Here is a 57,420-nt window from a genome sequence, read left to right as displayed (position 1 = left end):
GTAAGCACAAGGGAACAATAATAATCCTGACCAACCAATAAATACAAAGCGATCGCGCTTTAACCAGTCATCGACGGAATCAAACCATCCTCTCTGTGCTGGTGCGCGTCCGACTGCTATTGTCATGACGCTAATCTCCTTATATGTATAATTTCCAAACGTTTGCTTTTACTATCCATTTGAGTAACCTGTTTTCTTGCCTAAGCAGAAGATTAACCCAAATGTGAGAAAAGTTTAACTTTCTTTACTTAACTATAATATATGAAACTTTTTGCCTTTTCCACCCCAATCCTTAATAAAAGCTAAAGATTTTCTTGATTGTTAGTAATAAATGCTTACTTAAGTCAAGAGTATTTTTACTCAAATGTAGGTGATTTCTTTTTGGCGATTGGGCGGGAGCGATCGCTAATAACTCGTCGTTATTCGTAGGATTGCGTTACCAAAAAATGGGTTTAAAGCCTCGCTGTTCTACGGTGAGTTTGATTGAAAAGAAACTAGAAAGTTAGTACGATAGTTGATAGCAAGTAAAACGAAAATCTACGTGATTCTTCGCTCTAGTTCGGAGAAATCCCGGTAAGTAAGAAACAACGGTTAGATTAGCTCTAACGGCAGTATGACTAAACCACTGCCAGCTTTCTTCAGAGCGAGGAGCGTACTAAACTAGCTTTGGTGATGGATGTTTGAAAGCATAAAACTAAAAAAGTAAGCGCAATATATGCGGCTATATGCCAACATATCGAGCGTCTAGAGGCAACTTGACTGTGCCGGCAAGAGGAAAGAGAACTACTTGTGAATCCCCTCCCTTTAGCAACGCGGAGGGAGGGGAGTAGTCAAAACAGTAAAGAGAATATCTGATAATCAAAAATATAAGGAAGTTTTCACTACAGAAAAAAATGTTCTCGATTGACATAACTTTGACATACAGTCCAATTCCCATTTCCGTACAAAGGAAAGAGCAAAAAGACGCAGAGGCACTTTACCAAGAAATCACGGAAAAGATGCGTAATAATGCTCCTGAGTTAATAGAACTGACTTGTGAAAAGCAGCCAGATAAGAAAGTTGCCCTTTTTAGCGATCGAATTAGTGCAGTCATTGTTTCTCAGAAATCTGGCGTAGCAGCAACAGGTCGCGCTCCTGGTTTCTTTGCTTTGGCGGAAAATAAGTAGGACGAGATCGTGGCTCAACCAGCAATCAGTGTCAGGAATTTAAGCTTTGGCTGGCGCGAGGGAGAAACTGTTTTAGATTCCTGCTCTCTGGAGGTTCCCAAAGGTGAATTTTGGATGCTTTTGGGAACTAATGGGAGTGGTAAATCTACTTTATTAAGATTGTTGGCAGGGCTTTTGCAACCTCGCGCTGGCGATATTGAGATTATCCAACCCGTGGGCTTTGTCTTTCAAAATCCCGATCATCAGTTAGTGATGCCGACGGTGGGGGCGGATGTCGCTTTTGGGCTGGTAGAAGAAAATTTGTCTTATACCCAAGTGCGTGCCAGGGTAGGGGAAGCATTAGCCGCAGTTAATTTGTTAGATTTCCAAAGACGACCAATTTATGCTTTGAGTGGCGGACAAAAGCAAAGAATCGCGATCGCCGGAGCGATCGCTCGCCGTTGTCAGGTATTAATTTTGGATGAACCTACAGCTTTGCTCGATCCCGATACTCAAATTGATTTGGTGATGCGAGTACAAAATATCGTTAAAAGTCGCGGTTTGACTGCTCTTTGGGTGACACATCGTTTGGATGAATTAAATTACAGCGATGGTGCTTTTTTACTTGAAAGTGGCAAAATTGTCGCTCGCGGAGAACCAAAACGCATTGCCCGACGACTTTTGCGAAACTGAAAATTAGTTAAATATTTGTTAACGAAAGTAGCTAAAATGACAAGTAGTAGTAATTGTGGAGAATCCGTGGTCAAAAAATGCCCCGTTCGTATCCCCAGGTTCTCTTACTCGTTGACGGCTATAACGTCATCGGAACCTGGTCCTCTTTAAAATATACTCGCGATCGCCAGGGACTTGACTCTGCTCGTCAAGAGTTAGTTGAGGCTTTAATTAACTACAGTGCGTTTGAGGGTTATCAAACTGAAGTTGTTTTTGATGCTCAATATACCACTGAAACGGGCTATCGCGAAACTTATACTAGGTTGTTATCTGTCTACTATACAGACTTTCGGCAAACAGCCGATACTTATATCGAGAAGTTCTGTGCTGACTATCAACGTCAAGTTTACCGCAGTTTGCCTCGCTTAATTGTCGCTACTTCCGATCGCGCCCAACAGCAAACCATACTAGGTTATGGTGCAGAATGGCTCTCAGCTTTGCGACTGGCTAATGAAGTTGAATTAAGTATACGTCGAACTAGACGGAAACACCGACCTCAAAAACAAACGCGAGGTCGTTTTTTATTCAATTCTCTCGATGCTAAAGCTCAAGAGCGTCTAGCTCAGTTGCGCTATGGTATTAGAAAATGAGACTTTTCCCGGATTTGGGCTGAGAGGTTTAAAATCGCTGGAAATGCCAGTTTATCTGAGTTCGACGGTGAAGAGAAAAGTCTCGGTGAAGTGGGTTTCCCCAAATTTTCCAATTAATTTGGTAAAAGTCTTGACAAAGCCAAAAATATTCGCTAAATTAGTAAAGGTCAAACAAACCAAGCCCCCATCGTCTAGAGGCCTAGGACACCTCCCTTTCACGGAGGCGACAGGGATTCGAATTCCCTTGGGGGTATAAAAAAAAGAAAAGTAAGATGCACGAGGTAAACGAATAACTGCCTCGTGCATTTTACCAAAAAAAATGGGTTTAAAGCCTCGCTGTTCTACGGCGACTTTGATTGAAAAGAAACTAGAAAGTTAGTACAATAGTTGATCGCGAGTAAAACGAAAATCTACGTGATTCTTCGCTCTAGTAGGTCGAAATCCCGGTAAGTAAGAAACAACGGTTAGATTGGCTCTAACGGCAGTATGACTAAACCACTGCCAGCTTTCTTCAGAGCGAGGAGCGTACTAAACTAGCTGAGTGATGGATGTTTGAAAGCATAAAACTAAAAAAAGTAAGCGCAATATATGCGGCTATATGTCAACATATTGAGCGTCTAGAGGCAACTTGACTGTGCCGGCAAGAGGAAAGAGAACTACTTGTGAATCCCCTCCCTTTAGCAACGCGGAGGGAGGGGAGTAGTCAAATTAGATCGCAAGTATGAGGTGTTAATTAATTAATTAATGTAAATTTGTCTTTTATATAAACTACTTTTGTGCTAGTCGATCGAGTTTTTCGCGAATAGCTAATTTCACGAAAGAACGTAGGAAAAGTAAGAACCAAAAAGCAGCAAAAGCAAAAACAGCGATCGCCCAGTTCAACGCAGGAACTAACACTAAAAGCGAACCGCACAAAGAGCCAAAACCAAACAAACAAGCATAAATCAAGCATTTCAGCGCCAAATGAATGCGCCCTAGAGCGCGATCGCTAGCCTCATTGCGCACATTCATTTGAAACTCACCTTGTTCTAATCTAGTTTCAATGCGCTGGAGCAAAATCTCTGTCTGCTTGGATTTTTGCAAGCGATTTTGCAGATAACTTTTCGCTTGTCGGGCTAATTGTCCGATAAAATTACCGGAAGTAGCACTAGAAGCAGCGATTCGAGTAATAAAAGGTTTACTAGCTTGCAACAGATTATATTGAGGATCGAGCGCCCTAGCAATACCATCGAGAGTAGTCAAAGACTTTAAGACAAAAGTCATCTGTGGTGGTAAGCGAAAAGGCTGTTGTTCAAACATCATGTAAACCTCTGCACTTACTTGTTCAAAAGCGCGAATATCCACAGGTTTATCGCGAAAATTATCCAACAGAAAAGCTACTAAACGTTTTACCGCAGTCATATCCGACATTGGTTCCAGCAAACCCATGTAAACCAAACTATCAACCACGCGATCGGCATCCTTTCTAATTACAGCGAAAAAAGTCTTTACCATTTCATCCTTCGCCAAAGACTTAACTTCCGCCATCGTGCCGAAATCGTAGAAAATAATACTACCATCAGCCGCCACAGCCATATTACCCGGATGGGGGTCAGACTGAAAAAAGCCATCTTCAAGTAATTGCTTGAGATAGCAGCAGATACCAAGTTCGATCAAACGATCGGGATTAATACCAGCAGCTTCAATCGTCACGCGATCGCTGATTTTGATACCGGGTAAATATTCCAGAGTTAAGACTTTTTTCGTTGTGTAGCGCCAATAAACCTTGGGAACGATTACACCTGGGTAGTTTTGGAAATTCTCCTGGAAGCGTTCGGCGTTTTTACCTTCCTGAAAATAGTCGATTTCTTGATAGAGAAGACTAAAAAATTCTTGATAAATACCTTCCAAGTCGTATTTTCTGACCCAAGGTAGATATTGATTAGAAAAACGAATTAAGCGATGGAGAACTTCAAAATCCAGATTAAATAACTCTTCTATTCCCGGACGTTGCACTTTAACGACAACTTCCTCACCAGAATGTAGCTTAGCTCTATGTACCTGACCGATACTCGCAGAAGCAAGAGGAACCGGATCGAAATCCAAATATAAACTGTTAACCGAACTACCAAGTTCCGATTCGACAGTAGCGATCGCCTCAGCACTACTAAATTCCGGCACTCGATCTTGCAATTGAGTCAAAGCTTCAATATATTCGATCGGAATTAAATCCGGACGAGTCGAAAGAGCCTGTCCAATTTTAATAAAAGTCGGTCCTAAATTGAGCAGTTGTCTAACTAGCCACTGAGCGCGACGATTTCTTTGTTTCGGAGAATTATTGCCAAAGCTATTGTCCCACCATAGATAAAAAACTAACCTTGCCGCCAAACTAAAAACATCGATTTGGCGTGCCAAAGGGGAATATCTCGCTTTTTGCCAGCGTAGTAACTTAGATGAAGAATTAGTTCGTTTCACCAAGCGATCGCCATTTGTGGTAAAAACTAAAGAAGATGCTTTCTTCGCCATCTGGCACCTTGTATTCGGCATCGGGCGGATACTGTTCCCCCAAAGCTTTGCTCAGAGATATTTTCAGCTACAGTAGTTGCTCTCTTCAATTGCCAAGCTAGATTTGACAGTATTTTTACCCTAAGTTTACTTTACACAAAACTGGTCATTCCTCCCACCGTGAAATTCCTTAAGCTTAAAAATGGATGTTAGAAGTTTCGGCAATTCAAAAACAAAGTTGCACAACAAAAAGTTTTTTATCGCTAGGAATGATGACTGAAAATTTTACTGAATTACCATCCGATTTGCCTGTACCTATAGATGATGGAGCAAGTTCTCATTTATTAGGAAAAAAATTACCCAATGTTATTCTTCAGTCAACTTCTAATAAACAGATAAATATTGCAAACATTCAGGGAAAAGTAGTATTTTATTGTTACCCAATGACAGGTAAACCAGGTGTTGAACTACCTGACGGTTGGGATTTCATTCCTGGTGCGCGAGGATGTACTCCACAGTCATGTAGTTTTCGAGATCATTATCAAGAGCTTCAAGCGATCGGTACTCAAGTATATGGAGTAAGTACGCAAAAATATTCCGACCAACTTGAAGCAGTAAAACGACTTCATTTACCATTTGAACTTTTGAGCGATGCCAATTTTCAATTAACAAGATCGTTGCAGTTGCCAACTTTTGAAGTAGAAAATAAGTTACTAATTAAACGTTTAACTTTAATTGTTGAAGAAGGAAAAATAGTCAAAGTATTTTATCCAGTTTTCCCTCCCGATCGAAATGCTCAGGAAGTTGTTGAATGGTTAAAAGGGGGAAAAACTTAACTGCTTTTTCAGTTTTCCGGTTATTTATCTAACTGAGGTAACGTAACTGTAAAAGAGGTTAGGAAAATCTGAGAATTTTGACTAGGAGTAATTTTTAACTCAATTGTGCCATTCAGATGTTCCACAAAAGACTTGACTAAAGCTAAACCTAAACCTGTACCGCGAATTTCTTTATCCGTCGCCCATTTACCACGGCGAAATGGTTCAAAAATGTAGGTTTGTTCTTCTGGGGTAATACCGTAACTGAGATTAGTAATCGTAAAAATAATTTGCTTTTCCGTGCGAGTTAATTTTTGGACAACTTGAAAACTAACAGTAGTATCGTCAGCAGAGAATTTACCAGCATTAGTTAGCAATTCATTAAGGATATTTTGTAAACTTTCTAAATCGGTATAGATAGTCAGGTCATCTGTAGATACAGATCGATCGTCTAAAGCTAAAGTTAATTTCTTTTTACTATCTTGCGACCATTTTGCTTGAAAGCGATCGCACAATTCTTGGACGAGAGACTTAAGAGCGACTTTTTGGGGATGAGTAGTAAACTTATTTGATTTGAGTTTTTGCCAAGTTAGTAAATCTTGGACGAGATTATTTTCTCGATGCCATTCTTCTTCCAGAATACTTAAATATTTTGCCTGACGATCTGGAGATGACTTATATTGACGTAACATTTCTATTGCTAATTTCATACTTGCTAGAGGAGTTCTAAACTCGTGACTCATATTAGCGATAAATTCATCTTTGAGTTTGTTTAATTCTCGTAGTTCATGGATATACTGACGCATTTTTTCAGAGAGTTTAGCTTGAATTTCCAAACTTCTTTGCAATTGTTCAGTACGTTCTTTAACAATAGAATTAACTTGACCTAAAGTTTGTTGGTGAATAATTGCTGTAGCTGCTTGATGGCAGATTAATTTTGCTAGTTCAATTTCATCTTGTTGCCAAATTCTCGGATAAGTTTGCTGCAAAACAGCAAAACCTAAAACCGTAGGTTGGTTAGAGTCACCGCTACTATTACCTAAGAAAGGAATAAAGAGTATAGAGGGGGTGATTTCCGGATTATAAAGCAAAGAATCAACTTGTTGCTCAAGTTCAGACGAAATAGCGATCGCTAACGGCTGTGGGGATGTTAAAAAAGCTTGTCGAGAAATTGGACAATCAGAGAGAGAAAATGAGTAATGGTAGGGAAGATTAGTAATTTGGTTGACTGAAGTTGAAGTAGTTACCCACTGACAAGAAACAGTAGCTTTTACCTGGGGGAGAAAACGAGGATAAGTACGTTTGTAAAGAGGATCGGCATATTTCAAATTTAAAATTAAACCTCGATCCACTTCTAGTGCAGAAACAAGACAATTAAGCGCAAGCTGATAAATTTCTTCAACATTAGCGCTTTTACTAGCTTGAGTAATTTGAGCAGATAGCTGAGTGAGCAAAACCTGATGTCGGCTTGTCGTTGCCGCTTGTTGCTGTTGTTGAGCGAAAGAAATAGCGATCGCTACTGGTTCGGCGATACTTTTGAGTAATTCCTGCTCAGAAACGCTCCATTGACGCGGTTCCGATTGAAAAATTAAAATTACGCCATTAACGCGATCGGCAATCCGAATAGTTATTCCCAGCGAAGCTCTTGCAGGAAATATTGATTGTAATAATTCCTGTTGCTCATCTTGGTTAGCAACTGAGAAATCGGCGATCGCCACAGGTTCGATAGCAGCCAGAACTTCTTTTAGCAAAGGATGAGCAATTAGCCTTGTAGCTTGACCAGCACTGATAGTTAAAGAACTATTTGCCGTACAGACACTAGCTTGTAATTTAGCAGTAGAATCAACCCCAGCAATAATCAAACAAGAATCTGCTTGAAAAATTTCTGCACAACTTCTCGCTACCAAGGACAGCAACGTTTGCGGTTCAGCAACGGTTAGCATAAGCTGAGTAATTTGTCGCCAGAAAAAAATCGGCTCTTTGGTATATTCCATTTTGCTAGCAAAGTCTTCCTGCTTGAGAGGTGAAGGTAGCTTGGCACAATCGCGTCTCATCTTTATTCAGTTAAATCAGCGATCGCCTTGTCTGGGTTAACAAAGGTATGGGATTGCACCTTCAATCTTAGCTGAAGTTTTCGAGGGAAAGTGTAGATTCAGCCAAACCATGATTTCCTAGTTAATTCAAGAGCAATTAATTATGCTTAGCGAATAGGTATCTGTTTTTTTACACTCAAGAGTAACGAATATTTCGACAAACTTGGCAGCTAGCCAAGCTTGGCACCCGAAATAAATCATTAATTATTCCGAACCGCTTTAGCTTGTGTTTGTGCCAGTTGGCTATTTTGACGATAACGAACTACGCGATCTTGAGCAGTAGCATAGCGCGGATCGTCTGAGGGGACTTGCGCCATCAAATCCGAAGCCTTTTCCCACTTAGCTGCTAAATCCAGCCATTGAGCCGAAGTTTGTGCCGTTTTCCCTTCTACCGAAGCTTTTTCTGCCAATCGCACCGCCTCAGCAAAAGCATCAAAGGAAGTATCTGCCGCCGCAGTAGGAGAAGGAGAAGCTATATTTGTCGCAGTAGTAGTAGCTGTTTCCTGAGCAACCGGAAGATCTCGCCGATTATCGTAGATTGCCCAACCGATAGCAAAAAGCAAAATACTTAAGCCCACACCGCCAACTATTCCTTGCCAAAAATGGCGTTTCGCTTCCCGGGAAGAGCGATTTACTTTCGGCAATTCTCGCCTTTTACCGGGAGAAGATTGACGTTCGCTAAGACGCTGCTGAAACTCTTGTACAATATTTGGCTTCTTTAAGATAATTTCTTGAGACCAAAGTAATTGGGTTTCTGGCGAACGGTTAATTTCTTCGAGCCAGAGCAGTTGTTCCTCACGAACAAGGCGGCTATTAATATTAACGCGGCGGAGATTCCGTGGTGAGATTGCCTCTAAAATCTGCTTGATTCGCGCTACTAATTGAGACTGTTCGAGTTGTTCTACTGTTGCTGCTTCACAAAGAAGCTGCAAAACCCCTTCACTAAAGACTGCCCGCGTTCTCACACCGGAAGAAGATAGTTTTTCATTCAATACCTGAATGATCGCCGCTATACTTCCCTGGCGAGCTTGCAGGGCAATATCGTCCATTGGATCTGGCATTTTCTCGCAATTGAGAGATAACTTTCTCACTGGGCTTGACCTAACTTTACCTCTTAACATAACGAAACCACTTTTGAGTGCCAAAAGGTGACGCTAATTATACTAGCGTTTGGCTTTTAGTGTGGGGGCAGTATTTGGATTGAAAATGAAAAATATTTGGCTTTGATCTGCCTGCTTTACAGCTACTCTCATGTTTTAAATACTCCTACCCTAGGCTGGCATCCGGGAAAATATTCTTTTTACTAGGTTATAATTAAAGGCTGTTATACAACTGATGTCAACGAGGAAACTAAGGATGGGTAAGGTAATTCAAGGTAAAATTTTTGTCGTCGATGACAATATTGATACCGATCAAATCATTCCTGCGGAATACCTGACTTTAGTTCCCTCTAAACCTGATGAATACGAAAAGTTAGGCAGTTATGCCTTGATTGGTTTGCCCGATCGCTATGGTAAGTTTATTGCTGCGGGCGAGATGAAAACTCAGTATCCGATTATTATAGCTGGGGAAAATTTTGGTTGTGGTTCGTCTCGGGAACACGCGCCGATCGCTTTGGGTGCTTCGGGAGTTAAGGCGGTGGTTGCACAATCTTATGCACGAATCTTTTTCCGTAACTGTGCCGCGACAGGGGAACTTTATCCTTGGGAGTCGGTAGCGAGGTTATGCGATCGCATGGCTACCGATCAGGAAGTAACTATTGACTTTGAGGACAATCGCTTGATTAATCATACTTTAAATGAAACCTACTCACTCAAGTCACTTGGAGAAGTTAAACCAGTTATTGATGCAGGTGGGATTTTCGCTTACGCCCGCCAAACAGGAATGATTCGCGCCTAGAAAATCATTTCGTCTCAAGCTGGAATGAGAAAATTTCTGTAAACAACTTTTGAGATAAAATTAAAAGATGTTAAAATTTCGTCCGGTAACCAGACGAAAGGCGGTATCGCTTCTCAGTTAGCAAAACTGTTGCCAGCTACTGGCAAAAGCTAAACCCACCAGGAGAAAAATTTTTATGCTTTTAAAGTCAATCACCCGTCATATAAAAATTTATGCCGCCGAGGTAAAAAATAACGAATTAAATCCCAGCGATAACGTTTTAACTTTAGATGTAGACCCCGATAATGAATTTATTTGGAATGAAGACGCTCTGCAAAAAATTTATCGAAAATTTGACGAATTAGTAGAATCTTATAGCAACCAAGACTTAACTGAATACAATTTGCGGCGTATTGGTTCGGATTTAGAACATTTTATGCGATCGCTATTACAAAGCGGTCAAATCAGTTATAATCTTAGCGGTCGCGTACTTAATTACAGTATGGGACTGCCCAGAGTGGACAGTCCCGAAACCGAAGGAAAATATCGATAATTGATTAGCGCCAAGTACGATTACCTTCTTCGTCTGTACGTGCTTGGCGAATTGTCTCGGATATTTCTTCGGCATCTCTAACATGGTGTAATTGTTTGGTTTCACCATTTGGTTCCTCAACTTCAAAATAAGTAGGAACCTCAATTCGATCGCCAGTAAGATCGGGTTGCTCTACAGCCATACGCTCGGATTTTTCTTCGTCTGTTAGTCCTTGATTAGGAACTTTATCCCCCGGATTAAGCACGTCAGTAGGTTCTGGTTTATTTTGGTTACTCATAAATATCCTTGATTAGATTACTTATCAACATTTTCTGCTATCAAGGTCATGATAAAAAATGCTCGATCGCTAAGCATCTTTCTAAGGGGATAACTGGTTTCTCACTCAAAAGTAGCAACAGATAACAGCATTGAGCGATCAATCTAACCCAAAGGGCTTTTTTTTGTTTCCAGTTTCATTTTGTTGGCGTTTCTTAGCAATAAATTGTTTAAGCGCCAAGCGACGATTTTCTAAAAAACGACTCCAAAAACCAGGTATAAATCGATCCATTGCTTCAACAATTGCCCAAGTTTCCACATTAATCATTTGGTAACGCAGGCGATGAGAATTTTCTAGTTCAGCGATTAAATCTTCAACATCAATATCTTCAGGTAAATCTAAGTCAGTCAAACTAGGTTCTGGAAAGCTATCAAAATCAAGCTTAGGCATAGTTATCACCAAGAGCAGTAACATTAGCATCAACGTCACAGATTTAACCAAGGGGGTGCAAGTTTAAATCTGTACTATTTCGGAAGGAAAAATTAGTCAGGCGATCGCTTAAGGTAATCCCAACGGGATGTAGTCGAAGCTTCCTTATCTCACTAAATAGACAAAGTAGTGGGGAATCATTATTACTTCTTTCAAAGAAAAATCAGGTGAAAACCTCGATTGTTAACAATTAAAAAACGAAAGAATTAGCCATATTTAAATATTAACTTAAAGATGATTTTTTCAATCAAGCCGATGCCGTTATCAGTATTGGCGGAAAAGCCAATTTGGAGACGGGGAATATATCCCACCACAAAATCGCCTCATGCCTAGGAAATAAGCGCTGGCGCGGTCTTGTGAGAGGATAAAAGGGCGTTATAACTCAAAGAGCGAGAAACTTTCTACAATAATGACAGACAAAACCACAGCATTTAATTAGGTAATTGTGTCTGGACAAAAAACTATCAATCCTTGGGACTATAAACCCTGGTGGTGCCAGCCTTGGTCAATTATACTCACAGGAGTGTTGCTAATTAGCGGTAGCTGGTTATTGACAACAACAGCTTGGGTAACACTTCTGGTTTCAGTGCCAATTGTAGCTTGGTGGACTTACTTTCTTATTTTTTGGCCCAAGCTAGTACAAAGTAGCCTCGTGCTAAATTATCAGCAGCACTGTGAAAATAATCTCACTCAAAAAGAAAAATAACAATTTACCGAAGTTAGTATTTAGCTTTGAGTAGAAAGATAAAATCGAGGATAAAGGCACCCTTTATTTCCATCCTTGAGTCACCCCCAGCACCGCTTTGGTGATGGCATCAATAAACGCGAAGAACTTTCATGTCACGAACTGCGGCAAAAATTCAATGCTCTAATCCTCACTGTCTCACACCAAACCCTGACAGTGAAAAATTCTGTCAAAAATGCGGCATCCCCTTAGTCAGGCGGCATTTATGGGTAGTAGGTACAGGAATAGAGATATACAAACCGGGAACCACAATCGGCGATCGCTACTTATTTAAGTCCCCCAGAATTGTACTCGATACGAAACCAGCATCGCCACCGCAGGCACCCGAAGAGGTTCCAGATGAGATTATTCCTTATTTAAAGCTTTCTCCGTATCGGTTGCGCGTTCCCCAAATTTACGGACAACTAGTAACGCAAAATGGTCGTTCGTCAGCCTGGTTACTAGAATACGGTACGCTTCCCAACGAGCAAAACTATTCCCAGGGAGAATTATTCCCAGCGTTAATCAAAGAGTGGCAAGCAGCTTCTTCTTTGCGCCAAATCAACTGGTTATGGCAAATGGCTTACTTGTGGAATCCTTTGCAAAACCAAGGGGTAGTTTCTAGTTTACTAAATCGTGAGTTTTTACGAGTTAAAGGAACAATCTTACAGTTGCGCGAATTGCAACTTGATGGCGCTCAAACTCCCCAATTAAATCAGTTAGGTCAATTGTGGGCTGAATGGGTAGCTGAGACATCCTCCGAGATCAATAATTATCTCACCAGACTTTGCTCAGATATACAAGAAAATAAGCTCTCCACCTCAGAACAAATTCTCAAGAAACTTGACGAAGCCGCAGCCGCGCTCGGAAGAGAACAACAGCGATCTTATAAAATTTATACCCGAACCGATCGGGGAATTGCTCGCGACCATAACGAAGATGCTTGTTATCCTGATTCCGATCGCTTGGTGGAAACTTTCCAAGACAAGGAAGCTTTAGCGCTCGTTTGCGATGGAATTGGCGGACATGAAGGTGGAGAAATAGCTTCCCAGCTAGCAATTAGATCGGTACGAGAGGGAGTAAAAAATCATCTTACTTGGGGAAATTTACCCAATAATCCCGATGAAATTGCGCAAAAATTAGAAACTTTTATCTGTAATGCTAACGATGCAATTAGCCAACGTAACGATTCCGAACACCGACAAGAACGACGACGCATGGGAACGACTCTAGTAATGAGTTTGCCCTATGCTCACGAAATTTATATCACTCATGTAGGAGATTCTCGCGTTTACTGGTTATCTCGTCACGGTTGTTATCAAGTTACTCTTGACGATGATGTTGCTTCTCGTGAAGTAAGGTTAGGTTATGCTCTTTACCGCGATGCGATCCAGTATCATGCTTCTGGTTCGTTGGTACAGGCTTTAGGTATGAGTTCCTCGGCAAATCTGCGCCCCACTGTCCAAAGATTTATCTTAGATGAAGATGGTGTTTTTCTCCTTTGTTCTGATGGTTTAAGCGATAACGATCGCGTCGAACAATACTGGGAAAAAGAAATTCTGCCTATTCTCGAAGGAGAAACTGATGTTGCTGAAGTAGGTCAAAATTTAATCAAAATTGCTAATCAAAGAAATGGTCACGATAATGTTACTGTAGCGCTGGTTCACTGTCAGGTACAAGAGCCAGGAAGTAGTCAAAAAACTACTCTTACTTATCGCGATCGGATCTCTTCTTCTATCCCTAAATCTACTTTCCTACAAACTAGAAAGGTTGAGGGTAACTCAAACCAAAAGACAACTTTACAGGATAGCCAACCAGCTAAGAGACGATTCTTCTTACTACCTTTAATTTTATTATTGTTATTGGGGTCTGGTGCAGTAGTGTGGTTTTTCATCAACCCATTGGCGTTTCGGACGGCGATCGGTAATGTTCCTAGTTTGAATCCTCGAGAGTCTTCTTCTGAACCGGAAATAAGCTCTTCGAGTGAAGCAGAAGAACCGGAAATAACCTCAAGCGAACCATCAGCAGCAGAAACTCCCACCTCTGCGCGCGAGTTAAAAGTGGGTTTGCGAATTCAAATTCAAGAAGCGATCGCACTCGTACCAAATCCCCAAGCAACTCCTAACAATTCAGCTTCGACAATTATTCAAGTACCAGAGCAAAGTATCCTAGAAGTTGTCGAAAAAAGATCCGAGCAAGTGCAGTTAAAAGTTTGTCAGTTTGGTGAAAACAATCCAGAAGTAACTTCCTCACAGCCAGCAGAAAATAACCTAAATCTGGAGAAACAGCCCAAAGCGGGCGTACCCTCTCCTGATTCCACAACCACAACAAATCCCGGAACAAAAACCGAGATTTCCGCAGGAACTACCGGATGGATTGAGGCGAATAATCAGGCGATCGCGCGAGCAAAACGCTTTTCTAATACAGATACAGTAGGCGATTGTCGTCCGCAAAGCGTTGTTGACAAACGTACTGATGAGTAACCAAACTTCAAGAAGATTTAAGTACAGAAGCAAGATCCCGAAAACAGAAGCGATAATTTAGAGGACAGTGAGTAGAGGTTCAAGTGATTTTTCCAGCTAATCTGGTTAGTTGAGGATAAAATAGCCAAGAAGTAACAACCGGGATATGTATCTACGTCTCTAATATTGAATAATTGACTTGTATACGAACTAGGGGCATGGAATGTCTGTAGCCGCTAACCCCTGCCTCAGTATAGCGATCGCGCGTCTGAGGACAGGTCAAGAAAATTTTGCAATCTGGGTTTTACAAGCTCCTTTACCAGGGGGCTACGTTCATCATGACTGTATTTGGTCGTCAAGTTTGACCCAGAAGTGGCTGCGTTGGCAAGAAATGTTTTCTTTACGAGAGTTACCTCACGTACCCTTTGCCAATCATCCAACTCAATCGATTCCTCTAGATGGTAGCTTTGCTGGTGCGCCTGGAGGATATGGCGGCAGATTGATGCAGGATTTGGGTATAAATCTTTGGCAGTGGTTGTTTGAAGAACCAATTCGCAGTAGTCTCGCTCAAAGTCAAGGAATCGCGATCGGACAAAATAAACCGCTACGCTTGCGCCTGGAAATTCGCGATCCGAATTTAATTCCTTTACCTTGGGAGATTATGCAGCCAGAGGCAGGGAAACAAGCGATTTCTCTTAATCAGCAAATTCTCTTTAGTCGTACTACCAGCGATGTTGACCCTTTTTTACCCCCCCATTCTCAGGAAGTTTTAAATATTTTATTGGTGCTGGGAAATAATTTAGAGGAAGCAGGAATGTCAGCTTCCATGAGTAACTTGCCTCGAAGCTATCTCGAACTACAAAAAGAAGCTGCGGCTTTAGTGAAAGTTATCGAACGCAGTAAAGGAGATAATCTCTTTGGGACGAATGAGTTTGCTTATAGCGTTCCCGTAAGAGTAGATACTTTAGTGCAACCTACTCCAGCCGAACTAATTGATGCTCTCGAATTTAATAATTACAATATTTTGTTTTATTCGGGTCATGGGATAACTGCGCCTGACGGTGGTTTGTTATTTTTACGTCCTGACGCAACAATTAACGGTACAGAATTAGCTCAAGTTCTTGTCCGGACTCAGGTAACTTTAGCTGTATTTAATGCTTGTTGGGGTGCAGGACCCGATCGCCAAGGTCAACACGCGATTAAACGTAGTTCTTTAGCGGAAGTGTTGATTCATCATGGCGTACCAGCAGTTTTGGGAATGCGTGAGGAAATTGCCGATCGCGAGGCGCTTAGTTTTATTGAAACTCTTACGGAAGCTCTCTCGCAAAGAATGTCGATTGATATGGCGGTAACTCTCGCCAGACAACAGTTATTAACTCTTTATAAGTTTAATCAGCCTGCTTGGACTTTGCCGATTCTTTATATGCACCCAGAGTTTGATGGCGAACTGATTAAACCTTTAGATGAAGGAATTACCGAACTCCCGGCGATGTTGCCTTCTCTTCAGGAGATTCCGGTTCCAGTGGCTTTGGTTCGCTCTCTCGATGAGAATGATAAGGTTTGGTATATTCGGGGCGGATTAATGCGAGTTGGTCGCCGTCCGGAAAATGATTTGGTGATTCAAGAACGTTGGGTTAGCCAAAAACACGCTGAAATTATTAGCCGCGATACTTTATCGGGACCTGATTCCCAACCTGCTTATTTTTTACGGGATTTTTCGCGCTACGGTACTTTGATTTCTAGTTCTCAGGGATGGCAGAAAATCCACCATCAGGAAGTGCCATTATATTCTGGAGTTAAGTTAAAGTTTGGTAGTGCTTACGGTCAAACTCTTGAGTTTATCATTGAGTAAATGCTGATAGCAAATTAATTGTTGGTAAGTGAGTTGCTAATAGCTATTAAATAGATTTTCATCAGAAAATTATCTTTTTTCTTCGGAACTGGAGAGCGCGCTAGTGTAGCTACTCATGCCGAGTTCTGTAGGGCAAGATACAAAGGAGTCCAAGAAAATGCAAAACCAACCAAATTACGACGAGCAAAATTATGACCAGCGCTGGGGTAGAATTCAACAAGAATTGTTAGAGCTTATTTTAGAGGAAGATACCGTTTATCCTTGGAATCCCGCTAAGCCAGAGGCGGAAGCTTATTTCGCGGCTTTATCAATAGATTCTGGTATTGATGACTGGTTAGATAGCGAAGATGTTCCCCAAAGAAGTGAAAATTTCTTTTCTTTGTTAGATCGGTGTTGGGAATCTGTACCTAGTAAGGGACTTGAAGGCTTGTTGAGCGAAAGATTTGGCAAGTTTGTCCCGGCTGAGTTGCTGAGGGCGATCGCTACTGGTGCAACTCAAGTGGTGACGACTAATCTCTCTCACTTGGATAAATTAGTGCAATCAGTCAAACCTGTTTTGTCTTGTTGGGCTGAAGAAGATTTAGAAGTATTTGCTCGTCCTTTAGCTTATGCAATGCGAGGAAAGAATCATTCGGAAGCGGCGATTGTTAACGAAGAAATTGATGCTTGGGAGCAACTATCTCCTGTGGAACAAGCCAGATATGCAATGGCGATCGCTAATTATGCTTTGCTTCAACTCCAAGAATAATTCTGATTGTGAAAATTGTGGCAAGTTATGGAGATTTTGTCGGTTTGCTTCGTTAAGATTCCCTTATCTGAACCTTTATGGCTAAATAGGGTGGTGCAATTTATTCGCTCGATTCTTTTTTCTGGTTTTTAGTTGCATCGCCCCAATGATTTATTTGAGTCTTCTCTTCTTTGAAATCAAATTTATTCGCCTCGACGTTCCAGGAAAACTTCATTTAAGGACGATTAGATAAACGAGTAGCAAAGTTTTGCGATCGCGTTGGAGAAATTGCTCTGGCTTTAAGAATTGCTGCGGCTAAAAAGGCATAAGAAACCACCCCGACTAAAGCTAAAAGTAAATTGCTATAATAACCAGAAGCATTCCATAAAGCGTGCAAAAGTGAAGCACTTAAATAACCAACTGACAAAATTTGCCAGCTTTTTCGAGGTTTGAGAGCGCATAATCCGATGAAATAGCCGAGATAGCCGCTATATGCCATGTGTCCGGCGACTGAACCCAAAATTCGGGGAATTAGTAAATGGATTCCCACTAGTTCGCCTAAACCTTCTCCGGCTTGCAAAGTCACTTGGTTAATAATGCCGGGAACGTACTGACCTAAAGTTTCGAGTAAGGTGAAACCTACGGCGGAAGCTGTTCCTAGGAGAATACCATCAAGAGGTTCGTTAACGCCGATACGCTGTTGCCAGCGAGAACCACCTATTTTGCCCAAGAAAAAGGCGGCGAGGATGGGTAAAGCTTTGAGTAATTCTTCCATTAATCCAGCGCCAAAAAACATCCTTATTAGTAACACTGCAAAAGATACAGGTTCTCCTTCGGCGGGCAAATTCCCTGGTAAAATTTCTCGAAAGACGACGATGAATAAAATTAGCAGGGGACTGAGCAAGATGGCAATTGTCCCAATGGCGGAAGCGATGAGAACCCACCAAGGCTTGTGTTTACCGCATAATTGATAGATATAAAAATAAGCAGCCCCGCTAATGTAGGCTGCTAGTAAAAAGTTGAAAACATCCGGATTTCCCACAAAGGCAAACATCAAGACGACGAATACCACTGTGAAGATAGCTGGTACTAAAAAAGCTTTTTTGGTTAAATCCCGTCCTGTAGAAATAATTGGGAAGAGTTGAGTAAATGTTACCGAGTCTGGTTGACGTGCAGGAGGGTAAGCAGAGGATTGAATTGCGGCAGTTTGCGCTGTTGAGGGATTTGTTTGTAGCTCAAACACAAAAACTGGACCGTCTCCTGCAAGTTGAATGCGATCGCCCGAGGACAAGTTTTGGCATCCATAAAGCCGTTCTCCGTTGAGATAAGTGCCGTTAGCACTGCCTAAATCGCAAATTTGCCAAATTCCCTCAGCTTGTTGGTTAATTGCTAGATGGCGGCGAGAAACCCCTTTATACAGATTGGCATCGAGAGCTATTTGGCAGCGAGGATCGCGCCCAATCGTTACTTCTTGAGTTTCCGAAAGAGTATATAGGGGAAGCTGCGCTCCTGATTTTCCGCCGCTTGGTAACTGTCGTAGCAAACCGCTCATTGGTTATTTGTGGTTAGTTATTATTTTGAATCTTAACCTCTAACCTTTTACCTCTCATCTGCGATCTAGCAAATTATTTCAAATTAGCTCGAGAATCTTGGACAGCGATCCAAAAGAAAAATATGGTCAGGGGAACGCTGGCAATAAGTACGATCGCGGTGGTAGAGTTACCTAAGTCTGGGGTTCCCGAAGCAAGTTCAAAAATTGAACCGACAGCCGCGATCGCTGCTATACAAGACCCTAATAAAAATACACCACTTTTGGGTGTCATCATCGTGATTGCTCCTTCCCTATCTCAAGCTACTGGTTGAACTGCTTGAACTGAAAAGCCATGTTTGGTCAGTTCTTCAGTTAAGACTAAACTATTTTCTACTCGATCTACGAACAAAACGCCATTGAGGTGATCCATTTCGTGTTGGATGGCGCGCGATAATAGGGCATTGGCTTTTAATTTCCGAGGTCGTCCTTGTTCGTCTTTGAAGCTTACTTCGATCGCTTCGGGACGAGTAACATCAATATAAACGTTAGGAATGCTCAGACAGCCTTCTGGTGCGCTACACAAGTCACGGCTGTATTTGGTGATTTTCGGGTTAATCAGGACTAGGGGTGGGTTAACTGAGTTATCTGGTTCGCAGTCAATGACAATTAGTTGTTTGTTGACTGCTACTTGAGGTGCAGCTAAACCGATCCCATCTGCACTATACATTGTTTGCAGCATCTCTTTGACCAGATCGCGAATGTTTTGGTCTACCTTCGAGATGCGTTTTGCTGGCTGACGCAGGACGCGATCGCCGAGATAATGAATTTCTAAAGGTGGTTTTGCTAACTTTTTCTTTTCTACAGTGATTACAGAAGTCATATTTCGGGCAAGCTACAGCTACTTTCTTGTCTTTAATTTTAACAGTTCTTTTCTGTTCGTCTGAGGAGGGATACCGCCAAATTACTTTTAATGGTCTTTTTTACTCAGTTTATCTTCCTTGGGGAAGAAGTTGCCTTCGGTTTTTCGAGATTTTTTGCTTATTTTACTGGTGGCGATCGCGCTCGTTTAGTTTTCTCATCCTCCTCTCGGCTTTACTTCCAGATAAACTTGCTTAATATTTCTTTTTTTTCTGTCTGTAGTCAAGTTTTCCTGTTCGGTTATCCGTTCTTTGACAGTTGTTATTTGATCTCAATCCTCGCTCTATCTTGTTTTAGATCAAAAATATTTAACTTTCCGAGTCATTTTTACTCAGAACGGATTACAATCATTAAATAAATATAAATGCTTTCTAGCAAGTTTACCATTATCAAATCGAGAAAAAATAATCACAAGTGTTAATGTTTCGCCTTTTCAGCAGGTGGGGCGTACTTGCCTTACTGATTTTAGCAGGGTATTGCGCTAACTACCTTCATTTAGCCTTATTTTTTGGTGTAGATTTTCTGTTTGGGAATATTTTTGTCTGGTTAGTCGTTTATCTGTATGGTATTGGTTGGGGGATTGCGGCTAGCGCGATCGTTAATTTACAGACTATTTTTCTCTGGGGTCATCCCTATGCTTTAATTATTTTCCTTGGGGAAACTGTTTGTGTTGGCTTAGTTTGGCAAATACAAATAAACAGTCGTTTTGCTTACTTGAGAAATAATTTAGTTTTGCTGGATGGAATCTATTGGCTTTTTGTCGGGATGCCCTTAATTTTACTATTTTATCTGGGCATTATGCAAATGGAAACTATTCCTGCTTTGCTGATTGTTTACAAACAGCCAGTTAATGGCATTTTTAACGCCTTAATTGCTAGTTTATTATTTACCTATTTTCCTCACTTATTTAGCTGGCTGGAGACAGAAAAAAAAGAAGAAATCTTTTCCATGCAGCAAATTTTCTTTCATTTCTTAATTACTTTTGCTTTTCTCCCAGCCCTAGCGTTCGCTGTTTTTGATAGTCATACCACTTTACAACAAATGGAAAATAATCTTCAGCAAAAATTGACAACTGATTCCACTGTTGTAGCTACTCAAATCAAACATTGGTATGAATTATCCGAGCAAATTTTAGATCGAGCAACCGAACAAGTTAATTTTGAGCGCGAAGCTGGCAACTTTACTGCGAAAATATTAGCGAATTTTCTTACTGATTTCAGTGGTTTATCTTTGGTCGAGCGAGCGAGCAGTTTGTCTAATTCTGAATTAGATTTTGTTCGTGATTGCTCACCAGTCAAGCCCAATTTAAACTCTCAAATTAATGATTTATCTTTACTTAATTATACTTTTGAGAAACAAAAATGTCAACTGGAAAATTTAGCGGCTGCCAAAATAAATTTAATCATTGAAGAAACCAGGTTGTTAACCGATGTCCAAATATACTTAATTAACCAAAGCAACAAAATCATCTTCAGCAACTTGACAAAATCGGAATTCATTGACTTTGAAAACGGCTGGTTAAAACCGATTGATGAACAAACTAAACAATGGCTACCAGCGAAAGAAAACTTACCCACAATGATAAAATGGGCAAGCTCTTATTATCTGCAAAAAAGAGAATTAGATCCCCAAATACCTTGGCAATTAATAGTAGCCACCCCAGCAAAATCTGAGATCGAAATTATCCAACAACAATACTGTACTAAGCTAGCCTTAATTTTAGCGATCGCCTTTATTTGTATAGTTCTATCAGCCTGGTTTGGTCGTTGGTTAATTAATCCTTTATCTAGATTAGCAGTAGCAACAACCAATTTACCCACTAAACTAAATTCCGAAACAGCAATTTCTTTACCAAAAACTTCAGTAAGTGAAATTAGCTCTTTAGTAGATAACTTTCAGATCGTAGCAGATACTCTCAAAGCTGAGTTTCAGCAAATCCAAAATATTAATCAAAATCTGGAAAAAAACGTAGAAATTCGTACGGAAGAATTGGCGAAAAAAATTGCTGAATTAGAAATAGTTGAAGAATCATTGCGCCGCAGCGAAGACCAATTATTATTAATTTTAGAGACCATTCCCGTCGCCCTAGTAATCACCCGTTTAGAAGACAATTTAATTCTCTATGCTAACTCTTATTTAGCTGCCAAATTTGAATTTGCTGAATCAGGAAATGTCATCGGTAAAAATGCTGTAGAATTTTATAGCGATCGCAGCGAACCCCAGCGAATGTTAAAAATTTTTCAAGAAACTGGAAGCATTAAAAATTGGGAAGTTCGTCTCAAAAAAGCTAACCAACAAATATTCTGGGCGCTAGTCTCTTGGCAGCCAATTATCTTTAATCAAGAAAAAGCTTTCTTGGGAGTTTTTTACGATATTAGTGAACGCAAACAAGCAGAAGAAAGACTGCAAAAACTTAATGAAGAATTAGAAAATAGAGTTCAACAACGCACCGCTTCTTTACAAGAAGAAATTGTCCATCATCAACGAACAGTAGAAGCATTACAGCAAACTTTACGAGAACTGCGACGTACTCAATCTCAATTAGTTCACAGCGAAAAAATGGCTTCTTTAGGGCAGTTAGTTGCGGGAATTGCCCACGAAATTAATAACCCAGTTAGCTTTATTTATGGCAATCTTAGTTATGCTAGAGAGTACATTCAAGATTTACTCAATCTAATAGAACTTTACCAGCAACATTATCGGGAAACACCGAAAGAAATTCAAGCCAAATTAGAAAATATTGATTTCCAGTTTATTGCTGAAGATTTGCCCAAAGTAATTTCTTCAATGAGAGAAGGAAGCGAACGCATTCGCAGTATCGTTTTATCTTTACGAACCTTCTCGCGTGTTGATGAATCAGAGATGAAACAGGTAGATATTCATCAAGGAATTGATAGTGCTTTACTAATTTTAAAGAATCGTTTAAAACCTCAACCAGAGCGACCGGGAATTAGAGTCATTAAAGAATATGGCGATTTACCTTTTGTGGAATGTTCCCCTGGTCAACTTAATCAAGTCTTTCTCCATATTTTAACTAATGCCATTGATGCTTTAGAAGATAATACAGTTTCCAGTATTAAGTCTTCTCAAAAGATTTTTTGCCTTTTACCTTTGAGTTTTTGCCCTTTGCGTTGTATTCGCATTCGCACTGAACTAATTGGAGAGGAACGAGTGGTAATTCGCATTGCGGATACAGGTTATGGTATGACAGAGGAGGTACGTTCAAAAATTTTCGATCCCTTTTTTACGACTAAAGCGGTAGGTAAAGGAACTGGGTTAGGATTAGCGATTAGCTATCAAATTATTGTCGAACGACATCAAGGTGAACTACGTTGTGAAACTTCTTCGTTTTATGGTACAGAGTTTGCGATCGAAATTCCTATTAGTCGCGATCGCAGTAATTTAGTTGCAGGAGTTTAATTTATGCCTTCCCAATGGAACAATTTACTACAAAATTTGGGCGAATGGCACGGTTCGTTTACTCGCTTTTCACCTCAAGGTGAGGAATTGGAGGATACTCCGACGGTGGTTTCTCTCGAAGGAGTTAATAATAACCAAGCTATTCATCTGGTTGTCCGTCGGCTGCCTCCGGGTCAACCGCCTCAAGAAAAAGTGTTAGATTTTAGTTCTTTGTCTAGAGGGGCTTTATTTTTTCCCAATGGCGCTTTTTCTCAAGGTTCCCTACAATGGTCGCCATTTGCTGAATTTGGCGCTGAATTAGGCTTGATTAATGAATCTCGCCGGATGCGTTTGGTACAAATGTTTAATAAAGAAAGTAAACTCGAATTTATTAGTTTGGTTCGGGAAAAGTTAGCAGGTACGGATACTCCGGAACGCAACCCACTGACGGTGGAGCAATTATTAGGTGAATGGCAGGGAGAAGCGATGAGTATTTATCCCGATTTCAGCAGTCCAGAAACTTTCGCAACTCGACTGCATATTCGTCGCGAAGGAGAAAATCGCTTGCATCAAGAGCTAAAATTTGGCTCTCGCGCGATCGCCTCTACTGCTAAAATTAATGGTTCGACTCTCCTTTTTGACCGAAAATCTTGGGTTTCAAGCCCCGTCCTTTAGCGAAGCGGAGGACGGCTTTTTGTTGCTATTTTGGGTTGAATCTGCTACCATTTTGATACTAGCGTGGTCAGGATCAAATGTTGGTCTTGGAGTACAAGGTTAAGCCAAAGCCACAACAAGTAGCTGCCATTGAAGAGGCGATTCGGACAAGTCAGTTTGTGCGAAATAAAGTGCTTCGCTTCTGGATGGATAACACAGGTGTAGGTAAAGCTGAACTCTTTAGATACAACACAGCATTAAGAAATGAGTTTGAATTTGTCAAAGACTTAAACTCCCATGCTTGTCAAACTGCGGTTGAAAGAACACTGAGAGCAATTACTCGCTTTTATGAGAATTGTAAACAACAAAAACTAGGAAAAAAGGGCTATCCCAAATTTAAAAAACACTCTCGTTCTGTAGAGTATAAAGTTTCGGGTTGGAAGCTGGATGAAAGCACCAAGAAACACATCACCTTCACCGACAAAAAAGGAATAGGGAAACTAAAACTAATTGGTTCTAGAGACATTCAATACTTTCAGCCAGAGCAAATTAAACGGGTCAGAATTGTCAGGAGAGCAGATGGGTATTACGTCCAATTCTCGATTAAATTAGACCCCAGAGATACCGTAAAACCTTTAACTCCTACTCAAAAGGCTGTAGGAATTGATGTGGGTTTGAAGTTTTTCATTGCTGATAGTCAGGGGAATACGGAAGTAGTTCCTCAATACTATAGAAAAGCAGAAAAACATCTTAATAGACTCAACCGCAGAAAATCAAATAAGTACCGCAAAGGCAAAAAGCCACAGTCCAATAATTATCACAAAGCGAGACAGCGATCTGCCAAAAAGCATTTAAAAGTAAGTAGGCAACGAGAAGAGTATTGCAAGAAAGTGGCACTCCGTTTAATCCAATCTAACGATTTGGTCGCCTATGAAAATTTGAATGTAAGAGGCATGGTGAAGAATCGTCGTCTAGCTAAATCGATAACGGATGCAGGATGGACAACTTTCCGTCAATGGTTAGAATACTTTGCAGACAAATATGGAAAGTTAGCCATTGCTGTTCCTCCCCATAATACTTCTCAAAACTGCTCCAACTGTGGAGAGAAAGTACAAAAATCTCTATCGACGAGAACTCATGTTTGTCATCATTGTAGGTTTGTTTGCGACCGGGACTGGAACGCGGCGATAAACATTCTGCAAAGAGCTTTATATATCGTGGGGCGCACGAAAATCTACGCTTCAGGAGAAACTTCCTCTTGGTTGGTTGGAGAAATCCTGTTAGCCAACGAAGATTCGTTGAATGAAGAATCCACGTCCTTATAGGGCGTGGAGCGTCAAAAAAGCGACTTACCCGTACAGATTTTGTTACTACCAGATGCAGCTTCTGCTAACTGTCCCTTAGAAATTAAACGCGGTTATCCTTTTGTTCTCGAAGCTGGTTGGTTAGTCGCCCCAAACCTGCGCTATAGGTTGGTTCGCAGCTATTCTGCTAAAGGAGAATTGCTAAATTTAACCTTGGTTCAAGAAGAAAAAGTTAGTTACTAATCGGCAATTTTATTAACAAATAAAACAAAGCTTTAAGTTTTATCAACTCTAAATCTGAAAATCAGAAAGCGATCGCCTTGAAAGTGTAGAAATCATTACCTTACAAGGTAGTATTTGTTCTGTCACCAAAGCTACCAAAAACTAGGTCAATTGTTAAAATTGTCGTAGAGACACTCAGGGTTTACGCTACTGAGTCAGGATATCAAAGAGGCTCATCATGACTCCAGAATTAAGTCAAGCTTTGTTAGTAATTGGGATTGTCGCAATTTACTGTGCAGCAATATCTCCCATTTTGTGTTGGATTCTGCCCAAAAGAACCCGCCAAGTTCATTAAAAAATATCTAGTTAGAAGGTGCGTTACTAAACGCACCCTAACTAATAATTATTGTCCGCCGGGTTGAGGATTTGCCACATAGCGAAAATCAGGTTCCGAATTCCAAGGACCACGCTCATCCTTACCGTTAGTAGAGAGATTATAGTAAATATCTACAGTTTCATCAGGTTCAATATTACCAAAGAAAGGATCGGTAAGTTTACCCATTGAATCTAAGGCATTCATGAACATTTTCGTATGAGAAATTTCCCGGGTGAGCAAGTGAACCAAAGTCTTCTTTGTACCCTCATCTGGTGCTAATTTAATCAGTTGTTCGTAAGTTTGACGCGCCCCCGCTTCAGCCGCAATATCAGCACGTAAATCTCGCACTACATCGCCACCTTCATTTAGATAATTTGCATTCCAAGCATTTCCTTGACTGTCGAGAAAGTGAGGTCCTTTACCACGAACAGCAAACAAGGTACTCTTAAATGCTTCAGTTTGATCGACATTTTTGGTATGATTTTCGATCAGTTTGCCAATCATTTCTAAGTGACTAAACTCTTCAATAGCAATATCTTGAAGCATATCCCGAATACCAGGATCTTCGGTATGAAATGATTGTACCCAATATTGTAAAGCAGCCGATAATTCGCCTGTCGCACCGCCAAATTGTTCTAATAACAGTTGAGCAAAACGAGGATTAGGCTCATCTATATTTATGCTTTTCTCAATTAGCTCTTTTTTATGGAAAAACAAAACTAAATTCCTCCTTATCTATTTTTGGCATCGCCATCAGTCGCTTAGATAGCGATCTACTCATATCTTCTAGAAAAATTTCCTTTGATACTTCAATCTACAGACGCATCATCAAACTGATAAGATTTATTCTGTTAGGTAGAGTTTCGAGATTTTTTTTCTCGCTAACATTGTCTAGATGGCGGCACAAGGTTAACCTAGTCAAGGTTGTGTAAATTTTGCTTTCCTCTGAGAGAACCAAAAGAAAGAAATACCTAATAACTTGATAATTGTATCTAGTTAACTCTAACTTTTATTTGACCATAAACTGCCACTAAAAACTAATATCCAGTGACAGTCGCCTCAAAACTTAAATCTCCAGCTTTGATTTGCAAATTACCTATTTTCCATCCCAGATAAATAGGCAAATTCCCGTTTGTCGGGTTATAGATAGCAAAATTTTTTGACCAGTTATGAATCGTCCCGTTACGCACAACTAAAGGTAATTCATTCTCGCTGTTGAGAGTTAATTCTAAGCGAGAGCCATTAGCACCCCTTAACTGTACTTTTCCTCGATCCAAACTACTCAAATCAAGGCGGCTTTTACTTTTAACTGCTTGTTGAAAATCCTCATAACTACCATAACTTTCTCTTTCACCCACTTCTAACACAAAACCCGCATAATTATTTCCTGTAGCTGTCGCTTGCAAAGTTTGCTCCGCCGAATATTGCTGGGCAAATTTTTCTTTCGGGATACTGACTTTTGTATAGCTACTCAAATTAATTGGCTGAACAGCTAACCAAGTATTTTCTAGTTGAAAAAACCAAATTCCCTCTTCAATTTCCGCCTTAGCTGTTTCTGGTAATTGGAAGAAAAAAGGTTGATTGGCGGGACGCAACCAAATCAGAAGATTGCGGTATTGTCCAATTCGATCGCCTGGATTTTTTCCTGGTCTAACCCAGCCACCGCCTGTATTAACGACGAAATAATCAACACCACGTTGGGAGTTATCAGCCATTAATTTAAACGGACTAAGATCGGCATCCGGAAAAGTTCCCGCGATGCTACCCATTTGATAAGTATTAGCGAAAAAATTCGTTTCCCAATATCCCGGTTGCCGATCGTTTCCTGGTTGCCAATTTTCGTATAGTGGTTTAGTAGCTAAGATTTCTACTGGTTTATCAAACTGTTTCCGGGCTAAAGCAACTACAGCTAAAGGAGGACGATAGGAACTGGTAATTAAATGTAGGGTATCCAGTTCTGGATCGGGATTTTGGTGAGTTGTATCGCCAAAATATAACCAAAAGGTACGCGCTGCCGACGAACCAAAAACAACATTGCTATAACCGTAATCTCGCTTTGATGGTCCGCCAAAACCACCGCGATAATATTTCAGTGCAGCCGCCGCAGACATCCAATCTAAGCCAGCTTTGGCTAAAGCTTTTACTTCTGGATCTTGGGCAAAATCATAAAGGTTGAGATAAGCAGCGAAGGTATGACCGTGATAGGTTTCTGAGTCCCATTCACCCATACCAATGTTATATAAAGCCCCCACGTAGCGCTGAAGTTTTTCTTTATAAAGCTGGCGAGTGTTTTCGTTACCTGTTTCTTCTGCCATCAGGTAAATAGCTGTTTCTCGCATGGCACGCAGACCATCGGTGTTGCGTCCGTCTACCCAGCCGCCGCGTATTTCCGGTTCCCAACCTTCACCGCCTTTACCTTCTCCGTAGATGGGATGAGGACGTCCGTTGGGGTCTTTTTCTGTCCAGGTTTTTGCCCCCTCGAACATTCGTTGTTTGTAAGCAGGGTCGAGATTTTCGCCAAAGAAGAAGTATTTGCGGATTTGTCCTTTGAGGGTGAAGGCGTAATAATAATCAATGCCTTGGGTGTGGCGGTTATCTTCGGCTTGGATATCTTCTTGTTGCAGGAAGGAGATGGCTTTGTCTCGGTTTCCGGCTAAGAAGTCAAACATGGCTTTGGGGTAGGATCTTTTCTCGTTTTCGCCGTGGGTGTTACCGTAGTTTGAGTTGGCGTGGTAGGCGATGATTTGCTTGGCTCGTTGTTGAAATTCGGCTTCTAGTTCGGGTGTCCACTGATTTTCTAAGGGAACTGAAACGGAGATTTCTGGGGAATTTTGCTGGTTTTGTCGTATTTGTTTGGTTTGCGGGGTGGGTGTTGCTAATTCTGGTTTAGATGAGGTTGTGGGGGCGCAGCTAGCTGCGGTTAGCAGTGGGAGAAGAGTTGTGAGGATGCGTAGTTGAAGGGATCTCATTTTGTGCCAGATTAGCTTGTGAGTAAGGAGAGGGCGGAGAGGGCAACCACTGGGGGCGAGGGCGACCACTGGGGGTTAGGGCGACCACTGGGGGTTAGGGCAACCACTGGGGTCTAGGGCAACCACTGGGGGCTAGGGCAACCACTGGGGGCTAGGGCAACCACTGGGGGTTGCCCCTACATGGTGTGTTTGGTCGAACTTGGTAAGAGGTTTATTTGACTGATGCGCCGTGACTGCGGGGGTCGTCTGAGGTTTGCGGTGGGTTGTTCATTATTGCCTCTAATCTTGAGACTTGACCGAAGTTGTTTGTATATGGGATGGGATTATTGGCGATTAAAGCGTCTAAATTTGTTTGGATGACTGACATTGGTTGTTCGCCGATGGTTTGGGCGATCGCGTTTCCTTCTGGGTTTAAGAAGACGAAGTGAGGAATGCCGTCAACTCGATAGCGCAATACTTCTGGCAGCCATTTGCTATTATCAACGTTGAGCATGACGAAGTTGACGCGATCGCTATATTCGTTTTTGACTTCGTTGAGGTCTTTTGCCATTGTCTGACAGCTTGTACACCAGTTGGCGTAAAATTCGAGGAATGTTGGTTTACCGTTGCTTAAAGCCACTTCTAAAGGGGTTGATTCTGATGCTTGCGCGTCAAGAGTAGCTGTGTCAGTTTCAGTTTGGAAGCCTAAAAATAAAGCTGCGGCTAAGGCGATCGCTACAATGGCAATAACGACATTTCTCACCCGTTTGGCAACTTTGGCTGTTTGCTCGATATTTGCTGGAGATAAATCCTGAGTCATGTCAAGTAAACTTTATAAATTGTTAAATTTCCACAAATTCTATAATATCTTTTCATTTTAACGATGATGGATCGGACTGAAGTTAGGCGATCGTGCCCAGTGCCAATTTTAGCTATTCGTCCATCACTTCGGTGCTTGTAAGCTACACCTTTCCAAAAGCTTTTCCGGGATAAAATTTGACTATCAGTATTAGGATTAGATTATCTGGACGAAACTCGAAAAATTCCTGAAGACTCAAATGAGTTTTTCCCTCAAATGATGGTTTATTAACAAGCTGACAATGATAAATATTATTGCATAACTAAACAGATAATTATGGAATTAGGAGACTGACTTTTGAATAGGCTAAAAAGATTAACCCTCAATGGATTTAAGTCTATTAAGGCAATGGATATTGAGCTACATCCTTTAAATATCTTGATTGGAGCAAATGGGGCAGGTAAAAGCAATTTGATCTCTTTCTTCAAGATGCTTAACGAGATGATGGCTGGGCGCTTACAACTTTACATTGGGAAATCGGGGGGTACTAAATCTCTGTTACATTTCGGACCTAAGACAACGGGCAAGATAGAAGCAAAGCTGGAATTTGAAGTTGAAAATGGGGTAGATACCTATGATCTACTGCTGTCTTATGCTGAAGGTGATACACTAATCTTTGATGAAGAAAAATTGAGCTTTCTGCAAACTGGTTGGGAATCTCCAAGAATTGATTCATTAGGTGCAGGACATCAGGAAACTAAAATAGGTAAAGAAGCAGATGAAGGCATACAAACAGCTAAGACGCTGAGATACTTACTCAATCACTGCCGCGTTTATCACTTTCACGACACATCAGCTACGGCAGATGTGCGTCAATATTGTTATGTTGGTGATAACCGATGGTTAATGCCCGATGCTGGTAATTTAGCTGCATTACTTCTGAGGTTTCGTGAAGAAAGTGGAGGTGCCGCTTATCAGCGTATTATCGGCACAATTCGGATTATTGCCCCTTTTTTCGATGATTTTGTTCTTAAGCCAAATGAATCTAATCGTGTTATTCTCAACTGGCTAGAAAAGGATTCAGATCATGTATTTGGACCACATCAATTTTCAGATGGGACTTTGCGTGCTATCTGTCTTACCACGCTGCTCTTACAGCCAAAAGATGAACTTCCAGAACTTATTGTTGTTGATGAGCCGGAACTGGGACTTCATCCCTATGCCCTAAATATCGTGGCTGATTTGTTTAGTAAGGCGGCACTCCATACCCAAATTCTCATTAGCACCCAATCTAGTTCTTTCTTAGATAATTTTGATCCTGAAGATGTAATCGTGGTAGACCGAAACGGTAAAGAGTCTCAATTTAAGAGATTAAATCCAACAGAATTAGATGCTTGGCTTGAAGAGTATAGTTTGGGAGAAGTTTGGGAGAAAAATATTATAGGGGGAGGCCCACATTAATGGCACGCCTGTACCTATTTGCCGAAGGACAAACCGAGCAGACATTTGCTGACAATTTGATCAAAAAGGAATTAGCTCGACATCAAGTTTATCTGCACAATCCGGTACTCATTGCTCATGCAAAAAAGAAAGGTCGGACACATCGAGGTGGTGGTCGTAACTATGAGCCAATGAAGAACGACATCATACGTTTTCTTAAGCAAGAGAAAGCTAGGGATGTTTTCTTCACAACTATGATTGATTTATATGCTATTCATTCCGGTTTTCCGGGATTAGTTGAGTCTGAGAATATGCGCCAAAATCCGCTACAGCGAGTTGAATTTTTAGAACAACGCTTCGCAGAGGATATTAGCGATTCTCGATTCATTCCTTACATTCAGTTACATGAATATGAAGCATACCTCTTTTCTGACCCAATGTGCTTTGAGTATCTTGATAGTGGAAGGACAAAAGAGATTAAAATTCTCCAGAATATTGCTAGTCAATATGAAACACCTGAGTTAATCAATGATGGGCAGGAAACAGCACCTAGCAAACGGATCATAGAGCAGTTTCCTGATTATGGAAAAGCGAAGTCTACTTTTGGACCACAGTTAGCTGAAAAAATTGGCTTAGAATTAATTCGGAGCAAATGCTTTCATTTCAATAAATGGCTGTTACGGCTTGAGTCTTTAAATGAGGAATATATGAATAGTTGATTGCTTAACAAACCTATGCAGTGGAGTAAGTGGTGACTTCTGGGCTGGTTTCAGTTTTGTTTCATAACCGTTAAATTTGAGACGGCGATCTCAAACCTCAATCGTAACTACAAAGATGAAAAAAAGAGTAACTTTAATATTTCCGAAACGGACAGTACAAATGCCAGTTACTTATCGACTGGCGAAGGATTTTAACGTAGCTGCTAATATTATTCGCGCTCAAGTAGCGCCGAATCAAGTAGGAACTTTAGTCGTGGAACTTTCGGGCGATATTGATGAATTAGAAGCGGCAATTGAGTGGATGCGATCGCAGGAAATTAATGTTTCTCTCGCTAGTCGGGAAATTATGATTGATGAGGATAGCTGTGTGGACTGCGGTTTGTGTACTGGTGTTTGTCCGACGAAGGCGCTAACTTTAGACCCGGAAACATTTAAACTCAATTTTACGCGATCGCGTTGTGTGGTTTGCGAACAATGTATTCCTACTTGTCCGGTGGAAGCGATTTCTACTAATCTTTAAACTATTCTTTAGTAGAACGTAAGGAAAGAATTGCTTCGAGCAAACCTCTAGCTTTATTTAGCGTTTCCTCATATTCTTTTTCTGGGTCAGAATCAGCGACTAAACCTGCCCCTGCTTGTACGGAAACTTGATGTTGATTGTTAGTTTGGGGACGAACAACCATCGTGCGAATTGCGATCGCGCTATTCAATTGACCTTCAAAGTCATAATAACCATAAACCCCAGAATAAGGTCCGCGACGTTCTGGTTCAAGTTCCTGAATAATCTCCATCGCCCGAATTTTGGGCGCACCACTAACAGTACCCGCCGGAAAACAAGCTTTCAGTAAATCCCAAGCAGTACATTCTGGTGACAATTCTCCCACAACATTACTGACAATGTGCATAACGTGGGAATAACGTTCGATCGTCATTAATTCGTCAACTCGGACGCTACCTTTGGCGCAAACTCTACCTAAATCGTTGCGTCCTAAGTCTACTAACATAATATGTTCGGCAACTTCTTTCGGGTCAGCAAGTAACTCTTTCGCCAAAGCTTCATCTTCACTAGCAGTTTTACCTCGTCTGCGCGTTCCCGCGATCGGGCGCAAAGTCGCTTGTAAACTGCCTTCTGGGCTGCGTTCCGCCTTAACCATCACTTCTGGAGACGAACCAATAATTTGCCAATCGCCAAAATTATAATAAGCCATGTAAGGCGAAGGATTAATTAACCGTAGCGAGCGATAGAGTGAGAAAGGATGACCTTCGTAGGGTGCTGATAAACGCTGAGAAAGCACCACCTGAAAAATATCACCAGCGCGAATATAATCCTTAGCTTTTTCGACATTCTCACAAAACTGTGCTTTCGGGGTATTACTTTGGAAACTTAGTTCGTGCTTGTTTTCAAGATTTGTCGGCGAGATCGATTCCAAAGATTTAGCCTCAGCCGGGAGAGATAACTTCAGTTTACTAATCAAACGAGTTGCGATCGCGCAAGCTCGATCGTAAGCCACTTCGAGATCGATATTTTCGTCACGGAGATCCGCATAGGCGATCGCCCAAATTTTCCGCTTCACCTGATCGAAAACAATCAGGTTATCCACCTGCATCCATACCCCATCAGGTAAATCATCTTTTGTCGCTGGATAAATCGGCACTCGCGGCTCAATCCAGCGAATCAACTCATAACCCCAAAAACCAAACAAACCGCCTATTCCCGGCGGTAATTGAGGTAATTTCACCGGATGATAAGGTTCCAAGCACTCAGACAGCACCTCAAAAGGATTGCCCGAAAATACCTCTACCCTACCATCCCGGTGAGTTTGCCTAGTCTCATTTCCTTTCGCCGCCAAAACCCAAAGAGGATCGCAACCGAGGAAACTATAACGTCCCAGATTTTCCCCACCTTCCACTGACTCTAACAAGAAACTATAAGGCTGACCTGCACAAACTTTGTACCAAGCGGAAACAGGCGTTTCTAAATCCGCCACCCACTCCTGATACACCGGGATAAAGTTACCCTGTTGCGCCAGTTGGCAAAATTGGGAAAAATCTGGGAAGATCGTCATTTTGTCGTTTTTTTTGGTTATTTGTTATTAGTAGGCAGTTAAGGTAGAGAACGTCAATCAAACATCTCTACCAGCTTTCAATCAGGAAAAACCAACTACCGACTACCAACTCCCAATTAACAACTCTCTAAACTTCGTATGGTTTTTTACCAGAGAACTTCAGAGTAGCAGGTTCGGGGTTGCTGCCAATGTTTCTGTCTTTCTTGCCATTATAAGGACGACCTTCGTTGACATTTTCTGGGAAGACACCATCAGCAGGGTGAAGATATTGAGTTTCGCCGTTGGGGAAAACTCGGTAAATCTTATAGTCGGTAATTTTCGGTTTAAAATTAGTCCGCAACTGCGCTCCGAGAGCGATGCAGTGTTCTTTACGAGCGAGATAAAGCAAGTTTTCACCTTCGCGCATGATTGCTGCACCACCTGTAGGCATTTCAAACACTTGCTCTTGGGAACTTGTCCAAGTAATCGCGTATTTTTCTTCTACTAAGGCTTTGGTTAGCATACCGCCTGTGCTGCCACCAAAGATCGGAGTTTGTCCAGAAAGTCCTTCTGCCATAATTCCTTCATTAAACAGTGTTTAGGGAATGCTATCACCGAGACAAGGCTCATTTTGCAATCTGTCAACAAATGTTACAGTTTTTTGGGGATTGGGGATTTCAGTGAACAGTGAACAGTTATCAGTTGTAAGTTATCAGTTATCCATAGAAAGTGGAGACTAGGGAGACAAGGGATTGGGGGAGAGGGGGAAGACGGGGGAGACTTAGGAGATAAACTGTTAACTGCTAACTGCTAACTGGTCAATGTTAACTGTTAACTGTTCCCACCTCACCACCTCACCAATTCCCTCTCCCCAATCACTTCTTAGATTTTCTGCCTTTAGAGGGATTCGGTGTTGAACCGTGAGAAGATTTTTTTTCTTCGCGACTATCAACGATGGGTAAAGTAAAACGGAACTTTGCGCCGCGATCTTTGCCTGGAGATTCCGCCCAAATTTCTCCCCCCCAACGGTTGACAATTTGACGACAAATTGCTAAACCTAAACCTGTGCCGCCAGTGGTTCGTCGTAAAGCGCCTTCTTCTTGATAAAAGCGATCGAAGACTGTTTCTAAACGATTGGGTTCAATTCCGCGCCCGGTATCGGAGACAGTAACTTCGACCATTTGAGATCCGTTAGTTTTGGCTTGAATTGTGACTTCTCCGTCAGAATCGGTGAATTTACAGGCGTTATCGATTAATTTGGCGAGAACTTCAACAACCCACTCGCCATCAGCTTGAACTAAAGGGAGATCCGAGTTGGGGGGAACGTTAATTTCGGGTAATTTGGTTTCGCGGAGACGGGCGCGAACGTTACTAACGGCGAGATAAATACATTCTTCGAGAGAAATAGATTCTGGATGCCATTCGACACGACCGCTTTCTAGTTGAGAGAGGGTGAGAAAGTCTTGGATTAGTTTCCGCATTCGTTCGGCATCAGTGAGGGCGGTATTAAGCATTACTTGCCGCAATTCAGGAGACATATCTGGTTCGCTGGCAAGACTTTCGAGACAAACTTGAATGGTAGAAAGGGGAGTCCGCAATTCGTGACCTGTAATGGCGACTAAATTGGAACGAGTGCGATCGAGGGCTTCTAGTTGTTCGTTGAGGTCTTCTAGATTAGCGTATGCCTCAGCTTGAATTAAAGCAACTCCAACTTGAGTGGCGATCGCTTCGACTAAGGCTATTTGTTCTTGCGTCCATTTGGACAAGTTTGTCCCGCAGTGATGTAGCTCGACCATGCCTAAAAGTCTACCTTGATACAGCACTGGAACCAATAACCAGGAAACAATCGAAGCACTTTTAACTAAGCTATAGAGTGATTTTGGTAGGGAAGTATTACGGCGCCTTTCGGTTGGTAAGGGTTTGTCACTGATGCGAGGATCGTTTTGGGCATTTTCCGAACCAATTGCTTCTTTAGTTTTCGCTACTTCTGCAAATAAGGGATTATCTTGCAGCAACCAAGTTTGTCCTTTGAGAGAGTCAATCTGCGGATTGATAAATTCATGAGTGATGACTGCGGTAGCGTCAGTATCTTTACAACGGTAGACTATACAGCGACAGACTCCTAATCCTTCGCCTAGTTTTTCCACCGCAATTTGTAAAATTTCTTCAGGATCGAGCGATCGCCTGAGTGCGGTTGTCACTGAGTTAATCAGTCTTTCTTTCTTTTCCTTGGCGACTAGGGAACGATTGGCTTTGAGTAACTTATATTGACCTGCTTGTAAATATGTTACTAAGCGTTGGACAAAGGGATCGGGATGGCTTGTGGGTGAGTCGGCTAAAGAAAAATTTTCTTCCTCAATTGACTCGGAGAGATTTTGTAAATATTGTTTTTTTGCCCGCTTGATTTTCCCTGCTAATTCTGGTCGATAAGCCAAAATACGTTCTAAGACGATCGAAGCTGCTTGCTTGCTGACTTGAGGATCGAAAGTCCAGATACCCTCAAAACGACGAGTAGTGTCCATCTCCGCATCATTGTTTTTGGCTAAGGTTTGCGATCGCTCCCGACACACTAAGCAGGTAGCATATTCCTGTGCGACGACGATTAAATGCCATTCGTTGGTTAAAGTATCTTCCGGATCGAAAGCTATTTTTTCGTAAACACCAGAATCATGCTTAAAATCGGTTTCTGGTGCGGCTAGCACATAAACCTGATTGCTCTTCTGGGCGATGCGTCGGTAGCGATGAGCTTCTTGACGGTAAAAACGCTCTCTTTGAAAACTCGCAATTACTAGAGGTTGCTCATCCCCCGCTAACACCCGATCTTCCATTGCGTGAGAAAGGGCAGTTAAGGAAGATTTGAAATACATTTGGGGTCGCCAGTTGGGTAGGCTTGACAGCAACTGAGCTAGCACTGAAGTCTGGATGCTCATCAATATTATTTTCTGTTTTCGCTTATTTTTAAATCGACTTCGCTCGGTGATATTTATATTTTCGCCTCTTGTGTCAAGCTGACGAAATTTCCAGAGCGAATCTTAGCTAATTATTTTTCTCCTCTGAACCTATCCTACAAAAAAGGTCTCCTTTACCTCTTCTTTACTTGCGAATCTTGCTAGTAAAATTTGGTAAAGATACCTCGTTTAATTCTTGACAAATAATTATATTTATGTATTCTAATTTAAATGAATTACTGAAGTTGCTTAAGTTTATTTTGGGCAAAAATTAATTGTTCTTGTGCTTGAGGGTAAACAGTTGTACCATTTTGCACCTTAGACAATTCGTTAATAATTGCTTGTAATTTAGCGGCGGTACGAGGACGATCGACTAAATTAGGGTCATCAGGAGTAGCAGCGAGCAAACTTTGGGTTTGGCTTTGGGCGCGTTCAAAAGCAGTCACAGCAGCAGTTTCAGCTTCTCGCCGTAACTGGATTTGATTTAAGTTTACCTGATAGCTAGCGAGTAAAGTTTGGGCTTCGAGGTAACTAGAATCTTCTAAACGAATTTGTGATAATTGTTGGATAGCTTGTTTCCACAAATCCTCAATTTGTTTCCACTTTGCAACCGGATGGGGAGGATTTTGACTAGCTTGGGCTGCGGCGATCGCATATTGTTTTGCAGCAGCGATAATAGTATCACTACGTTGACTTGCGGAAACTTCGCCAGTAACCGCCTGAAAATCGCGCTGATAAGCATTGAGTTTACTTTGTGCATTTTTTGCCGCTAGAGTAGTAGAAGGCAGTTGTTCCAAAGTATCAAGAGCAGACTGCCAAGCCGCGATCGCACTTTTTTGTTCCTGAGTATTTTTAGCTTGTTCATACTGACTCTTAGCTTGATTTAAACTCGTCTCCCCTTCCTCAAGTTGAGTCATCGCATTAGTTTCCTGGAAAATTTGCGCTTCCATGCGTCCAATTTTCGCCCGCGCTTGCTGAAACTCATCCACCGTAAACTTCCAACTACAACCAAAAAAAGTACAATAAGCTTTTGGTTCATAGCCCAGAAACCAAACCGGAAGTGCATTCAGATGTTCTTGTGACTGCTTCACCTTTTCCGCACCAAGTTGAAAATCAGCCAAACTCGTTGCTTTATTCACAAGTTGATCTGCTTGTTCAACATTAGCGATCGCCTCCCGATAATTATGATCCATACTCATATAACTTGGTAACAGCAAAATTGGTGCCGTTTTTGCCACCGGACGGCGAATCATCGGGTAAGGTAAATTAACCAGCCAAATTAGCCCCGCCAAACCCACCAAACCTAACCCTAGAGATGGGATAATCATCAAAGGACTAAAACCCTTATTCGCCTTAGCTGCTGACTTAATCGCCTTCTCACTAAAATTTGGAAAAAGATCGATTACAACTTCCCGTATTTCAGCCTCAGTAGCTAACGCCCCCTTCCCTACTCGCATCTTTTCCAACCGCTTCAAAACAAGATCGCGAGAAACATCACCCGTAGCAGGATTATTTGCAGCACATCTTTCCACTTCCGCACAAAGAAATTGCCAAGCTTTATTATTCAGACGAGCCATAGCTTCACCCCAGTAAACTCAAGATTAAACTTATTATGCCCCTCACCTACCCAAACCTAACCTTCCACAAACACATTCTTTAACTTCCCACTTTTCCACCCAAAATTTAATAAAATGTCAATAAAATCTCATCCTGAGCAAAACAAACAATCTCCATAGATCCTACTCCTTCGGAGAACGCTACGCGAACCCTTCGCTCAAGATGACGTAAATAATATAAAATCAACTTGTCAAAACCACTTCGCGTCCTTCTTTCTTTGCGACTTTGCCCCTACTCGAAACGAGAACGGCTCCGCCGAATGCGCGAACCTAAAAAAACAATTCATCTCCAAAAAAATGACCTTCATTCACATATCCAAACCCTGGCAAATACCCGAATCAAAACTAACCTCAGAAAAAGCCTACTTCAACCGTCGCCGCTTCATCAAAAGCATCATCGGAGCTAGCATCGGCGGCAGCATACTCACCACTACAGGCTGTCAAAAATCATCCTCACAAACTGCTTTAGAAGCAACCTTAGACACACCAAAATTAAAGCCAGTTAGAACTAACCCCACTTTCACCGAATCCGAATTAGACCGACCATTAACTAACAATCTCGTAGCCGGACAATACAACAACTTTTATGAATTTGGCGGCAACAAAAGGATTTGGATGAATGCCCAAAATTTACCTACCGAAGATTGGCAAGTAAAAGTAACTGGATTAGTAAAAAAACCTCGCAACTACGACCTCGACGACATCAAAAAAAGATTTTCTTTAGAAGAACGAAATTATCGCTTTCGTTGCGTAGAAGCTTGGTCAATGGCACTTCCTTGGATTGGTTTCCCGATGAAAGCAATTATTGAAGACGTAGAACCAACTTCTAAAGCAAAATTTGTTAAATTTAGCTCTTTTTACGACCCAGAAATCACCACCGGACCAACTCTACATTTTGGTTCCCTCCCTTGGCCCTATACCGAGTCTTTAAGTATTGAAGAAATGGCGAATGAATTAGCCTTTTTTGCTGTGGGAATATATGGCAAAGAATTGCCAAAACAACATGGTGCGCCAATTCGCGCAGTTTTGCCTTGGAAATATGGTTTTAAGGGCGCAAAATCGATTGTTAAAATTGAGTTTGTCGAAACACAACCAGCAACATTTTGGCATACAACTGTCCCGAATGAATACGATTATATTGCTAACGTAAATCCCGATAAACCTCATCCCCGTTGGTCGCAAGCAAGCGAAAAATTTATCGGTGAATCTTCAGAAATTGCTTGGGTACGCAAACAGACTTTACCTTACAATGGTTATGGTGAATTTGTCGCTAGTTTATATAGTTAATTCAGCAGAAAAAGGTAAAACAAGAATTAGGGATGTAGAAAAGATATGGAAATTAAAAATATTATAAAAATGGTGAACTTACCTCAAATTACTGGATTTTTTCTCCTAATAATTGTCTAACCTAACCCCCCAACCCCCTTCCCTTCAAGGGAAGGGAGAGTAAGAAATAGTTTGCAGTTTTTAATCTTAACTAATTCTGCTCACCTCTCCTACTAGGAGAGGGGTTGGGGGAGAGGTTATTTCTTGATTTGAAAAGGGGGTAAGTGCTCAAATTACTGGAATTTTTTCTCCTAATAATTGTCTAACCTAACCCCCCAACCCCCTTCCCTTCAAGGGAAGGGAGAGTAAGAAATAGTTTGCAGTTTTTAATCTTAACTAATTCTGCTCCCCTCTCCTGGTAGGAGAGGGGTTGGGGGAGAGGTTATTTCTTGATTTGAAAAGGGGGTAAGTGCTCAAATTACTGGAATTTTTTCTCCTAATAACTGTCTAACCTAACCCCCCAACCCCCTTCCCTTCAAGGGAAGGGAGAGTAAGAAATAGTTTGCAGTTTTTAATCTTAACTAATTCTGCTCCCCTCTCCTGGTAGGAGAGGGGTTGGGGGAGAGGTTATTTCTTGATTTGAAGATCGGATTTTCAATCTGAGAGAATAGGATTGATGAGTTCTGTGGTTAAAATATTTCTGAGTCAATTAGTTTACAAGTGGCACCTACAGCGACGAATGGAAAGACGAGTTAATCGGACGCAAACCGAAGACGCGCCAACAGCAATCAACCGCAGCAGCCACCGAACAGAAGCTAACCTTTCATGACGCTTGGGAAGTAATTAATAACGACTGGGAGGGGCGTAAGAACAAGCTGAAAAATTCAGATGCAGTGTATTACCACAGTTTTTCCCACTTTGAAACATGGCAAAACAATAACGACGAATTTACTCTGAAAGCTTTGTCTCAGTGGCTAATAGATAGTGGGTTAAAAGGGTCGCTGGCGAAAAGGCATCTTAAAACCTTCAAGCGAAACCTTGCTGTACTGGAATTACCTACCAAGTATTTAGTCTGGGCGGAAAAAACAATTCAGAATGTGCCGACCAAAAAGCACAATGATTATCTACCAACCGACAGAGAGATAGAGGAAACCTGGCATGACATTTACGAGCGCTGGGTTATAAACTCAAGAGAAAAAGGGAAAGGAATCCGGAACAGAAAGACTCTGAGGTTTTACGGAATCCTTGCCATTTATGGCTTACGAGTCCACGAAGCCTTTTCTATCATGAATTGGGATAATCCAATCTTGATAAGAAATGGAGAATTTATCGCAGTAGACAATGATGATGAAAATGACCCAACAGAAACGATTAAATATCAAGGTAATGATAAGATAATCCCTGCTATTAATGACCCAACCAACACTGAGAAAATCTTAGTAATTAGTGGAGGTAAAACAGGTAAACGTCTAGCACTCCCGTTTATGCCTGAAGGTAAAAATTGGTTTGAGACTTTCGACTTGGTTAACCAACCCTTCAGCGAGGTATTGCCAGAGTATAAGAACCCACTAAAAAGAGCCAGGGGTAATATACAAGGCAGTAACGCCTTCAACGCTTGGTGGTGGCGAAAAAACATTCCTTTCACTGCCCACAAGCTACGCCACGCCTGCAACATACGAATGCACCAAGCAGGCTTAAACCACCTCGCGATAGCCAACAGCTTGGGTCACACAGTAGCAATGAACCAAACAACTTACCTACGTTACCAAGGTCAAGAAAGCAAACTCGAAGGCTTACAATCTGCATTAAATGACCTACGAGGTAAACAGAATGAAATAGACACCTTAAAAGCTAAATTAGCAGCCACAGAAACAGAGAACGAACGTTACAAAACAGAAGTCGAACGTTACAAAGCAGAGAACGAAAGCCTACAACTACAACTACAACGCTACGAACTAGAAAAACAATACCGAGAGAAATAAAACTGTAATCCTGTAAAATATAAACAGCGTACTCTCATACTACAGAACCCATAACACTATAGCTCTATTCGAAGAGGTAAACAGCCCGTTATTACCTCCCTTTTTGATCATCAAAAAATGATCAAATAACGAAGAGAGGACTTGGTAAAGATGCTTTCCATTTTTCTGCAAAGGATAGGTTAAAACCCGTCCTTTTTTTTATCTAATCACTCGCCTTACCTAAATGTATCTCCTCAATATCCGGAACAATCGACTCCAACTCCTTCTCATTCTTCTCAACCGTAGACTCAGCAATAATTCGACTTAATGCTCTAAAAAGCTTTGTGAGTAATGGCTGAGTAAAATAGCATTACTAATTGTATGATAGAGACAAAACCTCCACCAGTTAAGGCTTATACACATTGAAAAACAAATGCGTTTAGATCGTTATCTTGCTTCTCAGTTAACGGATTTGTCCCGATCGCGTCTCCAAAGTTTAATCGAGTCTGGTAATGTTACCTTAAATGGGGCTGTCTGTACCGAAAAAAAGACGAAGGTAAAAACTTCAGATGCTATCTGTGTCTCAATTCCCGCTAACAAACCTCTAGAATTAGAGCCAGAAGCGATTCCTTTAGATATTCTCTATGAAGATGATGCGCTGATTATTCTCAACAAACCTGCGGGTTTAGTAGTTCATCCTGCGCCGGGACATGAAAGTGGTACGCTTGTCAATGCTTTGTTAGCACATTGTCACGATTTGGCGGGGATTGGTGGGGTGGAACGTCCGGGAATTGTTCACCGTTTGGATAAGGATACCACGGGCGCGATCGCCGTAGCGAAGACAGATTTTGCCCACCAGCACTTACAAGCACAGCTAAAGGCGAAAACAGCCCAAAGAGAGTATTGGGGCATCGTCTACGGTCGTCCAGCCACAAATGAGGGGACGATTGACCAACCGATCGGTCGTCATCCAGTTGACCGCAAAAAAATGGCGATCGCGCCTCTCGACAAAAACGGACGTAACGCTGTCACCCACTGGCGAGTTATCGAAGAATTGGGTAACTATACCTTAATGGAATTTCGTCTGGAAACCGGACGGACGCACCAAATTCGCGTTCATAGCAGTCACATCGGTCATCCGATCGTCGGCGATCGCACTTACAGTTCTAATCGTTCTGTCAAAGTAAACTTATCAGGACAAGCACTACACGCGAGAAAACTATCCTTGATCCATCCCGTCACCGAAAAAGAGATAGAAGCGATCGCGCCCTTACCCGCCGAATTTACCAAATTACTCGACGTACTACGACGACGAATTTAACCAAACAGCCAAACAAATAGAGGCAGTTACCAATTAACAAAATAACTCCCACTCAGAATCATCCTGCTAATCTGCAACTGCCTCAGCCGCATTCAGCTAAAAAATATTACCTATCTTCTGCGGTAAGGAACTTTCGACAAATAATCGATATTTCCTGCACCAACTTTCGGCGTGGTGTTGTTTTGAGCGTTTAGCCCGCGTGCCATACCCAAGAATTGAGAAGGATCGCCCGCTCTGGCAATCTTGTCTTGGGGAATAAAGCGGCGCACTGGGTTCTGCCAAACGATTTGGGGGAAACCAAGCTGACCTCGATGATATTCACCATAACGAGGTGTCTTCAGGTTGAAAGGTGTTTCGCCACTATCATGCTGCAACAAAACCCGCCGACGCTGATAAGGAACTTTGTCATAACCAAAGTTGTTCAGATACTCTTCGCTGTCAAGCAAAGTATCGATGAAGCCCGTCAGACCTTTGGTAACTAAAACAATCGACCAAGCAATTTTTTCGCGCTCGTTGTAAACATCACGACCAAGAATGCGTTGGACGCAAAGCTCAACGAAACGGTAGTTATCGTTTGGTTCGTAGTTCAAGCGTCGGAATGCTTCGCAAGTCGCTAATCCGCGAATAAAATCGCGAACGTTAAGCTGACCATAGCGTAACTGCGATTCCAGAACCGTCTGACGATTGTATTTGAGAATTTGATGTTCGCTGAAGATTTGGCGATAAGCTGCCCAAATCACTTCGTCCATTTCAGCCCCTGGGGAGCGCAACTCTGTGGAATAGATGTAGGGTTGCTCTTCGTTAGAGACTGAATCGTATCCAGCTACACGCTGATTTTGGCTCGAAGGCGAGTATTCCAATAAAGGAAGAGCCACTTGATATCCTCCGTATTACGAAATCTTAAAAAGTTTAATTTCGATCATAAAACTGTCTAGGCATCAAAACTTAGAAATCTTATCATTTGTTATAAATTGGTAATTTTTTCGGCTAGACAGAGGTTGGTAGTGAAGTTTTTTTAGCTTACTACCCCGATTTTTTTATCAAAAAGCGATCTTATCGTCCAGCTTTTGTGACGAAACTTAACTTTTGCCAAAAATTTTTAACTGAGAATTTCAGCAAGAACCTACCCAAAAAGCTAGGGGTTGTTTAGTCGGTTGACAGTGGGGCCAATTAGGTAAAATGGCTAAATTATCCGGTTGGTAAGTTGGCGGTGGTAAACCGAGTCCGAGACAAAGATGAGTAAGGACATCAAAAAAGCGGCGATCGTGACCGGGATAACCCAGATGAGCGTGAGCGTATTCGTGGACGACTACGCTTAACCAATCTTGCGGTACGATGCGACCAACATCAACTAAGATCGCCACAGGCTTGACTTGTAAGTTACAAAAAGCGTCTACACCGAATTTTTGAGCTAAAGGAGCCGCCCAGATTTGCATTTCTTGACGCTTTTCGGGATGAAAGCAAGCGTGACAAGCTTCCAGACAAGTATTAAGCCGACGATTGACAGTATCGATATTAGCCCCGATCCAGTTACAGATTTGGATACGCAGATTAATTTCTTCACTCACATCTACCATTTCTGGGGAGAGAGCCAACTCTCGCACGAACTGTAAATACTCGGAACCGCGCAGAAAGGGGTCTTGAGTAATCACTTTACCAACCACAGATCGGCTCTAGTTGTTTGGAAGTTGAGTTAGAATCGCCTTTTGCGGTTGCTGTGTCGTCAATTCGACTTTCAGCGCAGAAGGTAGCGGTACTAAACCCACCAAAGCGCGTGACGGTGCTAGTGCGCAAACGTAAGTCTGGACTAGCAAACCAAAAGCGTTCAGTTGTACTCATGGTTTCGTAGTCGGTGACTAAAACTAAAGCTTCTTCGTCATCGATTTCATAACGACCAGCGACGGGTACAATTTCTGCATAGCCTCGTTCGCGCAAAAGTCGTCCTTTTTTGGGATTATCGGGATCGGGAACGAGCGAAAAAACGGTCGTTCCTTTATGTTCTTCTCCTTCTTTATCCCAATCCATCGAACCATCCCAGCTTACAAAAGCTCCACCCACAGCTAAACTAGGGTCAACATCGTGTAGCTTACAGATTTCGATTACTTTCGGGTTGTCCGCAGCGAGGGGTTCGACAAAAATTTCCGAACCACCTGACTCAGCACGTCGGAAAGCGAGATGATGAGTGACGCGCTGCGATCGCCATTTACCAGCACTACGCTGGAAAAATTCCATTGCGTCCATTTTTCCTGAAATCCTTCTTAAATCCTTTCTAAAATCAGCCAATTTAACGAGAAAATGTGCGGTTACGCCACTTGTTTAACTGCACTTCTCCTAAAGTAGCAGAACGCTGTAACTCACTTTTTTGTTTTTCTAGTTGAGCGATCGCACTTTTTTGTTCTAAGCAATTCTTTTCGAGAGCAGCATATTTTTCGGCTTGACTAGCTATTTGTGCTTGTTTACGTTCTAAACTTTGCTGTAGCTGTTCAAGCTGTTGATTTACTTGAGATTGCTGTTGATGCAGTTGCTTTTCTAAGGATTCAATCTGCGCTTGTTGTTGTGCTGACTGTTTTTGGAGAGATTGGTAACTAGCGTTTTTTTGATTTACCTGAGTTTGTTGTTCGTTAAGCTGTTGCTGTAATTTTTCAATTTCACTAGCAGTTTGAGTTTGATTTTCCTGGAGTTGTTGCTCTAACTCACTAATACGAGTTTGTTTTTCTTCTAGCTGCTGCTGGAGAGCTTGATAACTCTGGTTTTGTTGTGCAACTTGAGCTTGTTGCTCGTTGAGTTGTTGCTCTAACTCACTGATACGAGTTTGTTTTTCCTCTAGCTGCTGCTGGAGAGCTTGATTTTCCTGGAGTTGTTGCTCTAACTCACTAATACGAGTTTGTTTTTCCTCTAATTGCTGCTGGAGAGCTTGATAACTCTGTTTTTGTTGTGTAGCTTGAGCTTGATTTTCCTTAAGTTGTTGCTCTAACTCACTAATGTGAGAGTTTGACTCTGATTGTTTTTGTTTAAGCTGTTGTTGTAGTTGGGTAATCTGTTTTTGTTGTTCTTGCGATCGCTGCTCTAGAGATTGGTAACTTTGAATTTGCTCGTCTGTCTGAGTTTGCTGCTGGTTTAGTTCTTTTTGTAAAAAAGTAATTTGTTCAGTCGCTTCAGTTTCTTGTTTTTGCAGTTTTCGCTCTAATTCGCTAATTTGTGCTTTTTGTTGTGCAACTTGTTTTTGTAAAGCTTGATTAGTTTTATCTTGACTTTTTGTTTGCGATTCCCCATCTTTTAATTTCTTTTGTAAATCGTTGATTTGAGCAGCCTGTTTTTCACCTAGAGTTTGATTATCTTTGAGTTTTTGTTCTAACTGAGCAATTAGTTTTGCTTGTTGTGCGGATTTTTGTTGGAGACTGTTATCGTCTTGTTGAGAGAGCGAGTCAGTTTGGTTAGATTTGGACCGAATTTCTGGTTGGCGAGAGCCAGTGGTAACATCTACTACAGATTGAGCTTTTTCCAGTTCCTGAGTTGATTTTTCAGAAGTAGTAGAGCTGGATTCAGTTTCGAGCGTAATAGTCAAATCAGCATCCGAACAAGCGATCGCTACGTTACCTCTAGCAATCCTTTCGACGAGTTCGGATTTGGATAACCCTGTTTTTTTCGCCATTTTTGCCAGTAAGTCTATTCCCGTAGGAGTTAGGGAAATTCCCAGATTTGATTTACGTTCTGAATATTTAGTGGAAGTTCGGCGCCTTTTTTTTGCCATGAATTTCTTTCTCCGATGTACTTGCGTTCAAGTATATTTTGTTAATAGTCTTGCTAGCACTAAGCTGAAGCATTTGGTAAAGATTCTTTGCTATCAATTCGCTTAGTTAACTCTCTCCTCAACACCAAAACCGACTAGCACGACTTTTTCTAATGGTTGTCCTTCGGGAGGACGTTGATAAGTGAGAATTTTTCTGATTCTCAGGTTGGGATTAACCAGTGTAATTGAATCTACGGCAACAATACGGGTATAGTTTGTTGTCATTAACAATTCCTGGCGATCGCGGGAGAAACAAAAATGAGATACGATCGGTCTTTCTTCTTCATAAGCTCTGTCTCGTAAGTAATCTCCTTCTAACTGCGAGTTGTCTTCTTTTTGAGGTATGAAGAGTGCATTTAGTTGCTGGGAGACTTCTTCACCTTTTTCGGAAATGGTGTAGAAATCAAGTTGAAATCCAGTCATTTTTTCTCTCGGAGAGGTTTCTTGATATTCATTATCGCTGAGGACTTTTGCCATGAGAGCGGATGTCAAGGGATTGACATTAAATTCCGTGCGCGATCGCTCTACCTCTTGGGGATTTTTACTCAAGTAGTGGTACGTTCGTTCTGTTACCCAACTACCCAAACAGCGAGCGAAAAAATTTTGCAGCGAATTAGTGTTCATGGTTAGTCGTTTTCGTTTCTTGCTTGCTTAATGACTGGCTTTGGTGAAGTGCTTCTCGCGGAGTCTGTGTGAATTGCTTTTTTTCTTATACCACTTGCCGACCCTTGATGATGCTTGGTTTCGCGAGAATACTCTCCTCTAGACAGAGTTATTTAAGAGTTGTTTCAGTTTAGCATTAAGTTATGTAACGATAATTCTCATGCACCTTTACTAAAAAACAGCTATAGTGTAATGAAAATCGCAGAGGTCTGGTTTGAATGAAATCACCTGTACAAATTGCTCAGTTATCCACATCAGAATCATTGGCGGTAAAGTTTTTCCAGGAGTCAGCAGGTAACTGGAACTCGCAACGGCGTTACTATACGCTCAAGAATGGTGAAACCCAAGAAGTAGAAAGTTTCATCACAGTTAGCTTTTTGGAACCAGGAAGTCCAGAACTGATAAAATTAGCTCAGTTACACGAATTTGACGATCAGACAACCTTAGTCGGAGGCAGTAAAGTAACCTGGGAGAGCAATTATACAGGGCAAAATCGCAAGCCTTCAGTCGGTTCAACAATTTTTGGTGTCAAAGAGAATATTTTGTACCGCGATCGCGGTTTTGCTACCAAAGACCCGATTACAGCTCAATTTTACTTTCCTAACCCTAAAACCATGTGCTTGAAAACAGAATACGGTGGTTCTGTATTTGAGGAAGAGTTAAAACTAATTGGCACCCAGTACCGTACCAGACAAACCATTATCTCCCGTGCTGGACAAGAGCTAACTATTGGTCAATACTTAGAAAAACGCAGAGATTAAGCCAGTTAAATACTTCTTAGCTCGACCAATACTTCCTTAGATCGCGTCTCATTCAAGATTAGGCGCGATTTTGTCTTATTTCAGGTTGGCAAACAGAATCCTCAAAAACCTTTAACAACAATCCTTGTTAAGTTAATAAAAAATTAAGAAAATATCTTAACAATTTGTAATTTAAAAACACCCCATAGGCAGTGTATAAAGATAAACGTAAGGTTTACAAAACAGGCAAAGGCAGAAAAAAGTCTGGTTTAGCAAGTTTTTGAGAATTCTCATAAACAAGAGCAGCTTTCTCAGATTTCACCTACGAACTGGTGAAGTTAACCAAGTGAGGTAACGAAAGTCAGAGTTGATGAAAACTACAGAATTCGTCAAAAGGCTGCGAAGCAAACCGAGAAAAAGAGCCGAATGCCTGGGAAAGAACCTAATGCTGGCAAGGCAGCTAGAAATAGCTGAGAATCAAAACAAAACTTAACATTAGGAGATTGAGTCGAAATGTTAGACGCATTTACACGGGTAATTTCTCAAGCTGATAATAGCGGTAAATTCCTCACCACCGAGCAGTTAGATGGTTTGGATCAAGTTCTTGCAGATGGTAATAAGCGCCTAGACACAGTTAACCGCATCACCAGCAACGCTTCCAGTATTGTTACTGATGCAGCTCGCGAATTGTTCGCCGATCAGCCCCAACTGGTTCAACCCGGTGGAAATGCTTACACCAACCGTCGCATGGCAGCTTGCTTGCGCGACATGGAAATCATTTTACGCTATGTAACCTATGCTATTTTGGCTGGCGATGCTAGCGTTCTCGAAGATCGCTGCTTGAATGGTCTGCGCGAAACCTACCAAGCTTTAGGAGTTCCTGGTGCTTCCGTTGCTGCTGGCGTGCAAAAAATGAAAGATGCTGCGATTAAGATTGCTAACGATCCTAACGGCATCACCCAAGGCGATTGCAGCCAATTAATGTCTGAAGTAGCTAGCTATTTCGATAAAGCTGCTTCTGCTGTTGCGTAGTTGACCGATTAAGGTTAACACAGCAAAAATTGTCGAGAAAGACAGAGTGTGTCTTAAAACCAAACGGTTAATTTTGTAATTTGCACGAAGAAACAAGAGAGAGATAAAAACCATGAAAACCCCAATTACTGAAGCAATCGCTGCTGCTGATACTCAAGGACGTTTCTTGGGTAACACCGAATTACAAGCTGTGAACGGTCGTCTCGATCGCGCTAAAGCAAGCATGGACGCTGCTCGCGCTTTGACCCAAAAGTCTTCCGACCTGATCAACGGTGCTGCTAACGCGGTTTACAACAAGTTCCCTTATACCACTCAAATGCAGGGACCTCAGTACGCTGCGGATCAGCGTGGTAAAGACAAGTGCAGCCGTGACATCGGTCACTACCTCCGCATGGTTACTTACTGCTTGGTTGCAGGCGGTACCGGTCCTATGGACGAGTATTTAGTTGCTGGTTTAGACGAAATCAACCGCGCTTACGACTTGTCTCCTAGCTGGTACGTTGAAGCTCTCAAGTACATCAAAGCTAACCACGGTTTGTCCGGTCAAGCTGCTAACGAAGCTAACACCTACATCGACTACGCGATTAACGCCCTGAGCTAGTTCTTTTAGGTAAAATGCCCGGAAGGATGAGCGAATGTTGGCTCTCGTGGCTAGCACTTGCAGATTTTTCCGGGCATTGTTTTTAATTACAAAGCTTTAAGAAATTAAAAAAGTAGTCGGGAGGGCTGTTTATGACCGGTTTATTAGTTCCCAGTTATCTCAAAGCGTCGGGAAACTTAGGTCTGGATGCTTTTGATGGCACAAAGGTAGAATTACGACCAGACTGGACAGAAGATGATTTGCAAGCTGTGTTCAAAGCAGCGTACCGCCAAGTGTTAGGCAATGACTACATTATGAAGTCAGAGCGGCTAACTTCGGCGGAATCTTTGTTAAGACAAGGAAATATTTCCGTTCGGGATTTTGTTCGGGCGATCGCTAAGTCGGATCTGTACAAAGAAAAGTTCTTCTACCCGAATAACAACCAACGTTTTGTGGAATTGAATTTCAAACATTTGTTGGGTCGTCCTCCTTACGATGAGGATGAGTGGGCGCAACATACTCGCCGTGTAGAAGAAGAAGGATACGATGCGGAAATAGATTCTTATTTCGAGAGTCGCGAATATGAAAGCAAATTCGGCGACAACATCGTTCCTTATTATACAGGTTTTAGCGTTACCCCTGGAGTAAGAACAGTTGGCTTTAGCCGGATGTTCCAACTATATCGGGGTTATGCTAACAACGATCGCGGTCAAGTGGGCAACAAAAAAGCTCGTTTAACTCGCGAGTTAGCTAATAATCAAGCTTCGAGCATTAAAACTCCAAAAGGAAGTAGTTTCCGTTCTAAAACGGATACACCGCAAACAACTTTTGGCGGAGTAGCTACAGAACCAGCACGGATGTATCGTGTTGAAGCTACTGGCTTAATCGGTCGCACGATTCGTAACTCTAACGTGCGTCGCTCTAATCAAGCTTACTTGGTACCTTACGAGCAATTATCCGATCGCATTCAACAAATTTTGCGGTCTGGTGGCAAAATTCTCAACATAAGACCAGCGTAAGAAAATAAAATTAAGGAGTTACGCTAAATGCCCCCTTAGCCGCCCAAACACTGGGGTTGGAGAAAATTATCAGCCTCCGCAGTTCGGGAGGTTAGGGGGGTATAAAGTTGTGGAAGGGTTTTCAAATAAAGGAGTGAATTTTAAGTATGTACGGTCAAACAGGAGTTGGCAAAGGGGTTTTTGGTGAATCCGCTAGCCGGATGTATTGCATCGAAGTTGAAGGAATGCAACAAAAAGTAGATCCCGATCGGGTTAGCTATCGCATTCGCAATAGTGGTACTACTTATATCAAAGTTCCTTATAATCGCTTGAGCGAACAAATGCAAAGGATTAATCGCTTGGGAGGTAAAATCGTCAACATTATGCCTCTGACAATGGAAGGTGATAGCGAGGCAAAAATGAAGGCGACTACAACTTACCAAATTCTCAATGCTGGAGGCAAACCGAAAAGCACGGGTGCAGATGAAGAGTAATTGAGTTAAAAATTAATTGTTTGAGCAAGCGCTTGGGAAATTTAACGGATGCAAGAGTATAGTCAGCAACAGTCTGGGGCAGAGCAGTTAACGGTAGCGCAAGCGATCGCTAATCTGCAACAGCAATCAGACACGGGTTTGCGTTATTACGCAGCTTGGTGGTTAGGTAGGTTTCGCGTTAATGAACCTGCGGCTATTGATGCTTTGTTGGCGGCTCTGGAAGATGAAGTAGATCGCTCGCCTGATGGTGGCTATCCTCTGCGACGTAATGCCGCAAGAGCGCTTGGGAAATTGAGCGATCGCCGAGTAGTACCAGCGTTGATCGGCAGCTTGTCAAGTAGCGATTACTACGTGCGCGAAGCTGCGGCTCAGTCGTTGGAGATGCTTGGCGATCGCAGTGCGATTCCTCCTCTGGTGAAATTGCTTGCAGGTGGTGTGGAAGCGGCAACTCAAGTTCCCGGAAAACCCCATTTGGTTCAACCTTATGAAGCTGTGTTAGAAGCTTTGGGAACCTTGGGCGCAACGGAAGCTATTCCCCAGATTCAACCTTTTACTCAACATCCAGTGGAAAAGGTGCAATTTGCTGCCGCGAGAGCAATGTATCAGTTGACAAAAGAAGAAATTTATGGTAAAAGATTAATCCGAGGGTTGCAGGCTGAGAAGTTACCATTGCGGCGATCGGCGTTAATGGATTTAGGAGCAATCGGTTATTTACCAGCAGCAGAGGCGATCGCCCGAGCGGGAGTAGAAAATAGTATTAAGTTAATTTCTCTTAAAGGACTTTTGGAACGAGAGATAGAAAATAGCTCTTCAGATAGCTTAACTCTTTCTGAGCCAAGTATCCAAGTAATGAAAATTATGGATTCTTTATTATAATTTTTAGTCAATAAACTAACATTTACTAATAAAAAAACTAGTAACTAAAATTCTCCAACCAAAGCGGTTAATCTAACAATTTAAAATCCCCAATCAAAATCGCATGACTAATGAATTAATCCAAGCCGTAGAGCGAGCCAACTCTTCAGAAAGCTTATTTACAGCAGTTAGAGAATTAGCAGCCGCACGTGAAGAAGAAGGAATTTCAACCCTAATTAAAATCCTCGGCTATAACAATCCGGGTGCAGCGATCGCCGCAGTTCAAGGACTGGTAGAATTAGGAGAAGTAGCCGTTCCCGCACTTCTAGAACAAATTGACGGCTATGATTATGGAGCCAGAGCTTGGTCTCATCGCGCATTAGCAAAAATTGGCGACCCCCGCGCTTTAGATACTTTAATTGAAGCGGCTCTTAGTGATTTTGCTTTAAGCGTGCGTCGAGCCGCAGCCAAAGGTTTAGGTAGCATGAATTGGGCGAAATTAGCTGACGAGGAAGTGCTACCATCCCAAACAAAAGCTTTAGAAACTTTACTCAAAGTATGTCAAGATCCTGAATGGGTAGTACGCTATGCCGCAGTAGTTGGGTTGGAAGGATTAGCCGTTACTCAGTCAGAATTTCAGTCAAAAATTTCCGCACAATTACAGCAAATAATTGACACAGACGAAGAATTAACAGTTCAAGCTCGTGCTAAATTGGCATTAGAGCAAATTCAAAATTAGTTCTCTGCAAATGAAATATTAGTGGGAAACTCTTGCTTTAGAAATATGAATTCTAAAGAACTTAAGCCCATTTTTTATCAGCGCCCGCCAAAGGTGACGCTCGACACACAATTTCGTACATTTTGTCGTGCAGAATGTACGTTTTAACTCTATCGATCGAAATCTATTTTAGCTCCCAAAGCTAATAAATTCTCTATTCCAGCTTGAGTTTGACCCTTAATTCGGTTAATAATTGCTCCTTCATAAAGTTTTTTAGGTCTTAAAGTTTTAATACGTTCGCCACTAAAAACATCCCATAACTTAATTGTTGCATCTTCACTACCACTGGCAACAATACGACTATCAAAGCTAAAATTTACTGACCAAACTGGTTGGTCGTGTTCAGCTAATGTAGTTAAACATTGACCATTATTAACATCCCACAACTTGACTGTACAATCGTCACTAACACTAGCGATTATTCTTGTATTTGGACTAAATACAACCGATCTAATTTGACCAGTATGTCCTGATAATTGGTGTAAACAGTTCCCAGAATCAAGATCCCAAATTCTTATAATTTGGTCATCGCTTCCACTTGCTAATTGCGTTCCATCTAGATTAAAAGCAACAGAGCGTACCTTATCGTTATGTCCCGCTAAAGTTTGGAAACATTCTCCAGTTTGACAATTCCATAATCTGATCTTGCAATCTTCATCTGCACTAGCGATAATTTGCTGATGAGAACTAAAAGCAATTGACCAAAACCAACTGTGATTATTTTCAATCGTTTGGACACAGTCTCCAATTGAGAGATTCCATAATCGCATAGTGCGATCGTCACTAGCACTAATTAATTGAGTTCCATCTAGATTGAAAGCCACAAACCAAACCCAGTCTTTATGACCATATAAAGTTTGAAGACATCGACCTGTAGCAATATCCCAAATTTTGATAGTCTGATCGTTACTACCACTCGCGATCCACTTTTCATTTGGACTAATTGCAACAGCACGAACGCGACCTTGATGACCAAGAAAAGTCTTGATACAGCTTCCTTGAGAAATATCCCATAACCTAACTACCTTGTCATCAGTACCAGTAGCTAATATTGATTCAGAGCAGCCAAAAGAAACAGACCAAATTCTGTAGGTATAACCTTGTAAAGTATGAAGACACTTGCCATCTAAAACATTCCATAATTTTACTTTTTGGTCGTCACTGCCACTGGCTAAAACTTTGCCATCTCGACTAAAAGCTAGAGAACGAATTCTTCCAGTTTCTTCTGGAAAAATATTAAAACATTCAATATTTTCATTTTCAAGATCCTCAAGATTCCATAGTCTAATCGTTCTATCTGCACTACCACTTGCCAAAATTAGGTTATTAGAGCTAAAAGCAACTGACCAAATGCGATTTGTGTGTCCTGATAAGATACTAATTACTTCACCTGTTTCAATATCTAATAACCTAACTCTAGAATCATCACTTCCAGTTACCAAGAGTTTTCCATCAGGACTGAGGGTAACAGCACGAACAATATGCGTTGTTTCTTGCCAAGAGTTTAAACATTGACCTGTTACTATATCCCATAATTTAACGACTTGATCTGGACTACTAGCACTAACTAAAGTTTGACCATCAGGACGAAAAGTAACAAAACGTACCCCAAAATGATGTTCCTCTAAAATCTGAAGACATTGACCATTAAAAGTATCCCATAATCTAATAGTGGCATCATCGCTACCACTAGCAATTTTTGAGCCATCAGGACTAAAAGCAACACTCCAAACCCACTGATGATGTCCTCTTAAAGTATGAAGCCATTCTGCGGCAAAAGCATTAGAGACATCCCAAATTCGGACAGTCCCATCGTTGCTACAACTAGCTAATTTAGTGTCATCGGGACTAAAAGCGAGAGAACGTATCCAACTGGTGTGTCCTCTTAAAGTTATTAACGATTGACCAGTAGCTACTTCCCATAAACGGATTTCACCATCAGTATCTCCAGTTGCTAAAGTTCTGCCATCTGCACTTAAAGCTACTGATAAAATATTTTCAAAAATTTCTGAAAATATAGATTGACTCAAGTCAGAGTTAGTAAAGTTAACATCTTGCAAATTAATATTTCGCAAATCAGCTTGTCTAATAGTCAAATTAGAAAAATCACACCCAGTTAAATCGGCTTGAAGATGAACGAGTAAATTGATGATATTTCCAGCTAAATAACCTGACTTAGGCAATAATTCTGAAGAAAGTTGTTTAACTAAATTTATGAGGTATTTAATGATATTTATGTCAATACCAAATTTTTCTTTCAATCTTTTAAGTGTTGGTTCGAGAATTAAACGTATTTGAGCCTCTCTAATATAATTTTTAGATTGAGCTTTAATCAAGGCATGACTATTAAGTAAATTGTACTTACGATCGGTTATCTCCTGAGTAACTTGTTTGACAAAAATTTCTGTCACATACTCCATAACAACGTTTTGTAAAGTGTAGCGGCTATCATTTTGGCTTTTTTCTATTAAAAAACGTCGTTTTAGAGATTCGATGATGTCAGTTAAATTGTTCTTCGTAACTGCTAAAACCAAATCGTCTTTTAATTCTGTTATCGAAACTAAGTCTCGATTAATCGCCAACCAATACATAATCTGTTTTTCTGACTCAGACAAGCGACTAAACTGTTGCTCTAGAAGCTGACGTATATCACCAAATACTGGTTGTTCTTGTTGAAAGAATTCTGATACATTACTGCTATATAATTCTCTAATTCGAGCAGATACAATATTTAAGGCTTGAGGATTACCTTTATATGAATTTATTAATTTACAAGATTCTTCGTCAGAGATAGATAAACTTTGAATCTCAAATATTTGTTTAGCTTCTGTCTGTAATCCTTTAAGAGTTAAAGTACGGACGGGTAAACTATCTCCTTCCAAATTAGCAATTTCTGATGGTTTTTCTCGACTGGTTAACAATAGACAACTTTGATGAACTACTGAACCTATTTGTCTAAATAATTCGCCATAACCTTCACAACCTTGGCGATATTTTCCCGTATAAGTACCATCTTGGAGAATTGACTCGGCATTGTCTAAAATGAGTAAACAGCGAGAGGAATTGAGATATTCAAGTAACTTGGTTATTTGATCGCTAACACTATTTGGTAATCTAGTTTCTTTATATTCTGATAGAAAAAGAATTAACTCCGTTAGGATATCTGTTACTGACGGAGCTTCCCGAAGATTTAGCCAAATTAAGTAATGAAATTGATCTTCAATCTGTTTTCCTAATTTAATAGAAAGGGCAGTTTTGCCTATGCCGCCCATTCCCAATATTGCTACCAAACGGCAACGATCTTCTAGTATCCACTGTTCCAAAGTAGATATATCTTGGGTACGTCCAACAAAATTTGAGACATCGATCGCTCCTCGCCAATCTTTACAGGTTAGTACAACGTCTTTCCAATTATCGATACCGACAGCTTTACAAATATTAATAAAAACTTCTCTCTCTATGGGTTTCCCGCGCCAAAATCGCTTCAATGTACTGACAGAAGTCTGTGCCTCTTGCACCAAAATCGGAGCTTGTTTGTTCCAGCCCTTCTGCTTTACAGCGCGTTCAACCAACTTCAGTCCTTGGATAGATGCTCTAACTGAATCTGCCATTTTGTTCACCAACAGAAGTTTAGTCTCATTTTGGCTCACTTTTAAATGAGCCGCCAGTCCCTAGTAGCCCAATTAAGATATTCAACAAGTAGAGTCAAGCAAATAGTTCTTGCTTGTTTTCCGCTTTTATAGTTTACACAAAAAAGTAACAATATTGGCGGATATAGAAGCAATATCTGCTTAAAAAAATTATCCGCTACCAGTACATTACTTCCAAACATAGGAGTAGATATTTAGGATGAGTACCTAGTTAATTTTACTGTATTAAATTCAATTTTCTTAGCGACACACGCACGATGTATTGGCGGATTCACCTAGCTGTATTTTGCTGAGGAAAGTTCTATTTTTTAATTAACATCCGTCCAAAAGTCAGAGTGCTATTGATAGTAATTGATTGAAGCAAATCGGGTACATCTACTACAGCAATGACCTACATCTGAAGGAGAAATATAATGAACTCTCTCCATTTACAGAAGCAAGCAACGATCTTTTCCGAAACAGTAGAAGGCACTATTGCAAGTGTAAATCCGTTGCGGGTAAAAGCTTTTGCTAGCTATTACCCAGCCCGATGGCACGAGCAGCCTAATCGCACTGTCTGTATTGGAAATACTGTATTAATTAAGGGACGACAAGGCATTACTTTACTCATTGTTCCTATCTAGTTAGTACAGTTTTATCGGCAATATTTTTACGAAAAAACGCAAACTTGAGGTTAAAACAATGAATGACAATACACCCAGCACAGCTAACAATTTAGGCTTTTTGACTAACAAAAAAATAATTAATAATTTTGTCGGTCAAAACGATCTTAATGATTTTACTACTTTTGATCGCGCAGATTACAGTTTGAACTTAGAACCTAAAACTGTTACATCTGTAATACCCCTAAAAAATATTGTCGGAACTCCAGGGAATGACGATTTGTTTGGAACCAATAATAATGACAGGATTAATGGAGGTGCTGGCAACGATAATATCTTTGGTAACAACGGCAATGATATTATACGTGGAGGTCCCGGTAACGATAATATCTTTGGTGGAACGGGATTCGATACTGCTCTGTTTAATGGTCTTTACGGTAATTATCAAATTAACACCATCGCTGGTCAAGTTAGCGGACCAGATGGATTAGATTTAATTTTCGGTATTGAACGACTGGGGTTTAGCGATCGCTTTATCAATCTCGCTCCTCCTTCTCAAGGAATAATATTAGGCAGTAAGTGGAACGATACAGACGGCGATGGAGTTTGGGAAAGTAATGAATCTGGATTAGAAAACTGGACTATCTATTTGGATACCAATAATAACGGTCAACTTGATAGTAACGAAAAATCAACTTCCACAGATAAAAATGGACACTATAGTTTTACTGGTCTAAAACCAGGAAACTATATCGTTCGTGAAGTTCAACAAGAGGGATGGATACAGTCAACACCAAATGAAGGATATTACGATGTTTCTCTAAGTAGTGATGCAAGCCCATTCCCAGTCCTGACTGATCTAGATTTTGGGAATTATCAATCCTCTGGAACCATCTCAGGAAGTAAGTGGAACGATGCAGACGGCGATGGAATTTGGGATGCAGGGGAAGTTGGATTAGAAAGTTGGACAA

Annotated in this window: 51 protein-coding genes, 1 tRNA gene and 1 pseudogene; 31 read left to right on the top strand and 22 right to left on the bottom strand. The window is 41.3% G+C overall.

All coding sequences use genetic code 11. From position 1 onward, the window contains the following. Window positions 1–126 (bottom strand): annotated as a pseudogene (locus G3T18_RS13515) (photosystem II D2 protein (photosystem q(a) protein)); the annotation flags it as partial. A gap of 767 nt (window positions 127–893) precedes the next feature. Between G3T18_RS13515 and G3T18_RS13510 the strand changes: the two are divergent. The 4 genes from G3T18_RS13510 to G3T18_RS13495 all read left to right on the top strand — a co-directional run bounded on the left by G3T18_RS13510 (window position 894) and on the right by G3T18_RS13495 (window position 2,720). Further along, window positions 894–1,166: a hypothetical protein gene (locus tag G3T18_RS13510; RefSeq protein ID WP_224411089.1), complete on the top strand. Its 273-nt coding sequence runs from the start codon at window positions 894–896 to the stop codon at window positions 1,164–1,166. 6 nt (window positions 1,167–1,172) lie between these two features. Then, window positions 1,173–1,838, top strand: a complete 666-nt coding sequence (locus tag G3T18_RS13505; protein ID WP_449868021.1) for an energy-coupling factor ABC transporter ATP-binding protein — start codon at window positions 1,173–1,175, stop codon at window positions 1,836–1,838. 77 nt (window positions 1,839–1,915) lie between these two features. Next, a complete protein-coding gene (locus tag G3T18_RS13500; RefSeq protein WP_224411087.1) occupies window positions 1,916–2,467 on the top strand; it encodes an NYN domain-containing protein in 552 nt (183 codons plus the stop codon). Window positions 2,468–2,647: 180 nt separating this feature from the next. Continuing rightward, window positions 2,648–2,720: transfer RNA gene (locus tag G3T18_RS13495), tRNA-Glu, on the top strand. 515 nt (window positions 2,721–3,235) lie between these two features. Here the strand turns inward: G3T18_RS13495 and G3T18_RS13490 are convergent. Further along, complete coding sequence (locus G3T18_RS13490; protein ID WP_224411086.1) at window positions 3,236–4,972, bottom strand: ABC1 kinase family protein; 1,737 nt, start codon at window positions 4,970–4,972, stop codon at window positions 3,236–3,238. 248 nt (window positions 4,973–5,220) lie between these two features. Between G3T18_RS13490 and G3T18_RS13485 the strand changes: the two genes are divergently transcribed. Further along, window positions 5,221–5,787, top strand: a complete 567-nt coding sequence (locus tag G3T18_RS13485) for a peroxiredoxin (RefSeq protein WP_224411085.1) — start codon at window positions 5,221–5,223, stop codon at window positions 5,785–5,787. A 20-nt stretch (window positions 5,788–5,807) separates the two neighbouring features. Here G3T18_RS13485 and G3T18_RS13480 read toward each other — a convergent pair whose 3' ends face one another. Both G3T18_RS13480 and G3T18_RS13475 read right to left on the bottom strand, forming a co-directional pair. Then, the gene (locus tag G3T18_RS13480) at window positions 5,808–7,820 is read right to left on the bottom strand and encodes a sensor histidine kinase (protein WP_224411084.1); all 2,013 of its coding nucleotides are present in this window, start codon (window positions 7,818–7,820) and stop codon (window positions 5,808–5,810) included. Between the two features lie 239 nt (window positions 7,821–8,059). Continuing rightward, a complete protein-coding gene (locus tag G3T18_RS13475; RefSeq protein ID WP_224411083.1) occupies window positions 8,060–8,920 on the bottom strand; it encodes a hypothetical protein in 861 nt (286 codons plus the stop codon). Between the two features lie 295 nt (window positions 8,921–9,215). Here G3T18_RS13475 and G3T18_RS13470 point away from each other — a divergent pair, with 295 nt between their 5' ends. Together G3T18_RS13470 and ndhM are read left to right on the top strand one after the other, a co-directional pair. Next, on the top strand, window positions 9,216–9,758 hold the full coding sequence (locus G3T18_RS13470; protein ID WP_224411082.1) for a LeuD/DmdB family oxidoreductase small subunit: 543 nt from the start codon (window positions 9,216–9,218) through the stop codon (window positions 9,756–9,758). Between the two features lie 175 nt (window positions 9,759–9,933). Then, entirely contained in the window at window positions 9,934–10,290 is a 357-nt protein-coding gene (gene ndhM / locus G3T18_RS13465) for an NAD(P)H-quinone oxidoreductase subunit M (RefSeq protein ID WP_224411081.1), read from the top strand. A 4-nt stretch (window positions 10,291–10,294) separates the two neighbouring features. Here the strand turns inward: ndhM and G3T18_RS13460 are convergent, their stop codons facing one another. Together G3T18_RS13460 and G3T18_RS13455 are read right to left on the bottom strand one after the other, a co-directional pair. Next, entirely contained in the window at window positions 10,295–10,567 is a 273-nt protein-coding gene (locus tag G3T18_RS13460) for a hypothetical protein (protein ID WP_224411080.1), read from the bottom strand. A gap of 138 nt (window positions 10,568–10,705) precedes the next feature. Beyond that, complete coding sequence (locus tag G3T18_RS13455) at window positions 10,706–10,996, bottom strand: hypothetical protein (RefSeq protein WP_224411079.1); 291 nt, start codon at window positions 10,994–10,996, stop codon at window positions 10,706–10,708. 484 nt (window positions 10,997–11,480) lie between these two features. On the opposite strand from G3T18_RS13455, the gene G3T18_RS13450 reads away from it, so the two are divergent. From G3T18_RS13450 to G3T18_RS13435, 4 genes are all read left to right on the top strand, one after another. Continuing rightward, the gene (locus G3T18_RS13450) at window positions 11,481–11,741 is read left to right on the top strand and encodes a DUF6737 family protein (protein WP_224411078.1); all 261 of its coding nucleotides are present in this window, start codon (window positions 11,481–11,483) and stop codon (window positions 11,739–11,741) included. Between the two features lie 131 nt (window positions 11,742–11,872). After that, a complete protein-coding gene (locus G3T18_RS13445) occupies window positions 11,873–14,242 on the top strand; it encodes a protein phosphatase 2C domain-containing protein (RefSeq protein WP_224411077.1) in 2,370 nt (789 codons plus the stop codon). Window positions 14,243–14,444: 202 nt separating this feature from the next. After that, window positions 14,445–16,073 carry a CHAT domain-containing protein gene (locus tag G3T18_RS13440; RefSeq protein WP_224411076.1) on the top strand — a complete coding sequence of 543 codons (1,629 nt, stop codon included), beginning with the start codon at window positions 14,445–14,447 and terminating at the stop codon, window positions 16,071–16,073. Window positions 16,074–16,230: 157 nt separating this feature from the next. Beyond that, a complete protein-coding gene (locus G3T18_RS13435; protein WP_224411075.1) occupies window positions 16,231–16,821 on the top strand; it encodes a hypothetical protein in 591 nt (196 codons plus the stop codon). A 214-nt stretch (window positions 16,822–17,035) separates the two neighbouring features. On the opposite strand, the gene G3T18_RS13430 is transcribed toward G3T18_RS13435, so the two are convergent. From G3T18_RS13430 to def, 3 genes are all read right to left on the bottom strand, one after another. Then, entirely contained in the window at window positions 17,036–18,352 is a 1,317-nt protein-coding gene (locus tag G3T18_RS13430; RefSeq protein ID WP_224411074.1) for a PrsW family glutamic-type intramembrane protease, read from the bottom strand. A 73-nt stretch (window positions 18,353–18,425) separates the two neighbouring features. Further along, window positions 18,426–18,626, bottom strand: a complete 201-nt coding sequence (locus G3T18_RS13425; RefSeq protein ID WP_224411073.1) for a hypothetical protein — start codon at window positions 18,624–18,626, stop codon at window positions 18,426–18,428. Between the two features lie 21 nt (window positions 18,627–18,647). After that, entirely contained in the window at window positions 18,648–19,211 is a 564-nt protein-coding gene (gene def, locus G3T18_RS13420) for a peptide deformylase (protein ID WP_224411072.1), read from the bottom strand. A gap of 458 nt (window positions 19,212–19,669) precedes the next feature. Here def and G3T18_RS13415 point away from each other — a divergent pair, with 458 nt between their 5' ends. The 4 genes from G3T18_RS13415 to G3T18_RS13400 all read left to right on the top strand — a co-directional run bounded on the left by G3T18_RS13415 (window position 19,670) and on the right by G3T18_RS13400 (window position 24,849). Then, window positions 19,670–22,669, top strand: a complete 3,000-nt coding sequence (locus tag G3T18_RS13415; protein WP_224411090.1) for a PAS domain-containing sensor histidine kinase — start codon at window positions 19,670–19,672, stop codon at window positions 22,667–22,669. A gap of 3 nt (window positions 22,670–22,672) precedes the next feature. Beyond that, window positions 22,673–23,323 (top strand): DUF3598 family protein, encoded by a 651-nt coding sequence (locus G3T18_RS13410; protein WP_224411071.1) that lies wholly within the window; start codon window positions 22,673–22,675, stop codon window positions 23,321–23,323. A 77-nt stretch (window positions 23,324–23,400) separates the two neighbouring features. Next, window positions 23,401–24,627: an RNA-guided endonuclease InsQ/TnpB family protein gene (locus G3T18_RS13405; protein ID WP_224411070.1), complete on the top strand. Its 1,227-nt coding sequence runs from the start codon at window positions 23,401–23,403 to the stop codon at window positions 24,625–24,627. 3 nt (window positions 24,628–24,630) lie between these two features. After that, window positions 24,631–24,849: a DUF3598 family protein gene (locus tag G3T18_RS13400; protein WP_224411069.1), complete on the top strand. Its 219-nt coding sequence runs from the start codon at window positions 24,631–24,633 to the stop codon at window positions 24,847–24,849. A gap of 382 nt (window positions 24,850–25,231) precedes the next feature. Here G3T18_RS13400 and G3T18_RS13395 read toward each other — a convergent pair whose 3' ends face one another. The 3 genes from G3T18_RS13395 to G3T18_RS13385 form a co-directional block, all read right to left on the bottom strand. Beyond that, window positions 25,232–25,921 (bottom strand): manganese catalase family protein, encoded by a 690-nt coding sequence (locus tag G3T18_RS13395; RefSeq protein ID WP_224411068.1) that lies wholly within the window; start codon window positions 25,919–25,921, stop codon window positions 25,232–25,234. A gap of 320 nt (window positions 25,922–26,241) precedes the next feature. Continuing rightward, entirely contained in the window at window positions 26,242–28,173 is a 1,932-nt protein-coding gene (locus G3T18_RS13390; RefSeq protein ID WP_224411067.1) for a hypothetical protein, read from the bottom strand. Window positions 28,174–28,384: 211 nt separating this feature from the next. Further along, window positions 28,385–28,972, bottom strand: coding sequence for a thioredoxin family protein (locus G3T18_RS13385; protein ID WP_224411066.1), 588 nt, complete (start codon window positions 28,970–28,972; stop codon window positions 28,385–28,387). Window positions 28,973–29,308: 336 nt separating this feature from the next. Here G3T18_RS13385 and G3T18_RS13380 point away from each other — a divergent pair, with 336 nt between their 5' ends. From G3T18_RS13380 to G3T18_RS13370, 3 genes are all read left to right on the top strand, one after another. Continuing rightward, window positions 29,309–30,412, top strand: coding sequence for an AAA family ATPase (locus G3T18_RS13380; RefSeq protein WP_224411065.1), 1,104 nt, complete (start codon window positions 29,309–29,311; stop codon window positions 30,410–30,412). Beyond that, a complete protein-coding gene (locus G3T18_RS13375; RefSeq protein ID WP_224411064.1) occupies window positions 30,412–31,110 on the top strand; it encodes a DUF4276 family protein in 699 nt (232 codons plus the stop codon). The genes G3T18_RS13380 and G3T18_RS13375 overlap by 1 nt, the downstream gene beginning before the upstream one ends. A 115-nt stretch (window positions 31,111–31,225) precedes the next feature. Beyond that, window positions 31,226–31,630: an NIL domain-containing protein gene (locus G3T18_RS13370; protein ID WP_224411063.1), complete on the top strand. Its 405-nt coding sequence runs from the start codon at window positions 31,226–31,228 to the stop codon at window positions 31,628–31,630. 1 nt (window position 31,631) lies between these two features. Here G3T18_RS13370 and trpE read toward each other — a convergent pair whose 3' ends face one another. The 4 genes from trpE to G3T18_RS13350 form a co-directional block, all read right to left on the bottom strand. Beyond that, window positions 31,632–33,176, bottom strand: coding sequence for an anthranilate synthase component I (gene trpE / locus G3T18_RS13365; protein WP_224411062.1), 1,545 nt, complete (start codon window positions 33,174–33,176; stop codon window positions 31,632–31,634). 127 nt (window positions 33,177–33,303) lie between these two features. Further along, the gene (psaD, locus tag G3T18_RS13360) at window positions 33,304–33,732 is read right to left on the bottom strand and encodes a photosystem I reaction center subunit II PsaD (RefSeq protein WP_224411061.1); all 429 of its coding nucleotides are present in this window, start codon (window positions 33,730–33,732) and stop codon (window positions 33,304–33,306) included. Window positions 33,733–34,030: 298 nt separating this feature from the next. Then, a complete protein-coding gene (locus tag G3T18_RS13355) occupies window positions 34,031–36,085 on the bottom strand; it encodes a DICT sensory domain-containing protein (RefSeq protein ID WP_224411060.1) in 2,055 nt (684 codons plus the stop codon). A 254-nt stretch (window positions 36,086–36,339) separates the two neighbouring features. Further along, window positions 36,340–37,680, bottom strand: a complete 1,341-nt coding sequence (locus tag G3T18_RS13350) for a coiled-coil domain-containing protein (RefSeq protein ID WP_224411059.1) — start codon at window positions 37,678–37,680, stop codon at window positions 36,340–36,342. A 336-nt stretch (window positions 37,681–38,016) separates the two neighbouring features. Between G3T18_RS13350 and msrP the strand changes: the two genes are divergently transcribed. The 4 genes from msrP (at window position 38,017) to G3T18_RS13330 (ending at window position 42,267) form a co-directional block, all read left to right on the top strand. Then, on the top strand, window positions 38,017–39,006 hold the full coding sequence (msrP, locus tag G3T18_RS13345; protein WP_224411058.1) for a protein-methionine-sulfoxide reductase catalytic subunit MsrP: 990 nt from the start codon (window positions 38,017–38,019) through the stop codon (window positions 39,004–39,006). Between the two features lie 655 nt (window positions 39,007–39,661). Beyond that, a complete protein-coding gene (locus G3T18_RS13340) occupies window positions 39,662–39,814 on the top strand; it encodes a hypothetical protein (RefSeq protein WP_224411057.1) in 153 nt (50 codons plus the stop codon). A gap of 64 nt (window positions 39,815–39,878) precedes the next feature. Continuing rightward, window positions 39,879–40,967, top strand: coding sequence for a hypothetical protein (locus tag G3T18_RS13335; RefSeq protein WP_224411056.1), 1,089 nt, complete (start codon window positions 39,879–39,881; stop codon window positions 40,965–40,967). A 412-nt stretch (window positions 40,968–41,379) separates the two neighbouring features. Then, the gene (locus tag G3T18_RS13330; RefSeq protein ID WP_224411055.1) at window positions 41,380–42,267 is read left to right on the top strand and encodes an RluA family pseudouridine synthase; all 888 of its coding nucleotides are present in this window, start codon (window positions 41,380–41,382) and stop codon (window positions 42,265–42,267) included. 110 nt (window positions 42,268–42,377) lie between these two features. On the opposite strand, the gene G3T18_RS13325 is transcribed toward G3T18_RS13330, so the two are convergent. From G3T18_RS13325 to G3T18_RS13305, 5 genes are all read right to left on the bottom strand, one after another. Beyond that, entirely contained in the window at window positions 42,378–43,142 is a 765-nt protein-coding gene (locus tag G3T18_RS13325; protein ID WP_224411054.1) for a phycobilisome rod-core linker polypeptide, read from the bottom strand. Between the two features lie 237 nt (window positions 43,143–43,379). Continuing rightward, window positions 43,380–43,931: a hypothetical protein gene (locus G3T18_RS13320; protein ID WP_224411053.1), complete on the bottom strand. Its 552-nt coding sequence runs from the start codon at window positions 43,929–43,931 to the stop codon at window positions 43,380–43,382. Next, window positions 43,921–44,508: a phycobiliprotein lyase gene (locus tag G3T18_RS13315; RefSeq protein ID WP_224411052.1), complete on the bottom strand. Its 588-nt coding sequence runs from the start codon at window positions 44,506–44,508 to the stop codon at window positions 43,921–43,923. The genes G3T18_RS13320 and G3T18_RS13315 overlap by 11 nt, the downstream gene beginning before the upstream one ends. 43 nt (window positions 44,509–44,551) lie before the next feature. After that, the gene (locus tag G3T18_RS13310) at window positions 44,552–46,018 is read right to left on the bottom strand and encodes a coiled-coil domain-containing protein (protein WP_224411051.1); all 1,467 of its coding nucleotides are present in this window, start codon (window positions 46,016–46,018) and stop codon (window positions 44,552–44,554) included. 102 nt (window positions 46,019–46,120) lie between these two features. Continuing rightward, complete coding sequence (locus G3T18_RS13305) at window positions 46,121–46,681, bottom strand: phycobiliprotein lyase (RefSeq protein ID WP_224411050.1); 561 nt, start codon at window positions 46,679–46,681, stop codon at window positions 46,121–46,123. Window positions 46,682–46,938: 257 nt separating this feature from the next. Here G3T18_RS13305 and G3T18_RS13300 point away from each other — a divergent pair, with 257 nt between their 5' ends. From G3T18_RS13300 to G3T18_RS13270, 7 genes are all read left to right on the top strand, one after another. After that, on the top strand, window positions 46,939–47,481 hold the full coding sequence (locus G3T18_RS13300; RefSeq protein ID WP_224411049.1) for a phycobiliprotein lyase: 543 nt from the start codon (window positions 46,939–46,941) through the stop codon (window positions 47,479–47,481). Between the two features lie 492 nt (window positions 47,482–47,973). Beyond that, window positions 47,974–48,492, top strand: coding sequence for a phycocyanin subunit beta (locus tag G3T18_RS13295; RefSeq protein WP_224411048.1), 519 nt, complete (start codon window positions 47,974–47,976; stop codon window positions 48,490–48,492). A gap of 112 nt (window positions 48,493–48,604) precedes the next feature. Beyond that, entirely contained in the window at window positions 48,605–49,093 is a 489-nt protein-coding gene (gene cpcA, locus G3T18_RS13290; RefSeq protein ID WP_224411047.1) for a phycocyanin subunit alpha, read from the top strand. Window positions 49,094–49,224: 131 nt separating this feature from the next. Continuing rightward, entirely contained in the window at window positions 49,225–50,091 is an 867-nt protein-coding gene (locus G3T18_RS13285; protein WP_224411046.1) for a phycobilisome rod-core linker polypeptide, read from the top strand. A gap of 146 nt (window positions 50,092–50,237) precedes the next feature. Next, window positions 50,238–50,564, top strand: coding sequence for a phycobilisome linker polypeptide (locus G3T18_RS13280; RefSeq protein ID WP_224411045.1), 327 nt, complete (start codon window positions 50,238–50,240; stop codon window positions 50,562–50,564). Between the two features lie 48 nt (window positions 50,565–50,612). Further along, window positions 50,613–51,440 carry a HEAT repeat domain-containing protein gene (locus G3T18_RS13275; protein WP_224411044.1) on the top strand — a complete coding sequence of 276 codons (828 nt, stop codon included), beginning with the start codon at window positions 50,613–50,615 and terminating at the stop codon, window positions 51,438–51,440. 103 nt (window positions 51,441–51,543) lie between these two features. Further along, window positions 51,544–52,158 carry a HEAT repeat domain-containing protein gene (locus G3T18_RS13270; protein ID WP_224411043.1) on the top strand — a complete coding sequence of 205 codons (615 nt, stop codon included), beginning with the start codon at window positions 51,544–51,546 and terminating at the stop codon, window positions 52,156–52,158. 149 nt (window positions 52,159–52,307) lie between these two features. Here G3T18_RS13270 and G3T18_RS13265 read toward each other — a convergent pair whose 3' ends face one another. Continuing rightward, complete coding sequence (locus G3T18_RS13265; RefSeq protein ID WP_224411042.1) at window positions 52,308–55,808, bottom strand: WD40 repeat domain-containing protein; 3,501 nt, start codon at window positions 55,806–55,808, stop codon at window positions 52,308–52,310. Between the two features lie 452 nt (window positions 55,809–56,260). On the opposite strand from G3T18_RS13265, the gene G3T18_RS13260 reads away from it, so the two are divergent. After that, window positions 56,261–56,470 carry a hypothetical protein gene (locus tag G3T18_RS13260; RefSeq protein ID WP_224411041.1) on the top strand — a complete coding sequence of 70 codons (210 nt, stop codon included), beginning with the start codon at window positions 56,261–56,263 and terminating at the stop codon, window positions 56,468–56,470. Window positions 56,471–56,528: 58 nt separating this feature from the next. After that, window positions 56,529–57,420 (top strand): SdrD B-like domain-containing protein (locus tag G3T18_RS13255; RefSeq protein ID WP_263480404.1); only part of this gene is annotated, 892 nt, incomplete at its 3' end.

The sequence above is a fragment of the Oscillatoria salina IIICB1 genome, from assembly GCF_020144665.1.
GTDB lineage: Bacteria > Cyanobacteriota > Cyanobacteriia > Cyanobacteriales > SIO1D9 > IIICB1.
This window is presented reverse-complemented; position numbering and strand designations above follow the sequence as displayed.

Bases quoted from the DNA above. Each gene is read 5' to 3' on its own strand.
- G3T18_RS13510 (WP_224411089.1), top strand. From the start codon at position 894: ATGTTCTCGATTGACATAACTTTGACATACAGTCCAATTCCCATTTCC.
- G3T18_RS13500 (WP_224411087.1), top strand. From the start codon at position 1,916: ATGCCCCGTTCGTATCCCCAGGTTCTCTTACTCGTTGACGGCTATAAC.
- G3T18_RS13490 (WP_224411086.1), bottom strand. From the start codon at position 4,972: ATGGCGAAGAAAGCATCTTCTTTAGTTTTTACCACAAATGGCGATCGC.
- G3T18_RS13485 (WP_224411085.1), top strand. From the start codon at position 5,221: ATGATGACTGAAAATTTTACTGAATTACCATCCGATTTGCCTGTACCT.
- G3T18_RS13480 (WP_224411084.1), bottom strand. From the start codon at position 7,820: ATGAGACGCGATTGTGCCAAGCTACCTTCACCTCTCAAGCAGGAAGAC.
- G3T18_RS13475 (WP_224411083.1), bottom strand. From the start codon at position 8,920: ATGCCAGATCCAATGGACGATATTGCCCTGCAAGCTCGCCAGGGAAGT.
- G3T18_RS13470 (WP_224411082.1), top strand. From the start codon at position 9,216: ATGGGTAAGGTAATTCAAGGTAAAATTTTTGTCGTCGATGACAATATT.
- ndhM (WP_224411081.1), top strand. From the start codon at position 9,934: ATGCTTTTAAAGTCAATCACCCGTCATATAAAAATTTATGCCGCCGAG.
- G3T18_RS13460 (WP_224411080.1), bottom strand. From the start codon at position 10,567: ATGAGTAACCAAAATAAACCAGAACCTACTGACGTGCTTAATCCGGGG.
- G3T18_RS13455 (WP_224411079.1), bottom strand. From the start codon at position 10,996: ATGCCTAAGCTTGATTTTGATAGCTTTCCAGAACCTAGTTTGACTGAC.
- G3T18_RS13445 (WP_224411077.1), top strand. From the start codon at position 11,873: ATGTCACGAACTGCGGCAAAAATTCAATGCTCTAATCCTCACTGTCTC.
- G3T18_RS13440 (WP_224411076.1), top strand. From the start codon at position 14,445: ATGTCTGTAGCCGCTAACCCCTGCCTCAGTATAGCGATCGCGCGTCTG.
- G3T18_RS13435 (WP_224411075.1), top strand. From the start codon at position 16,231: ATGCAAAACCAACCAAATTACGACGAGCAAAATTATGACCAGCGCTGG.
- G3T18_RS13430 (WP_224411074.1), bottom strand. From the start codon at position 18,352: ATGAGCGGTTTGCTACGACAGTTACCAAGCGGCGGAAAATCAGGAGCG.
- G3T18_RS13425 (WP_224411073.1), bottom strand. From the start codon at position 18,626: ATGATGACACCCAAAAGTGGTGTATTTTTATTAGGGTCTTGTATAGCA.
- def (WP_224411072.1), bottom strand. From the start codon at position 19,211: ATGACTTCTGTAATCACTGTAGAAAAGAAAAAGTTAGCAAAACCACCT.
- G3T18_RS13415 (WP_224411090.1), top strand. From the start codon at position 19,670: ATGTTTCGCCTTTTCAGCAGGTGGGGCGTACTTGCCTTACTGATTTTA.
- G3T18_RS13410 (WP_224411071.1), top strand. From the start codon at position 22,673: ATGCCTTCCCAATGGAACAATTTACTACAAAATTTGGGCGAATGGCAC.
- G3T18_RS13405 (WP_224411070.1), top strand. From the start codon at position 23,401: ATGTTGGTCTTGGAGTACAAGGTTAAGCCAAAGCCACAACAAGTAGCT.
- G3T18_RS13390 (WP_224411067.1), bottom strand. From the start codon at position 28,173: ATGAGATCCCTTCAACTACGCATCCTCACAACTCTTCTCCCACTGCTA.
- G3T18_RS13385 (WP_224411066.1), bottom strand. From the start codon at position 28,972: ATGACTCAGGATTTATCTCCAGCAAATATCGAGCAAACAGCCAAAGTT.
- G3T18_RS13375 (WP_224411064.1), top strand. From the start codon at position 30,412: ATGGCACGCCTGTACCTATTTGCCGAAGGACAAACCGAGCAGACATTT.
- G3T18_RS13370 (WP_224411063.1), top strand. From the start codon at position 31,226: ATGAAAAAAAGAGTAACTTTAATATTTCCGAAACGGACAGTACAAATG.
- trpE (WP_224411062.1), bottom strand. From the start codon at position 33,176: ATGACGATCTTCCCAGATTTTTCCCAATTTTGCCAACTGGCGCAACAG.
- psaD (WP_224411061.1), bottom strand. From the start codon at position 33,732: ATGGCAGAAGGACTTTCTGGACAAACTCCGATCTTTGGTGGCAGCACA.
- G3T18_RS13355 (WP_224411060.1), bottom strand. From the start codon at position 36,085: ATGAGCATCCAGACTTCAGTGCTAGCTCAGTTGCTGTCAAGCCTACCC.
- G3T18_RS13350 (WP_224411059.1), bottom strand. From the start codon at position 37,680: ATGGCTCGTCTGAATAATAAAGCTTGGCAATTTCTTTGTGCGGAAGTG.
- msrP (WP_224411058.1), top strand. From the start codon at position 38,017: ATGACCTTCATTCACATATCCAAACCCTGGCAAATACCCGAATCAAAA.
- G3T18_RS13340 (WP_224411057.1), top strand. From the start codon at position 39,662: ATGAGTTCTGTGGTTAAAATATTTCTGAGTCAATTAGTTTACAAGTGG.
- G3T18_RS13330 (WP_224411055.1), top strand. From the start codon at position 41,380: ATGCGTTTAGATCGTTATCTTGCTTCTCAGTTAACGGATTTGTCCCGA.
- G3T18_RS13315 (WP_224411052.1), bottom strand. From the start codon at position 44,508: ATGGACGCAATGGAATTTTTCCAGCGTAGTGCTGGTAAATGGCGATCG.
- G3T18_RS13310 (WP_224411051.1), bottom strand. From the start codon at position 46,018: ATGGCAAAAAAAAGGCGCCGAACTTCCACTAAATATTCAGAACGTAAA.
- G3T18_RS13305 (WP_224411050.1), bottom strand. From the start codon at position 46,681: ATGAACACTAATTCGCTGCAAAATTTTTTCGCTCGCTGTTTGGGTAGT.
- G3T18_RS13300 (WP_224411049.1), top strand. From the start codon at position 46,939: ATGAAATCACCTGTACAAATTGCTCAGTTATCCACATCAGAATCATTG.
- G3T18_RS13295 (WP_224411048.1), top strand. From the start codon at position 47,974: ATGTTAGACGCATTTACACGGGTAATTTCTCAAGCTGATAATAGCGGT.
- cpcA (WP_224411047.1), top strand. From the start codon at position 48,605: ATGAAAACCCCAATTACTGAAGCAATCGCTGCTGCTGATACTCAAGGA.
- G3T18_RS13285 (WP_224411046.1), top strand. From the start codon at position 49,225: ATGACCGGTTTATTAGTTCCCAGTTATCTCAAAGCGTCGGGAAACTTA.
- G3T18_RS13280 (WP_224411045.1), top strand. From the start codon at position 50,238: ATGTACGGTCAAACAGGAGTTGGCAAAGGGGTTTTTGGTGAATCCGCT.
- G3T18_RS13275 (WP_224411044.1), top strand. From the start codon at position 50,613: ATGCAAGAGTATAGTCAGCAACAGTCTGGGGCAGAGCAGTTAACGGTA.
- G3T18_RS13270 (WP_224411043.1), top strand. From the start codon at position 51,544: ATGACTAATGAATTAATCCAAGCCGTAGAGCGAGCCAACTCTTCAGAA.
- G3T18_RS13265 (WP_224411042.1), bottom strand. From the start codon at position 55,808: ATGGCAGATTCAGTTAGAGCATCTATCCAAGGACTGAAGTTGGTTGAA.
- G3T18_RS13260 (WP_224411041.1), top strand. From the start codon at position 56,261: ATGAACTCTCTCCATTTACAGAAGCAAGCAACGATCTTTTCCGAAACA.